The organism is Laspinema sp. D2d, from assembly GCF_025370755.1.
Classification (GTDB): domain Bacteria; phylum Cyanobacteriota; class Cyanobacteriia; order Cyanobacteriales; family Laspinemataceae; genus Laspinema.
Map to the genome: position 1 here is coordinate 208685 of NZ_JAMXFC010000006.1, position 44327 is coordinate 253011.

The 44327-nt window shown below is 48.1% G+C and carries 34 protein-coding genes; 16 read left to right on the forward strand and 18 right to left on the reverse strand.

The features are described from left to right. The 4 genes from NG796_RS06600 to NG796_RS06615 all read right to left on the reverse strand — a co-directional run. On the reverse strand, positions 1-4037 hold a 4037-nt coding region (locus NG796_RS06600), incomplete at its 3' end, for a DUF4347 domain-containing protein (protein ID WP_261205104.1). 261 nt (positions 4038-4298) lie between these two features. Continuing rightward, positions 4299-5225, reverse strand: coding sequence for an LD-carboxypeptidase (locus tag NG796_RS06605; RefSeq protein WP_261205105.1), 927 nt, complete (start codon positions 5223-5225; stop codon positions 4299-4301). Positions 5226-5469: 244 nt separating this feature from the next. After that, on the reverse strand, positions 5470-6714 hold the full coding sequence (locus tag NG796_RS06610; protein ID WP_261205106.1) for a HEAT repeat domain-containing protein: 1245 nt from the start codon (positions 6712-6714) through the stop codon (positions 5470-5472). Between the two features lie 129 nt (positions 6715-6843). After that, entirely contained in the window at positions 6844-7953 is a 1110-nt protein-coding gene (locus NG796_RS06615) for a DMT family transporter (RefSeq protein ID WP_261205107.1), read from the reverse strand. A 348-nt stretch (positions 7954-8301) separates the two neighbouring features. On the opposite strand from NG796_RS06615, the gene sppA reads away from it, so the two are divergent. Together sppA and aroH are read left to right on the forward strand one after the other, a co-directional pair. Next, entirely contained in the window at positions 8302-9117 is an 816-nt protein-coding gene (gene sppA / locus NG796_RS06620) for a signal peptide peptidase SppA (RefSeq protein ID WP_261205108.1), read from the forward strand. 95 nt (positions 9118-9212) lie between these two features. Then, entirely contained in the window at positions 9213-9623 is a 411-nt protein-coding gene (aroH, locus tag NG796_RS06625) for a chorismate mutase (protein ID WP_261205109.1), read from the forward strand. 94 nt (positions 9624-9717) lie between these two features. On the opposite strand, the gene crtR is transcribed toward aroH, so the two are convergent. Then, the gene (gene crtR, locus NG796_RS06630; protein ID WP_261205144.1) at positions 9718-10623 is read right to left on the reverse strand and encodes a beta-carotene hydroxylase; all 906 of its coding nucleotides are present in this window, start codon (positions 10621-10623) and stop codon (positions 9718-9720) included. A 308-nt stretch (positions 10624-10931) separates the two neighbouring features. Between crtR and pyk the strand changes: the two genes are divergently transcribed. Continuing rightward, entirely contained in the window at positions 10932-12713 is a 1782-nt protein-coding gene (pyk, locus tag NG796_RS06635; protein WP_261205110.1) for a pyruvate kinase, read from the forward strand. Positions 12714-13170: 457 nt separating this feature from the next. Next, on the forward strand, positions 13171-13398 hold the full coding sequence (locus NG796_RS06640) for a hypothetical protein (protein WP_261205111.1): 228 nt from the start codon (positions 13171-13173) through the stop codon (positions 13396-13398). A 266-nt stretch (positions 13399-13664) separates the two neighbouring features. On the opposite strand, the gene NG796_RS06645 is transcribed toward NG796_RS06640, so the two are convergent. After that, on the reverse strand, positions 13665-15605 hold the full coding sequence (locus NG796_RS06645; protein ID WP_261205112.1) for a CocE/NonD family hydrolase: 1941 nt from the start codon (positions 15603-15605) through the stop codon (positions 13665-13667). Between the two features lie 503 nt (positions 15606-16108). Between NG796_RS06645 and NG796_RS06650 the strand changes: the two genes are divergently transcribed. Further along, positions 16109-17434, forward strand: coding sequence for an MFS transporter (locus NG796_RS06650; protein WP_261205113.1), 1326 nt, complete (start codon positions 16109-16111; stop codon positions 17432-17434). A gap of 236 nt (positions 17435-17670) precedes the next feature. Then, entirely contained in the window at positions 17671-18654 is a 984-nt protein-coding gene (locus NG796_RS06655) for an aromatic ring-hydroxylating oxygenase subunit alpha (RefSeq protein ID WP_261205114.1), read from the forward strand. An 80-nt stretch (positions 18655-18734) separates the two neighbouring features. Here NG796_RS06655 and NG796_RS06660 read toward each other — a convergent pair whose 3' ends face one another. Together NG796_RS06660 and NG796_RS06665 are read right to left on the reverse strand one after the other, a co-directional pair. Next, complete coding sequence (locus NG796_RS06660) at positions 18735-20378, reverse strand: DUF1565 domain-containing protein (RefSeq protein ID WP_261205115.1); 1644 nt, start codon at positions 20376-20378, stop codon at positions 18735-18737. A 327-nt stretch (positions 20379-20705) separates the two neighbouring features. Beyond that, on the reverse strand, positions 20706-21317 hold the full coding sequence (locus NG796_RS06665; RefSeq protein ID WP_261205116.1) for a DUF1802 family protein: 612 nt from the start codon (positions 21315-21317) through the stop codon (positions 20706-20708). 83 nt (positions 21318-21400) lie between these two features. On the opposite strand from NG796_RS06665, the gene NG796_RS06670 reads away from it, so the two are divergent. The 3 genes from NG796_RS06670 to NG796_RS06680 all read left to right on the forward strand — a co-directional run bounded on the left by NG796_RS06670 (position 21401) and on the right by NG796_RS06680 (position 24715). After that, complete coding sequence (locus tag NG796_RS06670) at positions 21401-22363, forward strand: aldo/keto reductase (RefSeq protein WP_261205117.1); 963 nt, start codon at positions 21401-21403, stop codon at positions 22361-22363. A gap of 420 nt (positions 22364-22783) precedes the next feature. Further along, on the forward strand, positions 22784-24196 hold the full coding sequence (locus NG796_RS06675) for a hypothetical protein (RefSeq protein WP_317619282.1): 1413 nt from the start codon (positions 22784-22786) through the stop codon (positions 24194-24196). A gap of 276 nt (positions 24197-24472) precedes the next feature. Then, entirely contained in the window at positions 24473-24715 is a 243-nt protein-coding gene (locus NG796_RS06680; protein ID WP_261205118.1) for a hypothetical protein, read from the forward strand. Between the two features lie 346 nt (positions 24716-25061). Here NG796_RS06680 and NG796_RS06685 read toward each other — a convergent pair whose 3' ends face one another. Further along, a complete protein-coding gene (locus tag NG796_RS06685) occupies positions 25062-25322 on the reverse strand; it encodes a GlsB/YeaQ/YmgE family stress response membrane protein (RefSeq protein ID WP_261205119.1) in 261 nt (86 codons plus the stop codon). A 962-nt stretch (positions 25323-26284) separates the two neighbouring features. Between NG796_RS06685 and NG796_RS06690 the strand changes: the two genes are divergently transcribed. Further along, entirely contained in the window at positions 26285-26830 is a 546-nt protein-coding gene (locus tag NG796_RS06690) for a hypothetical protein (protein ID WP_261205120.1), read from the forward strand. A gap of 278 nt (positions 26831-27108) precedes the next feature. After that, a complete protein-coding gene (locus NG796_RS06695; RefSeq protein ID WP_261205121.1) occupies positions 27109-28998 on the forward strand; it encodes a tetratricopeptide repeat protein in 1890 nt (629 codons plus the stop codon). Positions 28999-29171: 173 nt separating this feature from the next. Here NG796_RS06695 and NG796_RS06700 read toward each other — a convergent pair whose 3' ends face one another. Further along, a complete protein-coding gene (locus NG796_RS06700; protein ID WP_261205122.1) occupies positions 29172-29840 on the reverse strand; it encodes a L,D-transpeptidase in 669 nt (222 codons plus the stop codon). A 261-nt stretch (positions 29841-30101) separates the two neighbouring features. Between NG796_RS06700 and NG796_RS06705 the strand changes: the two genes are divergently transcribed. Then, positions 30102-30689: a hypothetical protein gene (locus NG796_RS06705; RefSeq protein ID WP_261205123.1), complete on the forward strand. Its 588-nt coding sequence runs from the start codon at positions 30102-30104 to the stop codon at positions 30687-30689. An 82-nt stretch (positions 30690-30771) separates the two neighbouring features. Here the strand turns inward: NG796_RS06705 and NG796_RS06710 are convergent, their stop codons facing one another. From NG796_RS06710 to NG796_RS06720, 3 genes are all read right to left on the reverse strand, one after another. Next, positions 30772-31056: a hypothetical protein gene (locus NG796_RS06710; RefSeq protein WP_261205124.1), complete on the reverse strand. Its 285-nt coding sequence runs from the start codon at positions 31054-31056 to the stop codon at positions 30772-30774. Continuing rightward, entirely contained in the window at positions 31038-32225 is a 1188-nt protein-coding gene (locus tag NG796_RS06715) for a hypothetical protein (protein WP_261205125.1), read from the reverse strand. The genes NG796_RS06710 and NG796_RS06715 overlap by 19 nt, the downstream gene beginning before the upstream one ends. A gap of 405 nt (positions 32226-32630) precedes the next feature. Continuing rightward, complete coding sequence (locus tag NG796_RS06720; protein ID WP_261205126.1) at positions 32631-33596, reverse strand: M48 family metallopeptidase; 966 nt, start codon at positions 33594-33596, stop codon at positions 32631-32633. 495 nt (positions 33597-34091) lie between these two features. Between NG796_RS06720 and NG796_RS06725 the strand changes: the two genes are divergently transcribed. Beyond that, entirely contained in the window at positions 34092-35006 is a 915-nt protein-coding gene (locus tag NG796_RS06725; protein WP_261205127.1) for a hypothetical protein, read from the forward strand. Positions 35007-35153: 147 nt separating this feature from the next. Here the strand turns inward: NG796_RS06725 and NG796_RS06730 are convergent, their stop codons facing one another. From NG796_RS06730 to NG796_RS06745, 4 genes are all read right to left on the reverse strand, one after another. Next, positions 35154-36635 carry a mechanosensitive ion channel domain-containing protein gene (locus NG796_RS06730; RefSeq protein ID WP_261205128.1) on the reverse strand — a complete coding sequence of 494 codons (1482 nt, stop codon included), beginning with the start codon at positions 36633-36635 and terminating at the stop codon, positions 35154-35156. Positions 36636-36760: 125 nt separating this feature from the next. Further along, the gene (locus NG796_RS06735) at positions 36761-37843 is read right to left on the reverse strand and encodes a hypothetical protein (protein ID WP_261205129.1); all 1083 of its coding nucleotides are present in this window, start codon (positions 37841-37843) and stop codon (positions 36761-36763) included. A gap of 218 nt (positions 37844-38061) precedes the next feature. Continuing rightward, positions 38062-39090, reverse strand: coding sequence for a hypothetical protein (locus NG796_RS06740; RefSeq protein WP_261205130.1), 1029 nt, complete (start codon positions 39088-39090; stop codon positions 38062-38064). A gap of 501 nt (positions 39091-39591) precedes the next feature. Continuing rightward, on the reverse strand, positions 39592-39780 hold the full coding sequence (locus tag NG796_RS06745; protein WP_261205131.1) for a hypothetical protein: 189 nt from the start codon (positions 39778-39780) through the stop codon (positions 39592-39594). A 396-nt stretch (positions 39781-40176) separates the two neighbouring features. On the opposite strand from NG796_RS06745, the gene NG796_RS06750 reads away from it, so the two are divergent. Beyond that, positions 40177-40305, forward strand: coding sequence for a hypothetical protein (locus NG796_RS06750; RefSeq protein WP_261205132.1), 129 nt, complete (start codon positions 40177-40179; stop codon positions 40303-40305). Here the strand turns inward: NG796_RS06750 and NG796_RS06755 are convergent. Then, positions 40302-40958, reverse strand: a complete 657-nt coding sequence (locus NG796_RS06755; RefSeq protein WP_261205133.1) for a hypothetical protein — start codon at positions 40956-40958, stop codon at positions 40302-40304. The genes NG796_RS06750 and NG796_RS06755 overlap by 4 nt on opposite strands. A 309-nt stretch (positions 40959-41267) precedes the next feature. Here NG796_RS06755 and NG796_RS06760 point away from each other — a divergent pair, with 309 nt between their 5' ends. Both NG796_RS06760 and NG796_RS06765 read left to right on the forward strand, forming a co-directional pair. Then, positions 41268-42857, forward strand: a complete 1590-nt coding sequence (locus NG796_RS06760; protein WP_261205134.1) for a glycoside hydrolase family 57 protein — start codon at positions 41268-41270, stop codon at positions 42855-42857. A 143-nt stretch (positions 42858-43000) separates the two neighbouring features. After that, on the forward strand, positions 43001-44092 hold the full coding sequence (locus NG796_RS06765) for a hypothetical protein (RefSeq protein ID WP_261205135.1): 1092 nt from the start codon (positions 43001-43003) through the stop codon (positions 44090-44092). Positions 44093-44327: the final 235 nt, after the last annotated feature.

The following is a 44327-nucleotide window of genomic DNA, read 5'->3' on the forward strand; positions in this document are numbered from 1 at the left end:
TCTTCTGAATTATCTTCTGGAGGAATCTCTTCTGAATTATCTTCTGGGGGAATTGCTTCAGAATTATCTCCGGGTGGAATTATCCCGGAGTTGTCTCCGGGTGGAATCTCTTCTGAATTATCTCCGGCAGGAATTTCTTCTGAATTATCTTCTGGAGGAATCTCTTCTGAATTATCTTCTGGGGGAATTGCTTCAGAATTATCTCCGGGTGGAATTATCCCGGAGTTGTCTCCGGGTGGAATCTCTTCTGAATTATCTTCTGGAGGAATCTCTTCTGAATTATCTTCTGGGGGAATTGCTTCAGAATTATCTCCGGGTGGAATTATCTCGGAGTTGTCTCCGGGTGGAATCTCTTCTGAATTATCTCCTGGAGGAATTATCCCGGAATTATCTCCTGGAGGAATTTCTTCTGAATTATTTTCTGGTGGAATCTCTTCTGAATTATCTCCGGGTGGAATCTCTTCTGAATTGTCTCCGGGTGGAATCTCTTCTAAATTATCTTCTGGGGGAATTTCTTCTGAATTATCTTCGGGGGGAATCTCTTCAGGAACGATCGCCTCCACGATATGCGATGCCATACTCGCCGTACCATTAGCAGAGATAGCGATCTCGTTACCATTGGCCGCTACAATATTGCCACTGTTCAGCGTAACAGAGAGAGTAGAACCCTCCTGTAAATCATTCACCCCCCCCACGAGCAAATAATTATGATTTCCTACGGGCACAGTAAAGGTACTAAACGTAATACCATCGGTAATATTTAGTGGTATTTCCACCGCGCCAATCCCCAAGTCTCCGGTATCATAAATGCCATTATTATTAATATCGGCAATGAGCTGTAAATTGCCAAAATTGGTATTCCCAATCCCACTAACAGTGACTCCAAAAGTCAGAGTATTGGTAATAATGGGTTCATTAACTGAACTCAAACGGAACCGATACCAAACTGTCCCATCAGGGACCGAAGTAGAGGCAGCAGGAAACTGGTCTAATATTTGACTGACAGAATGTTCGCCGAGGGTGAGTACCCCTTTCGGGTTGACGGTTATTGGGATATTTCCTGAAACCTCTAGCGGGTTTCCTGTACCCGTATTCCCCAAATCATTCCCCGTAATATTAATCGTATCAGCCCCAAAATAATTTGCACCACTTTGATAAACCAGGGTACTCAAAGCATTGTTAATATCAGATAGAGTCCCCGTAAAACTCATCGCCCCATCCCCACTGCCATCCCCATTGATAAAAGTGAGATTCGGGGCATTTGTGAAGGTTAAGAAACCATTGTTAGCAGATAAGGTTACTTGTACAGGTTGAGTCCCGGCATCGACATCAGTGACGCTAATTCCTGGAATCGATAAATTTACACTTTGATCAACCACTTGGTTAGGTGGCAGGGTTAAAACTGGGGCATCATTGACGGGATTTACAGTAATATTGAGAGTCTGTATATCCGTAAGCGAATCTCCACTCCCGCTGTTGCCTCTATCATTGGCAAGAACCGTGAGAGTATCAGTGCCATTAAAATTGGGTAAACCCTGATAGAGGAGACCCGCTGCATCAGCTAGAACTTGATTAATTTGGCTAATTGTCCCAGTAAGGGTCACGCTATTTGTGCCATTAGCGGTGATATTTTCCCCGGTGACGCCCCCAGTTACTGCGGAATTGACCGTGAGGATGCCCTGATTAACGCTTAGGGTAACGGCGATTTCATTAGTTTCTGCATCTGCATCGGCGACGCTAATGCCCGGAATCACCAAAGGCGTATCTTCATTCACGGATAAAGCTGGTAAACTCCTGCCCGTTGTGACAGAAACTGCTGATAGATCAAAGTTAGCGCTGGCACTGGGAGTATTGTCCCCAAAAAAGATAAAGTTGGGTGTAGTGTAGGGATTTTCCGGGAGAAAACCTGGGAGAGTAGCGTTGGTGTAGTCGCGCAGATTGCCACTCATTATCGGGGTGCCATCGGCGAGGAGTTGGTAAGTGTCTCCCAACACCTCTAACTGATAGTTAACCGGATTGCTTGTGGTGTTAAAAAGCACACTTTCGTCGGGGTTAACCGTGTGGGTGAATAGAGTATTCGTAGTGTTATCAGGAGTAGGTTCGGCACCACCGTCTTCCTGAACCCAGATTTTATCTTCCCAAAACCCGATTTCTATGCCTTTTTGTCCATCGCTGCTGATGGCAATTAGGCTAAATCCAGCGCGATCGAGAAGGGAATCGTTATTTTTATTGGCACCGGCAGTCTCATGGTTTTCCTCCAGAATTTGGGCCGTAAAGTTGATGGTATAGCCGGTATTTCTGTCTAGTAGGGGAATTCGGTCAGGTCGGGCAATATAACCAGCATAATCCGAAGCAGTTGCAGTGGTGTTGAGATTCTCATCAGTTTGGACAGTGGCGATCGGAAGATAGGGTAAAGTGCGGTATTCAAAACCTTGAGTATCCGGGGTATCGGTTCCATCGTAAAGGGGGAAAGATGCACTGGGAACGGCAATAATAGGAGCATCGTTCGCAGTGGTAAAAGCTATGGTTTTACTGGCGGGACTACTGACTAGATCCTGGGCATCAGTGAGTTGAAATTGGACCGTGCGATCGCCCGCTAATGGATTGTCAGAAATATTGCCATAAATGATGTTCCGCATCAAGGCAGTAACGGCAGCATTAGTGGCAGAATTGCTATTGAATGTAATGGTGAGGGGTTTGCCTTGAGTACCGCCGGTGAAGGTGGCAATCTCTGCGTTATTGTACCGGATCTGGTTAAGTCCGGGAGAATCAATACCAGCCAAAATTTTGTTTAAACCGAAACCTTCGTTTCTAATCATCAAAATATCATCGGTTGTGGCACCCGAGGTAAAGTTAATCCTGAGAGTGCCGCCGTTGAAGTTAGGTGAGTCAGGATCTGTGGCAGTGATGCTGGGGTCAAGAATGGCAAAACCCTGGTTCTCGATATAGTTGAGATTGTCGCTGGGGAGGGTGATTTGGGGGGCTTCATTAAGACGACCTAATCCGCTAAAAGTATCTATCGGAAATCCAATCCACTCTAGGCTAGGGTCGAAGGTATTGCCCGGGTTGGTATCTCCAGTAGTGATGGTGATTTTGCGGCGCAAGGTTCTATTTAACGTACTCACCCCTCCCCCACTCCAGGCTGCATCGGGATTAACACCTATTTGTCCGATTGAATCAATAACTATACCGCTTTTTCGCAGGACTATGGCATCGTTGCCGTTATACCAGGGGCTGCCATTGGTTTGATTGGCAATTGCGGCAAAGTTGGCACCGCTATCGGCCAGAACAAAGGTGCTACCATGCGCGACAGTGCCGTTGAGAGTGATGGTTGTAGTAGCCGTAGCATTCCCGTTAAAATACATTTGGACAGAATAGCCACCTGCAGCTAGGTCGATCGCGCTTCCAGTGCCGTTGTAGAATTCTAGAGCTTTGTCGTTGCTGCTGCCTTCGACATATTCAGAGATGAAAAGGTCGGTGGGGGCGAGGATACCCCCGTAAGCACCGATCGCCTGCGCAGAAAAGGGGATTTGCACTTCAATTGGACCTGTACGCGCTTCCAGTTCCCAATCTCCTCCCAAAGCGGCGCTACCTGTCAGGTTATCACTAGCGGCAACATCCGCCCCGGTGAGGGTGGCGAGGCGATTGACAAATATCCCCTGATCAGCGGCGAGATTGCATCCGTAAAGCAAGATATCGGCATCGGGGGCAAGGGAATTTGCCCATTGGAAAATTTCAGCTTCTGGGAGGGTTTCGGCGGTTAAAACCCTGTTTCCAAGGTGTACCACCCCAGATTGGGCATGGGAGAGAATATGGAGACCTTCGAGGGGTTGTTTTTGCTGGGAGAGGATCTCACTAATTTGGGCGATCGCATCTTGGTTGGGGTCTAACACCACGACGGGTAATTCGGCGGGGGTACTGGCGATGAGGGTTTCATATCCCGTCACCGTAGGGTCAGCAAACAGAATTTGCTTGGGGGAGGTGTTTTCCCAGACGGAGTAGAAGGGGTTTGTAGATTCTGACAGCAAAAAGGCCATAGCTTATGGATCTTTGATAAGAATAGGGTAATCGCACATAGATAAGATCGGCATCCGGAATGAGATATTACCTATCAAATCCCCGGTCATTCCCACGCCAAACACCGCACCCTGAACAATGCGCTGTCTCACTAGCCTGAACTGACTCTAATCTTAATCTATAGTGACCTGATTCTTGCTGAAGAGATTCTCCGAACTCCCCAGAACAACACCTATCGGGTTTTTACAGTCCGGTGGGTGTTGCTCTCTACACAGAAGAGGTTAAGTCGCTAAAATACTTAAACTTCCTTTATCCCCATCTAACTCCACGGGGACTCCCACGGGTAAGGCGGCATTTTCGCCATCATGTCCGAAGGGTAAATCTGAAACAATGGGAATGTCTAAGTCTACCAGGCGATCGCGCAAAACTTCGCTCACGGTAAAACTGGATTTAGTAGCTAAGGTATCACATTGACTAAATCGGCCTAATGCAATTCCTCTCACTCCCGTTAGTGCACCCATCATCCGCCATTGGGTGAGCATCCGATCAATGCGATAGGGGGCTTCTCCCACATCCTCAAACGCTAAAATTGCTCCCTCTAACTTAGGTTGCGCCGGAGTCCCGAGTAAGTGAGTGGCAACAGTGAGATTGGCGGGGAGTAAATATCCGGTGGCGATGCCATTTCCCCAGCCGTTGCCTTGGAGAGGGGGGATTACCTTGCCTTCAACTAAATCAAATAACCGGGAGATCGTCCAATCCGGTTCGCTGGCGATCGTGGTGAGGAGGGGACCATGCACCCCGACGATGCCGGTTTTATTCAGACTCCATAACAAACTGGTAATGTCAGAAAATCCGATTAACCATTTGGGAGGGGTTGCTTCAGGGGTCCAGATCCAATCTTCTAAAATCCTAGCCCCTCCATATCCGCCTCGGACGCAGAGGATGGCGCGACAGTCTGGATCCTGCCATGCGATCGCCAGTTGTTGACGCCGATCGCGATCGGTTCCCGCTAAATATCCCCAAGTGTTGTCGTAACCGGCAGTCAGTTCCACCCGATACCCGCGCGATCGCCAAATATCCAGCCCTTTTTCAAAAGCGGACTGCTCTCGCAGACCCCCACTCGGGGCAACTGCGCGCACCAAATCCCCAGGTTTTAATGCCGGTGGCACAATTCGATTCAAATTTAACCCCGCGATTTCCAATGCCATTGTGCGCTTTCTAATCCCTTACTTATTTATCAATAATTTATCACCCTTAATGGGTGGGATTTCTCCGTTGCCCTAAACTGGAAAATCCCCCAAAATATACACCCTAAAAATATCATATACTCCGGTTTTTAATCCTCTACTCTTCGAGAAGTTGCCTTAAGCTTCACCGGAATTAACCCTTCAAACTATTGGGACAAAATCGAGACATCATTTTCCCTTTCACCGATTCCAATTTCGAGCCAAACTAGGGAATATCTTCTGGATAAGTTTCCGTGGGGGGAGACCAATTTTGTAACGAAGAACGGGATTCAGAATTAGCCCCAGGACGGAGGCGATTGAGTTGGGACAAAGCCCACTGGGCCGCTTCTCTGACCTCGGGATCGGAATCTTCCGAAGCGTGGCGCAGCAGTTGACTGGTTTGGGAAACTAAATCATAGATACGAGTTAAATCTCGGATAGCATTTTTACGCACTTCCGGATTGCTATCTTGTAAAGAAAGAACTAAAGCACGATTCATCGGTTGCAGGGTCCGATTTCCAATTTCAGCCAGGGATGCCAAAATTAAACTGCGCTGCCGAGAATCAGAATCGATTAATAAACTCACTAAGGGTTGCATCGCCCGCGAGTCACCCTTTTGTCCCAGTTCCCAAATTGCTTTGCGTCGTTGAGTCGGCACTCGACTTTGCAAATCTTCAATTAAGGTTTCGATCGCATCAATTTTAGCAAGCTGGGGGGGTTCACTCCGGACTAACCCTTCCCCTTCTTCTGGAGAAGAAATAGGGGGAATTCCTGACGATGACGGGAGTTGGGGGGAGGAGTCAATTGCCTTATCGTTGTAGCCATTCCCGTGATGGGGTGACACTGGGGCCTGTCCAATAGGAGTCCCCTTCTCTAACAGGGGAGATTCCAACTGGGGTTTGGGAGTAAGTTCTGAAAACTGATCCGGGGGGTCCTTGAAACCTGCCGGGGTTTCGGGTACTTCCTGCCCCTCTTCCTCTTCCTCATCCACTTCTTCCCCAGAATGGGTGAGCAAATAAAAGCCCCCCGCAAAGATTCCGGCAAAGGCAAGCGTCCCAAAACTCAGCAGTAATAGCCAGAATAGGTCTTTTCGAGAAAACCGATTTTTTTTGGGAGGGCGTTGAGTTGGGGTTGCGGGATTGGGTTCATTCTGGGCCAGTTCCAGGGGTTCCGGGGTTGCCCTAATCGGGGACTCGGGATTGGGAGAGAGTCTCCTAGACGGGTCCGCAGTCGTCTCCGATGGGGGGCGATCGCGAAGCAAGGGCAGATCTCCAGGGACTGGAGTCCGTGGGATCTGTCCCTGGGAGAGCGTTTGGGAGGTAACAGAAGTTGGGATTTGAGAAATCAAACTCCCCCCTTCGGCACCGGGAAAAATTCCCAGGCCGGTTAAAGTAGTAATCAGTAATAAAACGGGATGGTAGGCGATCATAAATAGGGGTACAGATCCAACCAGTTGATCCAAAGAAAGCATGACACTAAGCTAACTTGCTTTCTGTTCCCAACGCGATGGGCTAAGAATACAATCCCTGTAATAGCACACCGGAATGATCGCAATCTTCAGCTACCCCGATTCCGTTAGAATCAGTCAACCGGGGATAGCTTAACCTTCTGAATCTGAAACTCGAAGTTGAATGGGAATTTCAACCGGGTGACCTTCCGATCCATTCAAAACGGGGATCGGTTCCGGTGAGGGATTTTCGCCACTGGGGATGTAGCGAGTGGATGCACAGGATGTTCTGAGTTTCGCGGTTAAAGTTGCGATCGCCCCAGTAGGGAGTTGTTCGCGCTGATTAATCAGGTAGATGCTGATCAGAGTGAGGATAACACCACTCCACTGTAACCCAGAGAGGGTTTCTGATAAAAATAGATTGCCGAAGAGGATAGCAAACACTGGGGTCATAAAGGTTAGGGAACTCAGACTGGTAAGGTTTCCCGTGGAAGCAAAGTAGAAAAATAGTCCATAGGCGATCGCCGATCCAAAAACGGTAGAGTAAGCCAATGCTATCCACCCATTCCCGTCTAAATGCACCCACTGTTCAGTTTCTGTGAGTCCGGACAGCATCCACAAGGGCAATCCCCCAATAATCATGTGCCAACCCGTCGCCACAACTGGATCGGCGTAGCGGCAAACAAATCGGACCATCACGGTTCCCGCTGCCATTGAGAGGGCCGCCAACAGCATTAACCATTCCCCACTCTGAAATAACCCCGAAAGTTGCAGGGGAGGCACGGTGAAGGACCCGTTAACCCAACCCCAAATCCATTCATCAGGTAGTCCAATCAGACTAATACCCAGAATACCCAGTCCCAACCCCAGGAAACCCCATCCTCCAATGATTTCTCCAAACAGCCATGCACTCAGGAGGGCCACGGCGAGGGGTTGGGAGTCGATCATCACCGAACCCAAACCCGCACCTGTTTTAACTAATCCTTCGGCGAGAAACCCTTGGAAGAGAAACCCATCAACAGCGGCAAACAGCGAAATCCAGAGCCATGCTTGCCATGTCCGGGGTTGAGGACGTCCGGCGATCGCAGCGACTGCCAACACCAACAGTCCCGCTGGAACTAAGCGCACCCCGGCCATAAACAGGGGTGTTGTACTGGTAAGCGTTCCTTTCATGGCGACCATTGCGGTACCCCAGAGGAAAAAGGGAGCAATCATTAATAGGGGCGTGAATGAGAATTTAGAGTGGGTTAATTTGAGTTCCATAAGCCTTTATATTTGGATGCCGTTCTTTCTCAAGCGATCGGAAGTATCGGGTGCAAAAATTACTTATATAACGGGATTGTAGCAAATTATGTAGTTTTGTTACAAACTTGAAACAAACCCCACCCCCGGTTAGAGTACCAAGGGGCAACGAGTCTCGCTAGACCTTATGCACAAATCAGGTTAAATGTCAATCTTAAATGAGGAACTCAAAGATAAGGCAAACTAGAAATGAAGTGCCAAGACTACACAGAACCCTGACTTGAGACAGGCATTCTTATTCTGACCGGAATCGCTTTGGCAGTTTATTTTCCCGCTCAACTGATTTATTTTGCTTCGTGCTACTGAACTATGATTTGGCCTTTTCGGAAATTTCGGAAAAAAATTGCTCGTATTGAAATTAACGGTGCCATTAACGGGACAACCCGTAAAACTGTGCTCGCCGCCCTCAAAACCATAGAAGAGAGAAAATTTCCAGCCTTACTCTTACGGATTGATAGTCCCGGAGGGACCGTCGGGGACTCCCAGGAAATTTATAAAGCCCTGAAACGACTAAGCCAAACTGTAAAAATCGTCGCTAGTTTTGGGAATATTTCCGCATCCGGTGGGGTTTACATCGGCATGGGTGCGCCGCATATCGTCGCGAATCCGGGTACGATCACAGGGAGCATTGGGGTGATTCTCCGGGGAAATAACTTAGAACGACTGCTTGAAAAAGTCGGCGTTTCCTTCCAAGTGATTAAATCCGGACCTTACAAAGACATTTTGAGTTTTGACCGGGAACTGACGCCACCGGAACAACAAATACTCCAAGAGATGATCGATATCAGTTATCTCCAGTTTGTTCAAACCATTGCTGATGAACGCAACCTGAGCGTAGAGCAGGTGAAAAGTTTTGCCGATGGGCGCATTTTTACCGGAGAACAAGCGGTGCAATTGGGAGTCGTAGACCGATTAGGGACCGAGGAAGATGCGCGAATTTGGGCGGCAGAACTCGCGGGTCTTGACCCTAAAAAAACCGAGTGTTACACCTTGGAAGACCGTAAACCCCTCTTAAATCGGTTGCTAGGAAGCACCCTGGGTTCAACGGGTATTTTAGCCGGGATCGATTGGTGTGAATTTGAGATGTCTCATCATGGACAGCCCCTTTGGTTGTATCGACCCTAAGCATCTCATGTCTAATGTCGTTTTACTAAGGCTCAAGGACAAAGGACAACGGACAAATGGCAAATGACCCAAATTAGAAAAGGAGGATTTTTGGCGTGGAGTGGACAGTTAAGGCAATTCGTGGAGCAATTACGGCCTCGGATAATACGATTGAGGCAATTCGAGAGGCGGTGAATGAACTGCTTGACGAATTAGAAGCCCGAAATAAGCTGGATCCCGAGTTAATTATTAGTGCGACATTTTCAGTGACGCGGGATTTGGATGCGATTTTCCCGGCAGCGATCGCCCGTCAACGACCCCACTGGGAAAATGTCCCCTTGTTGGATGTGCAGCATATGTACGTTCGGGGAGATTTAGAACGATGTATTCGATTTTTGATTCATATCAACGTGGCTTCAGCCCATACAGAAATTTATCATCCCTATCTACGTCATGCGAAAAATCTTAGACCGGACTTGAGTTTTACTTCCGTTGGGGAATGGCGAAGGGGACCGATCGAAATCTAAGCGGGGTTGGGGTCCAAGAGATCGCCCCTCCAAGGCCCAGAGAGGAGCCAAGAAACGCCCCTACCTCCTGGATTTGGTGTGAGGGGCGATTTTTTTAAACTTTTTCGAGTTTGCGATCGCCACGATGTCGGTGATGAAAGCGAATCCCCAGAACAACATCGTACAGGAAACTCCAAAAATCTTTTCCCTGGAAGATTCCTAGACACAGGGGCGATCCTTTGGCTTCTAAAAGGGGTCGGGTTTCTCGATAAGCGCGCTGGTAATAGTACCAGGGAATCGAGGGCCATAGATGATGAATCAGATGGTAATTTTGTCCCAAAATTAGGATATTGAGAATGGGACTGGCATAAATCCGGGCATTTTTCCAGCGATCGCGCTCTTTAAAAGGTCGATGGGGCAGATAGTCAAAAAACAATCCCAGGGCCAACCCCACCACTAACGCTGGAGAAAACCAAAAATTGAGAATATAGCCCAAACAGTCATATTGGCAAGCCACATAGACAATTGTTGCTACAAACAAGCGGCTCAAAAACCATTCCAACAGTTCATATTTCCGCCACAGTCGCCGTTTAAAGAAAAAGATCTCATGGTAAAAAAACCGCGCCGCAATCAGCCATAGCGGACCCCCCGTCGAAACAAAGTGGTCTGGGTCATTCTCTGGGTCATTGACATTGGCATGATGCTGATGATGAACCCGAGTGAACACCGGGAAGGCAAATCCCAGCATTAAGGCGCTGCCATGACCTAGGACAGCATTCATCACGCGATCGCGGTGGGCCACATTATGGGAGGCATCGTGAATCACTGTCCCCGCCAGATGTAAGGCCAAAACATTCGTACAAAAGCAGCACCATGCGGGCCAGTCTAGCCGCCAGTATCCCAAGGTCGAGATCACGATCAAGGCGAGTGCGCCAAAAAACATCAGCAGGGTCGGATTGAAGTCGCCGGGAGGCCCCAGTAACTCTTTCGGAACAGTTCGGGGCGGCATCGCCTCTGGCATTGTCGTCGTAACTCCTTTCAACAGATCCTCAAAAAATGTATGATAAGCATTCTTAAATATAAAGTTTTGTGAATCCCTCAGTCTAATCCTAGGGATTTCTATAAATATTATTTATAGGTTTGAGACTCAATGGTCAATTAGCTGCAACTGTCTTTGAGGGTACAACCAAAAAGCCAGTCGATACAGTGGACTGCTTTCATCTCTACCACTTTTTCGAGGATTATATTAGGAGTCTTTAGCCGCTAATTTTTTGATGAAACATTACCCTCATCAGCTAGGGACCTACTTCTACCCCCCCTTGGACCTTCATGCAATTGCGAAACTTTCTGCGTCGAACTAAAATAGTCGCCACCATAGGCCCTGCTACCAGTCAGCCGGACATCCTCCGAGAACTGATTGAAGCCGGTGCAACCACCCTGCGACTCAACTTTTCCCACGGGACCCATGAAGATCATCAGCGAAGCATTCGCTTGATCCGACAGACCTCCTTTGAACTCAATCAGCCCGTCGGAATTCTCCAAGACCTCCAGGGCCCTAAAATTCGCCTGGGGCAATTTGAGTCCGGGTCAATTTACCTGCAAAAAGGTGACCCGTTCATTTTGACCAGCCGATTCCTGTCTTGCAACCAAGAAATTGCCTGCGTCACCTATCCCCCCCTCGCCGATGAAGTTCCCGACGGGGCCACAATCCTCCTGGATGATGGTCGGGTAGAAATGCGGGTGGAAAAGGTGGACCGCGTAACCCGAGAACTGCACTGTCGCACGGTGGTCGGTGGGACCCTCTCCAACAACAAGGGAGTGAACTTCCCCGGGGTCTACCTGTCCATTAAAGCCCTTACGGAAAAAGACCGGGAAGATTTACTCTTTGGACTGGATCAAGGAGTGGACTGGGTGGCCCTGAGTTTTGTCCGCAATCCCCAGGACATTCTCGAAATTAAAGAACTGATCTCCGCCAGTGGCAAGAACGTGCCGGTGATTGCCAAAATTGAAAAGCACGAAGCGGTGGAACAAATGGAAGCCATTCTCCCGTTATGTGATGGGATTATGGTGGCACGGGGGGATCTGGGTGTGGAAATTCCCGCTGAGGAAGTCCCGATTGTCCAAAAACGCTTGATTGCCACCTGCAACCGTTTGGGGATTCCGGTGATTACGGCAACCCAAATGTTGGACAGTATGGTGCATAGCCCCCGGGCTACTCGTGCGGAGATTTCTGACGTAGCCAATGCCATCCTGGATGGCACGGATGCGGTGATGCTCTCCAATGAAACTGCTGTCGGGAAACATCCCATTGAGGCGGTGGCGACAATGGCCCGGATTGCCTGTCGTATTGAACATGATCAGACGATCGGTCAAGGTTCGGCTTACGATCGCAGTCGTTCGATTCCCAATGCCATTAGTCAAGCGGTGGTCAAAATTGCCCAACAACTCGATGCCGGGGCCATTATGACCCTGACCAAATCCGGGGCCACTGCCCGGAATGTCTCGAAGTTTCGGCCCCAAACTCCAATTCTGGCGGTGACTCCTCATGTGGATGTGGCCCGACAGTTGCAATTGGTTTGGGGGGTTAAACCTTTGTTAGTTTTAGATTTACCCTCCACGGGACAAACGTTCCAAGCGGCGATTAATGTAGCCCTGGAAAAAACCCTGCTGCAAGAGGGGGATTTGGTCGTGATGACCGCTGGGACGCTGCAAGGAGTTTCGGGTTCGACAGACCTGGTTAAGGTGGAAGTCGTGACGGCGGTACTCGGTAAGGGGATCGGTCTGGGTCAAGGTGCGGTGAGTGGTCGGGCCCGAGTGGCTCAGACGGCCCTAGATGTGGGCAACTTTGGTCCGGGGGAAATTTTGGTAGCCCCGCGCACTAATGCCGATTATATTGATGCGATTCGCAAAGCGTCGGGAATTGTGACGGAGGATGATAGTTTGACTTCTCATGCCGCCGTGATCGGTTTACGGTTAGGGGTTCCAGTCATTGTGGGAGTCAAGAATGCCACGAAGTTGATTCGAGAAGGGGCAATTCTAACGATGGATATGGAACGCGGGTTGGTTTACTCCGGTGCGATGTCCCAAGCGGATACAGTTTTAACAACGTGATGAAAGGGGATTTAGGGACTGGTGGAAGTCTGAAGGATTTAGGGGGAAGGGTCGGCGGATCACCCCCTTGAGGTCTGGGCGGGTTAAAGTATGCGGACGAGTTCTTTGTTGTTGTCTCTATCTTTTGGATGGATGCTGCTTTTAAATGCCCGATCGCCTGGATGATTTCTGGATGTGGAGATGCGGTTGGGATTGCGGGAACGGAGACGATCGCCCGGTTGTGCTCAGGCATAGACTGACAACGGGATCAAGATGTGCGATCGCCTCCGCACCCCCTGCGGGCTGTCCTTGGATACTTTGAGTTTCAAACCCCCTTCAACTAGCGGCGATCGCTGAGTATCACTGAAAGTAAATTTTTTTCAAATCAAGGGCTAAAAAGTCCGGTCTCTCCTCAGCAAACGCGCCAAGATGAGGTATAGATAAATAAGCGTGCTAAAAATTAAATATTGACACCGCAATGCCCAAACATCAGTTTAATCTGAATCTGTCAACTAGCTTGATGAATGCCATGAGTACCAAGGCCAAAGCAGACGGGATCAGCCTAGAGGACCTCGCGCTATCGGCTATTTCCGAGTATGTGGGCTATACGCCTTTAGCACCCAAAGCTGCTCTCGATAAGCGACTGGTGGTGATGGAAACTCGGATTGCCAAGCTGGAGGCATCCTTGGGGGAATCAGTCGCCTGACTGGTGTTCCCACCAGTCAGGCACTCCCTCCTCTCACCCAACTGCAATTAGCTAGACGCTTTGGGATCAACCCCTCTAGTGTCTCTCGGCAAAAAAACAAGCCCAATTTCTGCGATTGGACTCGGGATAAAGATCCAGATGGAGTCAGTTGGCTCCATAAGAAGGGTAAGTTTTACCCACAAGTGTAGAACAAGGTGAGAATAAATTCAGGAGATCGGTTTGAGATTATTCAATAGGGCAATAAAAGCGCGATTCTTATCGCGCTTTTATTTTGGAGTCATGATGGGTAAGTCGATATGGGAGGGGTAGATGGTGTTCCGATGTAGGGTGAGGGTAGCGTTTCCTTGGGCGGGATATCGGGCAAAGGTGTCAGCATCATGACCGGCGATCGCCACCCGCAGGCGATGTCCTTTCTCAATGCGCACGGAGGTGGGTAATAAGTCAAAGGATAGTTCCATGACTTCTCCGGGTTCTTGGGGTTGGCCGTCTTGTCGCGTAAAAGAATGGTAGGGTCCAAACACCGCATAGGGCGGGTTTTCTGGAGAAATCTGCCGATGCAGCGATCGCAATTGTCCTTCTGTAATATATAGAACTTCCCCCTGATCATCCACCTCTTCCAAATATACATAAAATGCCCCATCGTTGACATTAGAACTCACATAAAATGTAATCACCGGATGCCCAGTAATTTCCACCGCTTCAACAAGGGGATTGCTTGTATAGGTCAGTAATTTTTCGTCTTCCCTAACTCGGTCATTATATATGACATCTTTTCCCCCAGCTTTGGTATGCCAGCGGTTCTGGGTGCCGGTGGTGGCCTCGAAGTTCACCGCATAGTCATCCGTCCCCGCTTCCGTTTGGGGTGCAGCTTGGGTCAAACTGTTGTCCTCGCCAAAATACCAGGATTGGGAGACAATGCCTTGGGGCGGCCAAACTGGGGTAGTCTTCCATTGATCTTCTCCCATTGTGTAATAGCGGATTTCTCGGGTAATCGGAGGGCGATCGCTCTCGTCTTTCAGATAGGTATCAAAAAACTCTAATAATTCTTCAATTTGTTCATACAGAGGCGGGTCCGGAGACAGATCCGCCGGTTGATAGGGGCTGGCATCTTCCGTCCCGCCATGATTCCAGGCACCGATAACGACTTTTTGGGGATTACGATAAGTGAGGAATCGACTGATTGCCCCATTCGCGGTTCCGGCATCTAACCAACTGGCAATACTAAATATAGGAACTTGGGAACGAGAAATTTCTTCTTGGAAGCGGTAGGGGCTGAAGTCTTGAATGGTTATCCCCGTTGTACCATAGCGATCATTGCGATAGGTGATAGTTTGGGCGGCTGCATATACATCCAGATTGGAGCTGCGATCGCGGATGGCTTCCGCTTGTAGGGTCCCATCGCGATCGGCATCCACAGGTTTTGCCCCGGTAATCACCACTTTTAGACCCTCACACATTGCCCCTTCTAGTTGTTCCATTAAACAAACAAAATTACTATCATTGGCATCTAATCGTCGATTATTTTCACTCCAACGCTGGACAAACCATTCATTAAAAATACCGCCAGGAAAGGCGAGTTGAGTGTAAGGATCAAAGTCATTAAACCGAGGGGCGATCGCTTGGACGGCGGGATGATTTAATCTGCCTAAAAATTCCGTGGCATTGCCAGCATAAGAGGTTCCATAGCTGCCAACTTTGCCATTCGACCAAGGTTGGGCAATAATCCAATCTACTATTTCTCCATAGTCTTGAATTTCATCCGGGGACCAAGGATAAATTTGACTTCCGAAGGAAGAACCCGTCCCCCTAGCATCGACTAAAACTAAGGCATATCCCGCATTATTTGCCAGTTGTGCCTCGGGATAATTCGGGTCAAATTCGGGAAAATAGCCCATAATTCCTAGCGATCGCCAGTAGCGGTCCATCCGCATCAGGGTGGGTATTTTTTCATCTGGGTTTAATTGTTTGGGCAACCAGATATCAATCGCAACTTTAACCCCATCGCGCATGGTTACATACAAAGCTTGGTTGCTGGGGTAACGGGATGAATCCAGGTTTTCTACGCCGATTACTCCCGATAAAGGGGAGACTTTTGCCCAGGTTTCTCCGACGGGTTCCAGTCCGAAAATTAGGCTAAACATAAGGGAGAGGGTAAAGAGTAGGGGGCGATACCCTCTGGGTTTATACCATCTCCGTTGATCGTTCATGGAGGACTATTTTTATAGACTGCACTGTTTCTATTTTAAACGGCAGTTGTGATTCTGGGGATGCGGAAGTTTTGGGGGATTTAAAGGGAAAATTGAGGCAGAAGGGTGGGAGAAAGGGAATACCTGAGACTGATGTCCGTTAGCGGCGATCGCTACGGATGCCGGAGGAAATTAATGGAGTAAATTTGGGGGATGGACAAGTGCCCCACCCACAGCATTCCCCGTCATGCCTTTTTTCTCTGAAATCGAATCAATTACGAGTCACTGTCCCGAAAATTTGTCACTTTGTCCCAAGTCAGCTATAAACTAAATAAATTCATGTCCTAGGACAGGGGTACAGTTTTAGACCCCAGGGACAAGAAACCGGGTTTTTATCCCGACGGATTGCTAAACCCTAAAAAGTTTGTAAAAAATCCCGGTTTCCAATTTTTATAGTACCAAAGTCCTAGGGACTGCTTGCCACGAGATACCCAAATCAATGCTGAAATTACCTGGAACTCCAAATGTTAAACAATAAAAAGCAAATATTCGGCTGGGTGATGTATGACTGGGCAAATTCTGCCTATGTTACGACGGTATTGGTTGCTTTGTTACCGCCATATTTTGCCGCCATCGTCGTTCCGGAAGCAGGGGTAAATATAGGGGGGACCTATTTCACTGCTGAGTCAATTTGGGCCTTGATGATTAGTTTTTCCGCTTTCGTTATGTTTATTTTTGCTCCAATCTTAGGAGCAATTTCTGATTTTTCTGCTGCCAAAAAACGCTTTTTAATGTTGTTTTGCTATGGAGGAAGTTTAGCGACAGTCGCCCTGGTTTTTTCGAGTTCCGGGGATATCTTACAGACGATGATATTGTTTGTCATCGCTCAAATTTGTTTTGTGGGGTCGAATATTTTTTACGATGCTTTTCTCCCCCAAATTGCTTCAGATGACCAAATCGATTGGGTTTCTGGAAAAGGGTTTGCTTATGGATATGTGGGAGGGGGACTGCAATTGGCCCTGTCTCTGGGATTAGTCACGGGACATAATGCCCTTGGAATTTCCCAGGAACTTGCTGTTCGACTGGCGATCGCAATGGCAGGGTTATGGTGGGGTGGATTTGCGATTATTACCTTTTTAAATGTGCAAGAAGAACCTCCAGTGGAATCCTTACCTACCGCTTATCAACATTTGCCCAAATGGAGGGCTTATACCGAAGTAGGTGTCATCAGAATTCTGGTCACCCTCCGCAAAGTCAAGCAGTTTAAACACCTGTTATTATTTCTGATTGCCTACTTGCTTTATAACAATGGGATTCAAACGGTCATGGCAATGGCAACTATCTATGGACAACAAGAAATCGGGCTGGGAACTACAACCTTAATGGTGACGTTACTATTCATTCAATTTGTCAGCGTTTTTGGGGCATTAGGATTTAGTAAACTAGCCGAACAAGTGACGGCAAAAAAAGCATTAATGCTGAGTTTAGTCGGCTGGTGTCTGGTAATTGTTTACGCCTATTTTTTGACTAATGCTACAGAATATTTTATTTTAGGAGGAATTGTCGGCCTTGTACAGGGGGGGTCTCAAGCCCTCAGTCGCTCGTTTTATGGGGCAATGATTCCCATTCATGCCTCAGCGGAATTTTATGGATTTTACTCAGTTTTTACCAAAGGTTCGGCTATTTTAGGCCCGTTAACCTTTGCGGCGATCGGGTTGATTACTGGCAGCAATCGTCTTGCTATTTTAGGGGTAATTATCTTTTTCATTTCGGGACTTATTTTGTTAGCCTTGGTGGATGTAGACCGGGCAAAAGAAGCTAGAAATTCGGTGGTATTTAGCCGGGATTAAAAGGATGCCCACACCCTCAAGGGTGGAGGCTCACAGGATGAAGCCCGCCTGCGCGGGCTAAGAGAGAAACTGGATTTTAACAGCCAGATTTGGTATTCACTGAAATTGGGGTAATCATGCTCCTAAATTCTACTTTGAAGTGCAGTGCATAGCGACATTTAAGCCTAAAAATGTTATAATCAAAGCGTCAAACCTTCAAAATTTTTCCTGGAGTAACCGTTAGTAATTTCCCAATTATGAACATTGATCCGATTTTAAAGAATGATTGGCACCCGGTGGCGGCAGTGCGTGATTTACCACCGGAAACCATCACCCCAGTGCGCTTATTGGGAGAAGAATTGCTGCTGTGGCAGTCGGGCGATCGCATCCTGGCATGGCAAGATATCTGTCCTCACCGGGGTGCAAGACTTTCTCAGGGCAAAGTGTGCGGAGATACCCTCGTTTGTCCTTATCATGGATTAGCCTATAATCCCGAGGGCCAATGCGTTTTAATTCCCGCCTATTCTACCCCCAAACCCCCTCTCAATATGCGGGCTAAAGCCTATTATTGTGTCGAACGCTATGGATTAGTTTGGGTAAATTTAGGTGAACCCCAAGAAGCACTCTCTTTAGATAAAATTCCTCCATTTTTAGAGTGGGATGATGCCAAATTTCGTAAATTTTTATGCGGTCCCTTCCGGTATGAATCCAGTGGGTGGCGGGCGATGGAAAATTTTATTGATGTTTCCCATTTCCCCTTTGTCCATGATGGATTTCTCGGGGATATCAATCATACCGAAGTAGGAAATTATGAGGTAAAAACTGATGAGGAAGGTATCAGTTTAAACAACCTAAAGGTTTGGCAACCAGACCCGGATGGGACTGGGATTGGGGGTGAAGTGACTTACAATTATCGCATCTGGCGTCCTTTAACCGCATCCTTTGCCAAAGCAGCACAAGGGGGAAAATTGGGACTATTTTTTACTATTACTCCCTTAGAGGAAGAAGTCTGTTTAGGGTGGATGTGGATTGCCATGAATTACGGACAGGATATCCCGGAGGAAGCGTTGCGGCAGTTTCAAGAAACCGTGGTTCAGCAAGATATCCCCATTGTGGAATCCCAACGTCCCAAACGGTTGCCCCTGGATTTAGCAGCAGAGGTGCATTTAGCTTGTGATCAATCGGCGATCGCTTACCGCAAATGGCTCAAACGCTTAGGCGTTACTTATGGTACTGTATAAATCAGAATCGGGATGCAACATTGCTGCATCCCGACTCCGGAAAAATTCTAATCAAAGTGAGGGGAGGACCCCAGGGCAAACTATGGAGTAGCAACTAAGTAAGGAGAGGGAATCGCTTCTGCTTTGCCCGCATTCACCAACGCTTGGTAGACAAAGGCGGCGACTTCTGCGCGAGTTGCTTCCCGATTCGGATTGAATTGACCAATTTGGGGATAATTAACCACCAGTTGATTTTCTGTCGCCCCGGCTACCGCTGTCAAGGCATAGTCGGGAATTTGTGCCGCATCATTGTAGCGTGAGAGGGAGGCAGTATCATTAGTGCGTAATCCCAATCCGCTGACTAAGGCAACGATCGCTTGGACTTTTGGAATTTCTTGGTTAGGACGAAATACCCCTTCCGGATACCCTGCCAGGAATCCGCCTCGGTACGCCACGGAAATTGCATCGGCCCCCCAGAAACTGCTTGTCACATCCCGGAACGCCATTCCCTGCCGTTGTGCCGCCGGTGCAAATGCTTTGGTGACGATCGCCGCAAATTGGGCGCGAGTTACGGGTTCATTGGGTTTAAATGTACCATCGGGGAATCCGGCAATAATCCCTTTTTTCGTCAAGGCGCTGATATACGCTTGCGCCCAATGTCCTTCGACATCCTGAAAAGCGATTTGAACATCCCCAGGAACAAAGTTAATCGAACCGATAATGCGATCGCGATCGATATCATTCCCCACCGCCTGAATCAGTTCCGACGACACACTATATAACGCATGACGTCCATTATTACGGATGCGATTCAGTCCCTCACTGGATGCCGTTCCTAGGTCCGGACGTGCCGAAGTAATGACGACAATTCCATCCCGTTCATTGCCCTCGATCGCATTCTCCCGTAATACAGGAGTTGCCGAATTGGAAATCACCATCCCATCAATATTCTGGGAAATTGTATTTCCAATCACCAGAACCGAGGAAGTTCCCCCGATCGCTAACCCAAATCCGGTATTCTGAAAAGTGTTCCCGCGAACTTCTCCCCCTGCTTCCCGGGCGATGGAAATCCCGTTTGCCTCATTCTCAATAAACACATTATTTTCAATTTTCGGAGAGGCATTCCCGGTGACGAAAATCCCATCCCGACGACTATTTTTGAATGTACTATTGCGAACCACCGCATTGGTGGATTCAATCCATAACCCGGTTCCACTGGCATTCGGGTTCGTAATCGTGACCCCTTCAATGGTGCTAGTATTGGCAGCATTCACCGTCACATTTTGACTAGCAAAGGTGCGACTCAGATAAGTGCCACCGCCAATAATCAGCACCCCTTGTCCTTTGTTGCTGCTATTTCCGCGCAGAGTCACTCCAGATTTCACGGGAAGGGGAAACGATTCGCCCGTATCTTTGCTATAAGTTCCGGCAGCTAACTGAATTACCGTACCCGTTTGAGCTTTCTGCAAGGCATAAGTGATAGTGCGATACGCTGCCGCTTCACTGGTTCCGGCATTGGTATCCCGTCCCAGTTGGGGATTGACATATAGAACATTATTGGTGGCAGCAGCGATGGGAGTCTGTCCAGTTCTCACTTGGGCGAGGATCGGGAGTACCGTTGCCGCACCTGTACAGAGTAATAAGGCAGCTAAACTAGCGGGAAGAGAGGCGATCGCACGACGAGATTTAGAGTTAGTGTTCATAATGGTAGAAGATTGAGAGGTAGAATATTGACGTTTCATCATGGAGTGTGAATCCCAACGTCGATTTATTTTTCACACCCTCAATCTACTCACTCTCTCCCAGTACGGAAACCCGATTGGGTCACTCTTTGAACTGACTCCTATACAGCCAATTGTGCCAATTTCCTCAAAACCTGCATACAGTGGGGGATGCATACGGAGGATAATTTATATTTAGACAGAGAATAAAGGTAAACCGTAGGACAGTCCGTCAAGTGGTATAGCGATCGCCTGTAATCCTATCCTGGAGGTTTCAGGGTATTACCCAAAGCATCAGGGTGACAAAATTCCCGAACTATGACATTTTAATACCCAATGCACCGGGAAAAATCAGGATTGCTCACCAGAGTCAGTATAAGTCAGCGTTGCCACAATTTCCCGGAGGCGATCGCGCAAATTGCTGTATGTCCCCTCATCCAAAACCGGGAATGAGTCTACGGTAGCGACTGCCTCCGTTAGCTGTATCCATGACTTACATCCGCCATACGCCTCACAATAAACAATTTCTCGCGGTTCAGCAAGACGATAGGTCCGCAACAGCAACAGATACAGCGGTTGGCGCGGTTTCCACTGGAGGCGATCGCGAACAAAGCGATCGTTCCAAATGTGATACGGTAGCAACGCCGACTGCACCGATGCCGCAATTTCCTCCGTTTCCACGGCGATCGGCCACAAATCGGTAATTCTTGCCCAACTGCCAATCCGCACCCGTTCTGGATGCCATCCCGACGCCACTGGAGTGACATTCGACCCATAGTCCGACTTCAGCAACTCGGGTTTTTGATGTTCAAACGTCGGATATAACAACACCTCCGACTCCGGAACCTGGAAGCGACCCCCCACTTCCCGAATCCCGCCTTTGCGGAGTAAAAGGATAGTCTCCCCTCGTTCTAAAGCATCGATGGCGATCGCCCATTCCTTCAAAGCTGCCGTTAATTCCATGTAAACACCCCTGTTGAAACGAATCGTTAAAATAAGACAGACCACTGTAAAAAGTAGTCTTCATTCTAGTTTAAGAGGTCAACATGGAACCAAGAACATTAGGCAAATCAGAGTTAAAAATTACCCCCATCATTATGGGAACCTGGCAAGCAGGCAAAAAAATGTGGGTAGGTATCGAAGATAATGACATAATCGAAGCCCTGCGCGCTGCCTATCACGCCGGAATTACCACCTTTGATACAGCCGAAGTGTATGGAGATGGATATTCCGAAAAAATCGTCGCCTCTGCCCTGTCCGATGTGCGAGAAAATGTCATTTATGCGACCAAAGTTTTCTCCAATCATCTGAAACATGACCAAGTAATCGAAGCTTGCGATCGCTCCTTAAAAAACCTCAAAACCGACTATATCGACCTCTATCAAATTCACTGGCCCTCGGGAACCTGGGGAGGCGAAACCGTCCCCATTGCCGAAACAATCGGAGCAATGGTCAAACTGAAAGAACAAGGCAAAATTCGCGCAGTCGGTGTCTCCAACTTTAACCGCGCCCAAATGGAAGAAGCCGCCCAGTATGGACAGATTGATAGTTTGCAACCCCCCTATTCCTTATTCTGGCGAAAAATCGAAACCGACCAGATGCCCTACTGCGTCGAAAACAACATTTCAATTATCTCTTATTCTTCCCTTGCCCAGGGACTTTTGACCGGCAAATTTGGACCCGATCATAAATTTGCCGAAGGTGACCATCGCTCTAAAAATAAACTCTTTGCCGATAAAGGGAATTATGCCCGAGTTCAAGAAGCCTTAGAGAAACTCCGACCCATTGCTGATCGCCATCATTGTACCTTAGCCCAACTCTCTTTAGCCTGGTTAATTGCCCAACCCCAAACCTGTGCCATTGTAGGGGCAAGAAACGAGCAACAAGCCACAGATAATGCCAAAGCAGGCGATGTTAAATTATCCCCAGAAGAAGTTCAAGAAATTGATGCGATCGGGCGTATTGTAACGGAAAAACTCGATGAAAATCAAGTGATGTGGAACTTCTAAAATTCCGCTGATAAACTGCCCCTGGCCTAGCATTTTCCTCGTGATGGGGCTTCAGCCCCATCACGAGGAAAATGCTATATTATTTTTACCAGTTTAGGGTTTTGAAAAATCAAAAATATAGGGATAAAAAAATTTTTATTTCTTGGTTTTGTATAAGCCAACAACAAAATATACTAGCTAATGATTTAAGATAAATAGAACAATTTACACAAAAAAATATGGAAAAAGCAGAGATTAGTAGTAAGGGACTAATCGCCCTTGCCCCGGATGGATGGGTAAAATGGGTCACCAAAACACCCGATATGGTAGCCCAAAACATCCTCGATACTACAAACTTTGGAAAGAGAACGACTGAAGTCGTTACTACGAACGGGTGGTTTTATCCTTTTTGTGGGGGATTGGGGTGAAGGGGCCAGATTTTTGGGGAAAAGCCAGTCTGAGGGCAGATGCGATCGCCTTTGGTGTCCGGATACGTTAGAACAGTGTAACTTGGAGAGAAAAACTGTGGCCGCAACTGTGGATCGCGCTTGGGAACTCAAGCAGGAATTAATTGATTTTGTTTTGGATGCCGAGGGAGAGTTGGCGATCGCCTTGGAAACCTACGCCGCTGAGCACGCTTCTCGCGATCGGTCCGATATCAGTCAACGCAATATGCGAATTGATTCGTTTGCGGTGGAGGGTAAGGTGGGGAATCAAACTCCCATTGATTTATTTTTAGAAACCCAACCGGACTTATCCGCAGGCGATCGCGCTTTAATTCAAAGTTGGCAACAAAGCTTCATGGGCGTCTTTGAAGTCATCCAAAGTTTACCCGATGGCTTAGAGTTGATGAACTGGCTCACTGCTAAACATTATCAGGTTAAGGCCAATTCTACCGCACAACAGGAACAACTCCAGCGGATTAAACCCGGAGATATTTTACTGACTCGCATCGCCCCAGTGGACAATTCTCAGTATATGTTCTTTGGCAGTTATATGGCCCTGGGGAATCTAGGTAAACCGAAACTGGCGGTCGCGATCGGCAATTTTAAAGATAATTACAAAAATCACTTGTATGGTGATGCACCGGAATTATTAGAAGAAGCTTGGGAATCCGTTGTTAAATATCACGAAGAATTTACCCAATTTTTTGGAGGCGATCGCTTTACGCTTCCTGGATATCAACTCAACAAAAAAATTGGCGAACTGCAAGAAAGCATGACTAAAAAACTTCTTGCCGAGGCAGGAATTGACGAAAACAAGTCTCTGGAAGAAGTGGCTGCCGAAGCGGGCGTTGATATGGAGGAACTGATGGAGGCAGCGGAAGAAGCTGGTGTAGACCCGAAAGAAGCCGCCCAATTCTTCGATCGCAATAAAAACAATAAAATGGTCATGCCGAGAGTCCATTTGCCCGATGACCTCAAAAAAGCCGAAGAGGTTACCTGTTTTTCTCATCCGCGATGGGGTCAAATGTTGATTCCGACTTACGGTAAATTTGTATCACTCCTGAACCGGGAAGACCCCAGCATCATCGAGGCAGAACCCCTAGTCCGCCATTACCTCGAAGACCCAATTATTAATTTTTATGTCTGGCAGCAACTCGCCGCTGAGTATCCTAAGCCCTTAGAAAACCTACTGCAACGGGTGTTAGAACGACCCAATTTTCAACTGGATCGTGATTTAGGGCCACTCTTGCAGGAATTTAATAAACCGTTAGAACCCCATCTGCCAGAAACTGCCTCGATCCCGCTGCATCTTAACCAACTTTTTGAAGAGGCCCTCGTTGAAGTCAACAAATCTAAATCCAAATCTAAGGGGAAAAAGAAAGCATCCAAGGGCTTTCTCGCGTCCTGAACTCACGTGAATTTTGCCCTCTCCGATGACCTTAAATGGCTATATCCTCAAGGATGTAGCCGTTTTTTGATTAAAACTCGTTTTTGATTTTACATTAAATTTGCAAGGTAGTATTTCTATCTTTATTGCCCACTTAAAGGATTCCCTCCCTATCCCTTACAGAAGGATGCTGCAATCTAAACTTTAAATATTAAAATTAATGATAAAACCCTTGCCAGATTTAAAAATAACCGGCACAATAAGGAAGAGTGTTCCATATTCCCTTGCCATCTATCTATGGTTAGAAAAAATAGTCGCTTTCTTATTTATATTGTCGCTTGTAGCACTATTGGTGTTTTGGTTGGAGGCGCTGCCTATAGCGCAGACCTCAATCGCTGTTTAGATGCTGCGGTCCCGACGAATCAATGCCTTACCGAAGACCCCGTTCTTAACACCCTTGAAGGGATGACTTTTGGATTAATTGCAGGGGCGGGGGGTGCATTAGGAGCCACCTGGCAAATTTGGCAGAAAAATAAATAGGATTTGGATCCGTTTCAGGAAATAAAGCGTTGCCATTTTGCTGACAACGCTGATTCTGGATTCAACAGAGTTCACCCTTTGGAGTTTGGCAGCCGAGGGAGAAACGCTTTGGAAACCACCCATCCAAATCAAGCAGTCATTAGGGATGATCGAGATACCCCTGATGACTGCTTTTTAGTCTTGATGATTGGGATGCACGTTCTTTTAAAACAGCCCTTGGAGACTTGATCGCCGTGATTTCCTAAGTCCCATCCCATAAAGCAAGGGGTAAAGGCTTGCTACCCTACCCCTAATACCGGCTTATTAAAAAAGAGTTAGATCATTCTAGGGAGAAGACTCGAAAAATTTATACGGCACGCTGAGTCAACAGACCCCAGATGAAGATCAAGATCATAGCACCGAGCACCGCAAAGAGAATACCCTGCCAACTCAGACCTACTGTTGTAATTCCAAATATAGCTTGGGCTACCCATCCCCCTACAATTGCACCGAGAATCCCTAGTCCAATCGTGGCAAAAATACCTCCGCCTTGTCTTCCGGGATAAATTAATTTTGCTAAAGCACCGGCAATCAGTCCTAAAACAATCCAAGTTAAAATACTAACCATGAGATAATCTCCTTTTTTGATTTGTTGCTTTTTGTCTTATGTAAATAGACTAACAATTGCATCCCTGATTTCTCATCTATCGAAGGGAATAAGTTGATCCGACTGCCATTGCTATCTAAGGATAGAGATAATGGGGGAAGCGCCCCATTTGTAGTATTTCTGCTTAGGTCTGTCCGGATTTTTTTGAATTAACCGATCGCCTCAATCGACTGCTATATAAGGGTTAACACCGGGTGAAGGGAAATTTAGAGGGTCTTGAAATTTGTTATCCCTGACCTAGGAATCGAGGTCACACATCGGGGGACACCTCTCTATGTCCCCTCATTTTGTGTACACAAAACCTGCGATCGCTGAAAATTTAGTGAGCAAATTATAAAAAACCGGATTTCTTGCACCCTGGGGTATGTAGCATTGGAGAGATTTCGTGGCTCAAAGTTCTCGATTTTTCAGCGCTAACCCTTTATTACCAAGAGTCGGGGCTGGATTTTTTTGTTGGCTGATGTCATGGAGAAACAAATCTCTATACTATATTCTCGGATTTACACTTCTCTAACGCTGAGGGCCTGTCCAAGATGAAAAGAATCAAGACGGATGTAAGCGATCGCCTTGCCCATACAATGGGCTAACACTGACCTGGGGATGTTTTATAGGTTAGGAAATTAGACCTTTTGCTTTCAGGGGATGCTCAATCCCTCCACCCCCCATCAAAAGCCAATGGGCTGGAGACAATTCTGCAATTCCCCTATAGAACTACTGTTAACAGCGACTCATTGCGGCATCTAATGCAATGCAGGCAACTCTTCTAAAGCTTGGGTTTACCGTAAATCTCTTTGCGCCTAAGAACGGGGGAACTAGAGCCAAGTGGCGGATTTTTGATTTACTGTTATTTTAAAAAATTAGCTTAAATCTGGTATTATTGTATCTAAATACTTGATTTCAATTGTGAATGAGGAGAACCTTAAATGAATCTTAAAAATATCAGCCTTTTGACAGGTACAATTTTATCCGTAACACTCAGTTGGGGAAATATATCCCCAACGATCGCAGAAACGACTTCCGAAGCCGGGATTATTCCAGAAGCGATCGCCCAAACCATGAACGAACCGATGGGTGAGCCGATGATGGGCCGCGTAACCATGATTCGGAATAATATAGTCACCTTGGAAATGGAGAATGGAGACACCACCCAAGTTACCCTTCCTGTACTCGAACAAGAAAAACTAGGGATGCGTCCAGGAGTCGAGGTCCTGCTTTACCCCGATGGGATGGTGACGGCTTACACCACCGAGATGGAGTCTGAGGAAACCGCCTCTTCAGACACCCTCGACGAAATTCGCCGCGTGTTTGAATCAATTAATAGCCGCCAGGAAAGCGTCACCACCATCACCCCGGAACCTCGGGAAATGGTAACCCCAACACCCACGGCTGCACCGCAACCGATGCAACCCGCCCCTCAGCGGATCCAAGTAGAAACTACCCCCCAGCAACCTGTTCGAGCGCTGTGGTAGAGAGTTTCAACCCCTTAAATCCGAGAGAGGGCGACTTTTGTAGGATTTAAACACTTGTTTCAAGGAGTGGGAGCATTTGTTTCCCTAGGACCTAAAAAGAGCAAGATGCTCCCACTCTTTCAATTGTAGGGTCATCCGGATTGAGACGGGCTTACAGCATCCTTCATCAGAGCAAGACCGCTTTCCACTAAAAGGCGGTCTTGCTCTGATGAAGGGAAAGCCACAGAAGTAGAATAAACAAGGGAAACTACCGAATCCTTGATAGAGCTTAATTTACAATGTCAGATTCTACTTCCTTGCGCGATCGCTACTTCCAATTTATCGATACCATCGTAGATACAACCCTCAAAGGTAAAATTCGCTCCGTTGAGCAGGTCTATCAAATGCTGGTACAAGAGATTGCCAGTGGGACTGGAGAAATTTTTGAGCGATGCCTCGCCGATCGCCTCAGTACCACTCAATCTAAACTCGATCATGAAACCGATGAGTTGAAAGCCGCTAAAACCAGTCGCATTCACCGCGCATTACAAACCATCGAAAAACAATGGGAACGCTGGCAAAAGGAAAATCGCGTTAAAGATGCGATCGCCTCCGCCTCGGATCGCATTATGCAAGCGGAACCTAATACGCGCCTGTTTGCACTCCTGCGGGAAATTGACCCGAACCAGCCGGAAGTTCTCACCCTAGAACAACAGCGGCAACTCGCTAAAACCCTCACAGATCAACTCGATAGTATTGCCAATCCAGAACTGCACCTGGAAGTTTCACCGCTCGCCAAAGGACTGCAACAAGGCTTACAATCCTGGCAGCAGATTGAACCTCACCTGGTTAGTTGGATCTATGAACAAGGTAGAGGACAACTGGGATTTGGGGGAATACCGGGACAGAATGGACCTTGGGCATTATGGGCTAAACAAGTGAATCGGCCCTTTCCCCAAGCCCTATTTACAAGCCTTTCATTCAATCACTCTTTCCTCGACTTTCTCGATCGCCAACCTGATGCCAATGTGAGCGATTGGGTAGAATTAACCGTAATTTTGCAGAGTCTACAACGGGGGTTAGTGGTTTGGTTTGATAAAATGGTTTATGATTCCAAAGTTGGAGCAAAACTGTCGATTTCCACTTATTTAACCTTTGCCCTGATTTGGTCTCAATTAGCCAATGCGGTCCATCAGAGCACCCGCTTCAATTCCATGACTCGGGAACACTTGACGAATGCTTGTTTTCAGGTGACATTACAGATTTTACGAGCCTTTTCTCAACGGGATTATTTTCCCCTGTATGGGGGAATATTTGCGGCCTTTACCGGGGAGTATCTTCGCGGTGCCCTGCAATATTTGAATGAACCCTTGCGACGGGTAGAGGGGACTCAGGAAAAGGCGCGGATTTTGACTTTGCTGGGTTATTCGATGCGGGCAATGGGAAATTTTGAGCGTTCTATTGCCTTTCATCAACAAGCCCTAGATATTGCTCGGGAAGCGGGCGATCGCCGCTGTGAAATTGCCAATCTCAATCATATCAGCCGCAGTTATGTGGGGCAAAAAAATTATGCGTTGGCGATTGATTGTAGTCAGCGGGCTTTAATCGGAGCTCGGCAAGAGGGAGAACGATTAGGTGAGGCGAATGCTTTAGCGAATCTGGGGTTTAGTGAGGTGTTTCAAGCCCGGGAACAGGGAGAATTGGAACCCGAGGTGTATGAGGGAGCGATTCATTATTTGGAACAAGGATTACAGCTTTCAGAGAAGTTAGCCGATCGCCAAAGTCAAGCCTTATGCCGCAGTAGTTTGGGGATTGCTTATGTGGCGATCGGCGAGTATGCAAAGGCGATCGCTAACTTATTGAAAGGATGGGAATCCGCTCAAATTTCTGGTGACCTTTACCTTCAGGGATTGAACTTAGCCTATTTAGCCCAAGCTCACTATCGTCAGCAAAATCTGGAATCTACCCTTTATTTTGGCGGGTTGGGAATGTATCTCTTGGAGCAAATTGAGGCCCAAGAATGGCGGCAAAGTGCGGGCTTACTCTCGATTATCCAAGGGCAAATGGGGGCGGAGGTCTTTGCCGGTTTGCTCGAACAACATCGCCCCCGAATTATACCAGCGATCGGGGTCGATGGATACGATCATATTTTTCAGTTGTTAGAAGAGTATCAGCGATCGCTCGAATAATTGCTCCGTTCCATCCCTGTTATATCCCATTTCCCGTGGTTTATCTTTTTGGGAATTGGACTCGGATGAAACCAGGAGGAAGTGTGAAGGGCTCTCTTCTCACTTCCTCTGCCGATGTTTGAGATCGGGTCCGTCTTGACTCGTTTTCTCATCCATGTTCTTCTCAGAAGAGATTACGGTTCTACTGTCACTGGAGTTCCCACTTCTACCTGAGCATATAAGGACAAAATATCCTGATTTCGCATTCGGACGCAACCATGAGAAACCGCCTCTCCAATGAGTTCTTCATTGGGAGTACCATGAAACCCAATTAAATCTTTTCCGTCTGTCCAAAACCCAATCCATCTTGCCCCTAAAGGATTATCTGGCCCTGGATAAACTAACTCACCTGTCCAAGGGTGCTCCCAGATTGGATTCCGTTGCATTTGCATGACTTCATATTGGCCCGTAGGGGTTTCCCATCCTTCCTTGCCCACAGCGATCGGATAACTGGTTTGCACGCGATCGTTGCGATAAACATAAACGCGACGTTCGCTCAAACGAATGACTAAATGAACTCCCTCAGTCACCCTTTCAGGATACACTTCCTGCTCAAAAGGAATAAATTTAGAATATTCTCCTAACGGAGGTAACTCAGGGTCTAAAACCGGCAACCATTCTAAATCAGGAATTGAGAGATTTCCCACTGATATTTCTGCCGGGACACCCATTCCCCACGCAAGGGAGGGCATTGACAGGAATAAAACAGCGGCACTGACGGTAAGGCGCATAAACTTTAACAATAGAACTTCTCCTTGCACCATTCCTTTATCTTTAATTCCTAACAAACCCTGACTACACATTTCCAGAAAAACTGATATTATTTTATTCTATAGCTTGACTTGATTCGAGTTCAAGCCTCAATCCCTCGGATCTAAAATAACCCATCTCTATTGAGGCTAGGGGGCCAACCTCTACCTATTGGTAGATGAAAGCTCCAGCATCGGACGGGTATGATCATGCCAGGGTTCCGGTAATAGCAGCAATGGGTGTGTAGATCTGATCGCGAGGTCTCCATCAAAATCTCGTTAATTAAATCGTGTTGAAGTGAGGATGTCATGCGGATGAAAAACATGAAAGTCTTAACGGGTACAATGTTGACCCTGATACTCTCGGGAGTATCGGTCTCTCCAGCATTGTCTCGGCCAGTCACTCCAATGGGGGAGGGGCAAGTTATTAGCCAAACTAACCCCAGTATGGTCCGAGGTACCATTCAAAGCATTCGTAACAATCAAGTGAGCATTCGTCTCCCCAATGGCGAAACTCAGATCGTCGAGATTTCTGAAAATGACAGAAACCGCCTCGGGTTGCTCCCCGGAATGGAAATCGAGGTTGTGTTAGATGAGACAATGATGATCGGGACACAAGTTACGGTTCTCAATCCCGATAATAGCGTCACCACCACAACCACCTCAACCACCACAACTACCACCCCGACTGCACCCCGGACCATTCGGGTTGCGGGTGATGTCGTTTCTTGTGAAGACACCACCTTACAAGTTCGGCTTCCCGATGGCGGCATCCGCACTTATATGGTGAGTCGTGATGTTTGTACTCAAGCGGTTATGACTCCCGGTCGTCGGATTGAATTCGACGTTGACGATCGCAACATGGTCTCCAACATTCAGCAACCTGTACGCGCCCTTTGGTAAATCAAATCAGTGGTGAATCTTCTGAGCTAGAACGGTTCAATTAAAACGGTAAACTTAAGTGATGTCCCGGGTACAAGGGGCATCACTTTTTATTAAAAACCTCTTCCCCAATTACACTCCCCTTGACTCCCCACCGCCTCACTTCACTTGAGCGTGAACCCAATCTCACTTCTCCCCCATCTCCCCCATCCTCCCCATCTCCCCCATCCTCCCCATCTCCCCCATCCTCCCCATCTCCCCTATCCTCCCCATCTCCCCCATCCTCCCCATCTCCCCCATCCTCCCCATCTCCCCCATCCTCCCCATCCTCCCCATCCTCCCCATCTCCCCAATCCCCCCATCCCCAAACTACCGCCCTCTCGGCCACGGAATATTCGGATCCACGGCCAGGGAACGAGCCACCGCAGCCGCCCCCAACTGATTCAAATGACTAGGATCCTCAAAATACTCATTCCGATTTAGTCCTCGGATCGTGGACAGATCCCGCCAGAGAAACGCTTGAGCGCTCATGCGGCGCATATACTGGCGGAACTCGACCTCGACGCTGCTGCGGGTGGCATCTAAATAATCATCAGTCAGGGGTAGATTAACAATGACTAACGGAATTTGACGCGATCGCGCAAACGCTGCTACAGACTGTAACGCCGAACCCTGAATGCCGCCCAATTGAAAATTTGCATAATCCCTATCATAGCGACCGTCAACCCGCGACTGTTGACGATAGTAGCTTCTAGGATTGAAGCGAGTCGCCACCGGGAGGAAGCCGTAGGCATCAATCGCTACACCTAAAGGACTCAATCGACGGACCCCTGTAGCGATCGTCGATGAATTCCTGTTTCCGGACCTAATGAAACATTGTGGAGAATCCAAACAGACCACTGTTCTACTAGGATTCTGAGCAAAGTCCGGACCCAGGTCATCAGAAGGAGAGTCCTTCCCCACCCTAGAATCAGAAAAAGCGTGAAAACTTATGGGTTGAAACTGGTATTCTTCCGGGGAGGAAGAGGCGATCGCCTCCTGTGGGGCAATCCCCAAACTCAACTGCGGACGCACCCCAGATGCTAACCGCTGATATCCCGGAGACTGGACAATTTCGGTATAGGTGCGATCGACCCGTCCACTATTAAACGCCCGGACCCCATCCGCCCAGAGAATCATTCGCGGCAAATGCTCAGGCCCCAACAGTTCCTGTAACTGAAACCGCACCACCTGGGCCGTGGCCCCGTGAATCCCAAAATTAAACACCCTCAGTCCTGATAACCCCCTAGCCTCCAATCCTTGGCGGAGGATACGCGGATCAACCCCCTGGACCGCCCGAGAACTCCCGACAATCAAAATATCAGGTCGTCCCATCGCCTCAATGTACGATAGATAGAGTCCCAATTGCTCATCAAGGACCTCACTATTAAACGTGGGATAGTTCAGGCGAGAACTCACCGTCGCTTGTTGCTGGCTGTACATCAGATAGCGCATATATTCCGCGACCTTTTTCTGAGCAAACGCCCTGCGGGGATTCGTCGGGGGCACCGACTGCATCCAGTAGATTGCTTGCAGCCACTGTTTTGAAACTTCATCCCACTGCGCAGGAGAACGGGCCGTTTGTGCAAGGTTCGCGGCATTTGTTGCGTATTTAATCGCCTCCGCAAACGGCTCAACAGCCCCTTGGGCGACTGGGACTTGAGCTACTGCTGAGGGTGAAGCGAAAGAGCCGGTTGAACGGGGCGTAACCCTTTGGGAACAGCCCCCGATTAGGGCCAGAAGCGAGATAGCCGGAATAAACTTTAGAAAAAACTGAAATCTAGGCATGAATTCGATATAAAAGTTCGATGCCGGATGGCTAGAAGTGCTGAGTGAGCGATCGATGAATATCTGATGAGGGTCTCATCAGATCTATGATAAACGTCCCCTTTCTCAACCGCAGGCGATCGCCCTTTGCTGCACCTACTCCCCCTTAATCCGATTAATTTCCTGCTGTAACTCCTCAATTTGACGGCGCAATCGCTCCGCTTCCTGTTCTGCAGGAGACTCCGGTCTAACCTCTACGGACCCTTGCGCACCCCCTCGCGGATAATTTCCCCGCTTAATTTCCCCATACTCCGCAGAACTCGCCCAAGCTTGTAAATAGCTCACTCGTTCCACGGTAAAGGGATGGGTTAGAAAAACCCCCTGGGAAACGTTGTTATAAAGAAAAAATTTATAAACTTGATTGAGTCCATCCTCATCTAATTCTTGATAGCGCTGGGCTTGGCGGGTAAACTCCTCTAAGCTGCATTCATGAGCATAGCGGGTAGACCCCCCGGCCATTTTCATCATGGTCTGCATCACCGGCCTAGTATCATCCATCACCAACATCGCCGCCCGATCTGCCGAGAGTTCCGCTTTTCGCAACCATTCATAAAATGCCAAAATCAAGCCGGTACTGAGGATGCGGCTAAACCCCATCGTCAAATCTGCCAGACTGAAAACCGCCATAATTGCCCAACTCGCCATCTGAATCAAGGTGGTGTGACCACATTTGATATGTCCCAGTTCATGGGCGATAACCGAGCGAATTTCGTCCTCACTCATCAAGTCAATTAACCCTGTATTTAAGACAATGTAGGGCAGATCTTGTCCGAGGGCGTAAGCATTGACCACGGGGGCCTGAGAGACAAACAACGTGGGTTCGGGATAAATATCTAAATCCCGAATACATTCTCGAAAGATTCCATAGAGGGTTGAATATTGCCGAGGACCCACTTGGATACTATTGCCCATCATATAGACATACTGGGGACGCTCCACGAGAAATTCTACAAACTTGCGGGCCACCAAATCAAATCCAGGGACCCGACGTAAGGTTTGTTCGGCTTCGCGATCCAAGGGATGGCGAAAGGCTTCGCTCGAAATTCCAGTATAGGTAGGCATCGTTTTTTTATTCCCCCAGGAAATCATAGATTGGCGGCATGACAAAAGCGATCGCCTATCAACCGTCCCCTCTGTCTTGCCTCCATCAATTTTAGATTAATCCCTTTCAGCAAAGAACTCCGGGGTGCACTCATCCATCCATTAGGCTAACAAATCCGGTTTCTGGCCCTAATTTGTGACTTTCTTGGCAGAGATTTTATCAAGAAACCCGGTTGTCTTCCCCCGATTGTCCCCTCGAATTAGGACCCGATTGGTTTTCTCAAACTTGCTCAGGACTTACAGAACATAGGGTGTAGATAATAGAAGCAGGAGAGGAAAGACCTCTATCCCATCCGATAACATCCCCACGGACGCCCGTCAGTCGCGTTGAGTAGGTCAGCCCGGTGTGGCAACAGATTCCCTGGTCCCTGATTTGGAACCTAAATTGGCGGCTTTTTGTTTTCCCCGGTCAAGGAAGGCTGACCTGCTAAAAAAACTGATACGCTATATCTCTAAATGCAAACCAATACCGCTTTTATAGAGTTGACAAACAATCAATTGCTAAACCCAAGCATGGTACATCCGATGGATGATATCGCCAATCAAGCTCGCCAGGGCAGCGTATCGGCGATTATTCAAGTCCTGAATGAAAAACTGGCTCCTTCCGGCGTCAGAACCCGCGCCGTGTTTGCTGATGGCGTGTTGCAACTGCTATGCGAGGCGGGGAGTCCCGAACTCCTGGACCAATCTACTTTGGTCGATCGCATTCGACAGATTTTAGAGTCTTTGGCACCGCGCAATATTCGTCGAGTCCATATCAACAGCCGCCTGGTGCGAGAACAGCAGTTGTTGTGGTTGGAGGAAATTAACCGGGACCCCGAAAATCAACTCCTCTGGTCCCAACTGATTACCCTCAAAAAACCCAATATCTTCAAACAAATGGGCCAAGAATTCAGTCGTCCAAAACCCCGCACTGACCCAGCTTTCCCCAAATCCCCCTATTCCCGTCAAGTCCGAGAAGAACGCCAATTTCGCCGGGGAATCCTCAATGGTTTGGGGGTTAGCTTGTTACTGGTGACTCTGGGTTTACTAATTTATAACTGGCCCCAAATTCAGGCCGGATTGAAGTCAGCTCAGTTTTCTCTGACTTCTGGCAATTCGGGAGAGTCATCCGAGGCTGTCTCCGATCGCGATGCCTTTGCAGAAGCGGTGCGATTAGCCATCCAAGCCGATGCTGAGGGGAAAGTGGCTCAAACTTCCTCGGAATGGTTGGTGATTGCCGCCAAGTGGGAACAGGCGTCGGTGTTGATGGCTTCAGTCCCAGCGGATCATCCCCGGTACAAAATCGCCCAAAACCGTACGGAACTCTATCGCAATTACAGCGAGGATGCCCAAACTCAAGGAGCTCTTTTACGTCGAGAGAAGCTTTGATTCATCCTGTGGACTGGGGAATTCGAGTCCAGTTTTCTAAAAACTATGTTATCACGCTGATTTAAAGAGCGGGACAGTTTTAACTGGAAAATTCCCCTTGTCTGTAGGATCTGCGGTTGGTCCAATCCGGTCTTGATTTCTAGCGGTTTAAATTCCAAATAGAGTATTTAACCGTTTGCGAATCCAAATCAAGGGCTTTTCTTCCCCTTCAATTTCTTCATCCACCAGTAATCCTAAACTTTTGAGGGATTGTTGTCTTTCGGATAACTTTTCAGCAATGCGATCGGCTAAATTGCGATGGGTGACTAACAAGCGTTGTAAATCATTGCGATCGATTACAAATAAAATTGTATCTTCCAACGTTCTGACACTTGCCGAACGGGGAATCCCCATCAGTAAAGAAATTTCTCCAAAAAACTCACCGGCGTGCAGACTGGCAATATATTTTTGCAGTCGTTGGGAAAACACTTCAACGGAACCGGAGAGAATAATATAAAAAGAATCCCCTGGGTCATTTTCGCGACAAATTAAGCGATCGCCTGGAAACAATTGGCGATATCCATACTCAATTAAGTGCAGCAATTCCATATCGCTACAGGTTTCAAAATACGGCATTCGCCGCAGCAAATCTCTCAATGTCCAATTATTCGGAGATTTGGGAATTGATGGTTCTAGCTTCGGCGGAGGGTTTTCCGAAGGGGGAAGCATTTCTTGACTCGGGACCGTGGGAACTTGATGTTTAAACAGGGTCTTGAAGGAGTCGAGATTACGAATATGTAAATCTCGCTGAGGGAAGGGAATTTCAATGCCTCGCTGACGCAATTCACACTCAATTTGAAAATTCAAGGCACTTTTAATCGGTTCACTGTTTTCTGGTTCATCAATCCAGACTAACAATTGAAAGTCTAACGCACTGTCTCCAAAGCCTTCAAACCAGACTTTAGGCGGTGGATCCGATAGCACTTGACGTTCTTTCCGCGCTGCGGTGAGGAGTGCTTCGGTGACTGAGGCAGGATCGGTCCCGTAGGCAATGCCAATGGGAATATGGAGGCGACATTTTGAGTCTTGATAACTCCAGTTAATAATATTATTTTCGACAAATCGGATATTAGGAACAATGACAAATACTCCATCGCGACTCCGCACAATGGTGGAACGAATGGAGATTTTTTCGACCGTTCCAAACAGATCATCGACTTGGATATAGTCGCCAACTTTAATGGGTTGTTCAAATAATAAAGTAATGCCGCTGATAAAATTACTGGCGAGATTTTGTAACCCAAAACCAATCCCAATTCCTAAAACACCGGCAACAACCGTGAGGGAACTCAAGTCAATTCCGGTACTTTCAAGGACAATGAGAAAAGAGAGGGCACTGAGAAGATACCCCATGACAGCAGCGATCGCCTCTCGGGTCCCGATGTGAAATTTTAAGCGCCCTAATAACCGGCGCTTAATCCATTCATTCACACTCCGGGAGATAAAATAGGCGATCGCACTGAGTAATATCAGTTGAGCAAGGCGATTCAGGGAAAACTCATTCCCGCCGACTTTAAACAAATCTTTGGTAAAAATAGCACCGAAAACCGTCAGCAGTTGTCTTGTCTGCTGGATGATCCAATTTACCATGAAGCTAAACCGCCTCGCCGAAATTTCATGTTTGATTTAAGCTCAGTCGTCAGAGAGAATTTCTCTAGTCTTAAGGGCAGGGGCGGGGTGAACATCTCCCCAATTTGGGAACAAATTGGATCACATTAAAAGGGATTTCCCATCATTCTTTGAATTAAAAACCAGACACCCATTCCCAACCCGCCCAAATTGGCTACCAGGGATAAAAACAAGGTAAAATACCCAATCAGCGTTAGAGTAATTTCATGGCGATCATCGCTAATAAATCGAGTTTTTTCAATAGAAATAAACTCGGAGAGTTTTCCTTCTATAAAATTTTTCCCCAGCCTTTTATTATAGAAATAGAAATTTTTTTTGATGCCTTTGGGTTGATAAATACTCAGCCCTCGTTTTCCCGCACTGAGGTGATTAATTTTATTCAAATTCACCCCAAAAGCTTTAATCGCTTTTCGGGAAAAATCCGGGCAGGAAAAACAAGCTAAACCCCGCTCAGTCAGCACCAGACAGGCTAATTGGCCTTGATATCGCACCCCAACAACGTCCAGGATTTCACTGGTGGAAGGCATCAATTCGGCCAGAGCCTCCGCAAATTTAGGAATGGCATAGTAGTAATCCACGCTGTATTTTCCTTTTTGGGGAAACCGACCGATATCTCGGAGTAAGTCTTCATAGTCAAGGGCGGTGAGACGCGATCGCTCTTGTGCCGCCTGTTCTGAACTCTCAGGGAGTGGTGCAGAATCCTCGGTGGATTGGGGCCGATCGCCGTTCCGGGATTGAGGGGTTCTGCCCGATTTTTTTCCGCCATTGACGGAGGGGAGTGAGTTGTAGATTAAAGACTCCCGGGAGCCTCCAGTGCGCGAAATCGGAGCCTCTAAGGGCGCGATCGCCGAGAGTTCCTCGGAGAATCCAGCCTGGGGAGGGAGTTCAAACTCCTGGGACCAGGCGGGGGCCGTCTGTCCCGTCTGAAGACCTAAAACTTTCAGAGAGGCGATCGCCTGGGGAGCCAATTTCATCACCCCTTGATAAATAAACTCAGCTAAAACTTTTTGATTGGGAACTTTGGGGGCTGCAAGGGTAATCTGCAAGCACCGACCCTTAAGGGCCGCTTTCGCCGTGATCCCTTTAGGTTCTAGGGACCGATTGATTAGAGCGGCGATCGCAGTGGGGCGGCCCTGTTTAGCAAGTTCCAAAAGCTCAGTCTGTGTCATAGCTGGCTAGAAAGGATGATTAGGAAAAAGCGTGAATACCGATAAGCATAAGGATAAAGGATCGGGTTAGTTTTGCCGATAAAACCCTTCGCACCCATCCCGATCGCTCCAACCCCAATCCTTTTGGGTAAAGGTCTCGACGCCTCGGGTTTTCTGGGGTGTTTGTTCGGTTCAATCACCCCAACTCTTTACCTTGAGTTAATAAAACCCACTTCCTTTTACTCAAAAGCATTTGCAGCCCGTTGTCGAGCCAAATCAGCGTTTTGCTGATACTGTCCCACTCGGGGTTGAGCATTGGGGTAATTGGCACTGGTTTCGGGGACTTGGCTCATCAAATCGCTCGCCTCCTGCCACAGAACTGCAATCTGATTCCATTCTGCCTGGGTTTGAGCGGTTAGAGATTGCTCTGCCGCCTGGGTTGCTCGTCTCACCGCTTCTGCAAAAGGATTGGCCGCTGGTGCAGGGGCCGGGGCCGGGGTCGGGGCCGGGGTCGGAGCTGGAGACTGGGTTGCCGGGGCTGGTGGGGGGGCTGGTGCAGGGTCCGTGGCTGGGGCCGGAGTTTCGGCGGCAGGGTCCGCAGAGTCCGAGGCTGGAGTTGGGGTTTCTTGACCTTTCATCAGAAACCAGTAGGCCGCACCCCCGCCTAGTGCGACGATTAAAAGAACCAGAGGAACGATCAGCAGGACTTTATTTTGATACCATTTTTTGCCCTGGGGTTTGACCGAGGGGATGTCTTCTTCCTCGTCTTCGTCGTATTCCTCTTCCTCGTATTCATCCGACCCCTCTAAATCATCGTTGGGCATCAGATTTTCGTCGTCTGGGAGGAGGTCCTCATCTCCGGCGAGCATATCCTCATCTCCAGCGAGCATATCCTCATCGGGGGCGAACATATCCTCATCGGTAGCAAACATATCCTCATCGGTAGCGAAGGCTTCCTCTGGAGGTTCGATGTCTATTTCTTCTTGCCACGCCGGAAGGCGATCGCCGATTTTGCGTCCGTAAATCTTCAAGGTAGGAACTGACTCAATCCCCAACTCGGTTAGACCATTCTTGATGAAAGGAACTAGGGCCGTGGGATCTGGGACTGTTGCTGATTCCAGCAACAGGAGCAAAGAACCGTCTTTGAGAACGGCTTTTGCAGTTATCCCTTGAGATTGAATCGCGTGATTGACTACAGCAGCGATCGCCTCGGGTTGGCCCTTTCTGGCGAGTTCTTTTTGGTCTATCGGTGCATTAAATAAGGGCATGGGAGGAGGTAGGTAGATTCTGAAATCATCTTACTGTCGAGAATACCCACGGGAAACTTTAGCTTAGTCGGTAGATTGGATTTTACCTCAAACTTTGACTTTCTCTCGTACCTCAGTTTACCAAGCCCCTAATTAGGGCAAGAACCGGGCTTTCTGGCCCTAGGTAGGGGCTTCTGAGTAGACCTTTTCTCCTGAAACCCCGGGTTTTCATCCCTCTGAGGCCCTCAGTTAGTCCAGGGCAGAAAGATTGGACTGGGGTGGGTCACCCTGGCGATCGGGGGAAAAGTTGGATCTCCTCCAGTTCTGGAATCAGGGTAGAGATAAACCCCAAACAGGCGATCGCCACGGGTGGAACCCTACAATCCGTTCCCTGAACCTCGACTTAACCCCTAGACTGCTGAGATGATTCGGCAACTGCCCCCCATCTTGTCAGGGTTCCTTGATGTTTGGGAACCCCTGGAAAAAGGAGTGGGGGAGTCTACTCAAGATATTGCCCGGGGTCTAATCTACAACCCTTAACAATCCCTGGCGTAGGGCCTCAAATACGCGATCAATCAAAATTTGCTCTTTCGGGGTCAGGGAATCCTTAGATAACAGGGTCATCATAAAGATTTTTTGATCGGCCCGCGTAATCCGGTGGGTGAGGAAGATCCGTTCGACAATTTTTTCAATGTTAGATTCCGGTTGCACTCTATTACGGTCATCATTCGGGATGTGATGGCTAAAGTTGTTTTAAAATCTACCATTGCTGGGGGAATCGCGGCAATTTTCAGCCCCTCGCGCTCGGTTCGATAGGGTCTGAACCCCGGTACGGGTTAGCTGTGACTGACTTTGAGAAGGTTGGCTGTGGATTTTGAGAGACGGGAGAAAACACCGGGTTTCATCCTGGGAATTGTTGGCTAATTCCAAACAGTTTTATAGACCTCTTGCAAAAATCCGGATTGATCCCCCCAACCCCCCTTTTTAAGGGGGGCTTTAAAGAATTTTGCAAGAAGTCTTATGAAAAAACCCGGTTATCTTCAATCGTCTGTGCTGATGCTTTCGGCAATCTAAAAGCGCGATCGCTCCACCGGAAGACCCAACAGATTGAGTCATCATTTCTGCGGCGATCGCCCCAAGCGATTACTCTATCATCTAATCAGAAATCGCTTTAGCTTACTCACCGTCATCCTGTCTGTATTCAAACTAACAATTATCTCTAGCGATCGCCATTAATTACGCCCAGTTGATACTTCTTGAATTCGCTGATCTAGTTTGCGTCCTACTTCAGCGATCGGATGTAAGGGTCTTTGACCATCGCGATATAAGACAAACACAAACGCCCCCATCTGGTTTTTCCGCAACACCAAAATTTCTAACCGCGCTAACAAGTTATCCAAATCCACCCGTAAGCTCACACCTGCCGCCGCATCGCCGATATTATTGATATTATTTAAGGCTTGCGGAGGCACGTTTGTGTCTTGGAGATTTTCTGTTAACAAGGACTTCAACCTTTCCGGATCCCGCAGTAAGTCGTCAAATTCCGCCTGTTGTTGAGCCGTTTCCAGTCGGGTAGTTATCCCCATAATCAGTTGAAACTGTTCCTGGGCAACAAAAGCAAAAACATTCTCAACATCAATCTGATCTTGACTCAGTTCTTCTTTGAGGTTCGCTAACTCAGCGGGTGGCATTGCCGTAAAGCCCGGTGGCAAGTCCTCCAATCTCAAGGTCACATCCGCCCATGTCCTAGCCTGTGCCAGGATCACACGCTCTGGTGTCCCCTTCTCCTCCACGACAGATTGCGCCAGGGCTGGAGTTGTCAGCCACACCATTGTAGGCACCACACCAACGGCCAAACTTAGGAGTCCCGAAGCTATTTTTTCGATCATTTATCCAAGTTCCTTGTCCCTTCCGGGGAAATGTAATGGGATTGAATTCTACCAGGGAACCCCAGTGATTCCGTCATTCTTGATGCAAGAGACGAGAGAGAAACGGGTAATGGTGCCTCCGATGAGTAACAATCTTCCCCGGATTCGACCTAAGTGGGGTTATCTGACCCCGACTTAGAGCACAATTTTCTGTCATCTGCCTCAATCAATTGGTTGATAGCTTCCTCTTTCATTCTAAAATCTTACACATACAGAAAACTTGCCTGAAGCTGCCGTCAGTTTTATCTCTTACACTAGAAACAATACACTATGGCTATTGGTTACGTTGCGCTCGTCCTCCACGCCCATCTTCCTTTCGTCCGCCATCCCGAAAGTGATTATGTTTTAGAAGAAGAATGGCTCTATGAAGCCATTACAGAAACCTACATCCCCTTACTGCGAGTATTTGAAGGTCTAAAGCAGGATGGGATCGATTTCAAAATTACCATGAGTATGACGCCCCCTTTGGTGTCGATGCTCCGGGACCCCCTACTCCAAGACCGTTACGAGGAACACCTCGCTAAACTCGAAGAACTTGCTGAACTGGAAATTGAGCATAACAAGCATAATGGTCACATTCGCTATCTAGCGGAACATTATGCCCATGAGTTTAACGACACACGCCAAATCTGGGAACGCTACGATCGCGACTTGGTGTCTGCCTTTAAACAATTCCAAGACTCCAACAATCTCGAAATCATCACCTGTGGGGCCACTCATGGCTACCTACCCTTGATGAAAATGTATCCGCAAGCCGTCTGGGCACAAATCCAGGTCGCCTGCGAACATTATGAACAAAATTTCGGTCGTCCCCCCAAAGGCATCTGGCTTCCCGAATGTGCCTACTATGAAGGCTTGGAGCGAATGTTGGCGGATGCCGGTCTGCGCTATTTCCTCACGGACGGTCATGGCATTCTCTACGCTCGTCCCCGTCCCCGCTTTGGCACCTATGCCCCCATTTTTACCGAGTCTGGGGTGGCGGTCTTCGGTCGCGATCACGAATCCTCTCAACAGGTTTGGTCTTCGGAGGTCGGCTATCCCGGTGACCCGGAATATCGCGAATTTTACAAGGATTTGGGCTGGGAAGCTGAATACGAATATATCAAGCCGTACATCATGCCCAATGGTCAGCGCAAGAATGTCGGGATTAAATATCACAAAATCACGGGTCGCGGCCTCGGTTTAGGGGATAAAGCCCTTTATGACCCCTATTGGGCACGAGAAAAGTCTGCTGAAAATGCAGGCAATTTCATGTTTAACCGTGCCCGTCAAGTGGAACATCTCCACGGCATCATGCAACGCCCTCCGATTATTGTCTCCCCATACGATGCGGAACTGTTCGGTCACTGGTGGTATGAAGGCCCTTGGTTCATTGATTACCTCTTCCGCAAGTCTTGGTATGACCAAGGGACTTACGAAATGACCCACCTGGCGGATTACTTACGCAACAATCCCACTCAGCAGGTTTGTCGTCCTTCTCAGTCTAGCTGGGGTTATAAAGGATTCCATGAGTATTGGCTGAATGAAACGAATACTTGGGTTTACCCCCATTTACATAAGGCCGCAGAACGGATGATCGAGTTGAGTCATCGGGACCCGGCGGATGAGCTGGAGTGGCGTGCGCTCAACCAAGCGGCCCGCGAATTGCTCCTGGCACAGTCTTCGGATTGGGCATTTATCATGCGCACGGGAACGATGGTTCCTTATGCCGTCCGACGGACCCGATCGCATTTGATGCGTCTCCACAAACTTTATGAGGATATCAATACCGGCAAAATTGATTCCGGTTGGTTATCCAAGGTTGAGGCGATTGATAATATTTTCCCAGAGATTAATTATCGGGTGTACCGTCCCTTGTAATCTGTTTTGATCGCAATGGAATGGAAATTGATTTTCGCTTACATAGAAACCGGGTTTCTGGGTATTAAGGATAGATGAACGGCTCTATTTCCTCCTAAGACGCCCGGTTTTTTTAGAGGGTTTGACCGGAGTTTACTCGGTCAATGGCAAAAAATTGTGCTAAAAAAGATCGAGTTGCCTGCGGCGATCGCCTCGAATCAATGCCTGTTTCTAATTCCCTGTTTAACCATTTTCCCTGTCCCCGTTGTGGCACTTCGGTCCGATTGAAACCTCGGACCCACTACTTTAAGTGTCCTACTTGTGATTGGCAAGATTCTCTGTTTGAACCCGCTGAACTGGTTCGGTCCCAATCCTTTATGGCAACAAAGGTGATGACCTCTGGGCTTAAGAACCCTTCCAGTCGTCAACTTTCTGAGCGATTTTCACCCCAAGCGAGTCAAAAAGCATTACTCCCGACTTGGCTTTGTCAGTCTTCCGATCGCTCTATTCAACCTCCTGCGCTGATCGCACCTGAGCGCTCCAAAATGTCTTTATATCTGACTACGGTGGCGATCGCTACAGTCGCCCTAGTCACTCTTCATCACTTTGAGGGCTTTATTTCTCCTTTTGATCCTTCGGTGATGTTTTTGCCCCCCTCCCCAGGAGATGAAGTTGGAGCCATTCCACCAGAAGACGCCTTTCGCCAAGGGGTCAATGCAGCCATGAGAGCAGCGACCCTAACTCAATCCGCCGGAACTCAGGCGCAATGGCAAACGGTGGAATCCTTATGGTCCGAGGCGATCGCTCTGATGGAAGCTGTCCCCTCCGACAGTCGCGATCGCCCCCTGGCTGAACAAAAGGCCGTTGAGTATCAAACTAAGTGGTCTTACGCTCAACAGCAGATCACCCAGATCGCTTACGCACCCCCGCCACCGCCTCCACTTTTCCCGATGCCAGTCACCAACTCCCCCTTACTGCCGCCACCCCCTCCAGACCAAGCCCCTGCTCGCTCTCCCCAACCTCACGAAATATTCCGCTACGCCGTAAATCAGGCGATGAGTGCCGCCAGTTTGACCCAATGGGCTGAAACCCAGGAAGACTGGATGAAGGTTTCTCAGGAATGGCACCAGGCGATCGGTCTGATGAAATCCGTCCCTTCCGATAGTCCAGACTATTCCACCGCCCAGCAAAAAGCCCAAGAATATCAGACCAATCTCCTCTACGCTCAACAACGAGTCAACCAACTCGCCCCCTAGGGCAAAAGTCCATACAGTATGAGATTCCAACGACCAGAAACCGAGTTTCTGGCCGATATTTTTCACAAATTGCCAAAAATTTCCCCAACCTCCCCATCCTTACAAGAGTAGGTTTTTTACTTCCGGTCCCCTCCCCTGTGTCTTGGGGAGGGTGAGGGTCTTACAGATATATGTTTTTAACCCCTAACAAGTATTGAGGGGTAAAGTGAGCGGATGTAGAGGTAAGGGGTCTGGG

Excerpts from the sequence above, each read along its gene's own strand:
- NG796_RS06605 (WP_261205105.1), bottom strand. The coding sequence starts at position 5,225 with ATGGCATTGGAAATCGCGGGGTTAAATTTGAATCGAATTGTGCCACCG.
- NG796_RS06610 (WP_261205106.1), bottom strand. The coding sequence starts at position 6,714 with ATGCTTTCTTTGGATCAACTGGTTGGATCTGTACCCCTATTTATGATC.
- NG796_RS06615 (WP_261205107.1), bottom strand. The coding sequence starts at position 7,953 with ATGGAACTCAAATTAACCCACTCTAAATTCTCATTCACGCCCCTATTA.
- sppA (WP_261205108.1), top strand. The coding sequence starts at position 8,302 with ATGATTTGGCCTTTTCGGAAATTTCGGAAAAAAATTGCTCGTATTGAA.
- crtR (WP_261205144.1), bottom strand. The coding sequence starts at position 10,623 with ATGCCAGAGGCGATGCCGCCCCGAACTGTTCCGAAAGAGTTACTGGGG.
- pyk (WP_261205110.1), top strand. The coding sequence starts at position 10,932 with ATGCAATTGCGAAACTTTCTGCGTCGAACTAAAATAGTCGCCACCATA.
- NG796_RS06640 (WP_261205111.1), top strand. The coding sequence starts at position 13,171 with ATGCCCAAACATCAGTTTAATCTGAATCTGTCAACTAGCTTGATGAAT.
- NG796_RS06645 (WP_261205112.1), bottom strand. The coding sequence starts at position 15,605 with ATGAACGATCAACGGAGATGGTATAAACCCAGAGGGTATCGCCCCCTA.
- NG796_RS06650 (WP_261205113.1), top strand. The coding sequence starts at position 16,109 with ATGTTAAACAATAAAAAGCAAATATTCGGCTGGGTGATGTATGACTGG.
- NG796_RS06655 (WP_261205114.1), top strand. The coding sequence starts at position 17,671 with ATGAACATTGATCCGATTTTAAAGAATGATTGGCACCCGGTGGCGGCA.
- NG796_RS06660 (WP_261205115.1), bottom strand. The coding sequence starts at position 20,378 with ATGATGAAACGTCAATATTCTACCTCTCAATCTTCTACCATTATGAAC.
- NG796_RS06665 (WP_261205116.1), bottom strand. The coding sequence starts at position 21,317 with ATGGAATTAACGGCAGCTTTGAAGGAATGGGCGATCGCCATCGATGCT.
- NG796_RS06670 (WP_261205117.1), top strand. The coding sequence starts at position 21,401 with ATGGAACCAAGAACATTAGGCAAATCAGAGTTAAAAATTACCCCCATC.
- NG796_RS06680 (WP_261205118.1), top strand. The coding sequence starts at position 24,473 with ATGGTTAGAAAAAATAGTCGCTTTCTTATTTATATTGTCGCTTGTAGC.
- NG796_RS06685 (WP_261205119.1), bottom strand. The coding sequence starts at position 25,322 with ATGGTTAGTATTTTAACTTGGATTGTTTTAGGACTGATTGCCGGTGCT.
- NG796_RS06690 (WP_261205120.1), top strand. The coding sequence starts at position 26,285 with ATGAATCTTAAAAATATCAGCCTTTTGACAGGTACAATTTTATCCGTA.
- NG796_RS06695 (WP_261205121.1), top strand. The coding sequence starts at position 27,109 with ATGTCAGATTCTACTTCCTTGCGCGATCGCTACTTCCAATTTATCGAT.
- NG796_RS06700 (WP_261205122.1), bottom strand. The coding sequence starts at position 29,840 with ATGTGTAGTCAGGGTTTGTTAGGAATTAAAGATAAAGGAATGGTGCAA.
- NG796_RS06705 (WP_261205123.1), top strand. The coding sequence starts at position 30,102 with ATGAAAAACATGAAAGTCTTAACGGGTACAATGTTGACCCTGATACTC.
- NG796_RS06715 (WP_261205125.1), bottom strand. The coding sequence starts at position 32,225 with ATGCAGTCGGTGCCCCCGACGAATCCCCGCAGGGCGTTTGCTCAGAAA.
- NG796_RS06720 (WP_261205126.1), bottom strand. The coding sequence starts at position 33,596 with ATGCCTACCTATACTGGAATTTCGAGCGAAGCCTTTCGCCATCCCTTG.
- NG796_RS06725 (WP_261205127.1), top strand. The coding sequence starts at position 34,092 with ATGCAAACCAATACCGCTTTTATAGAGTTGACAAACAATCAATTGCTA.
- NG796_RS06730 (WP_261205128.1), bottom strand. The coding sequence starts at position 36,635 with ATGGTAAATTGGATCATCCAGCAGACAAGACAACTGCTGACGGTTTTC.
- NG796_RS06735 (WP_261205129.1), bottom strand. The coding sequence starts at position 37,843 with ATGACACAGACTGAGCTTTTGGAACTTGCTAAACAGGGCCGCCCCACT.
- NG796_RS06740 (WP_261205130.1), bottom strand. The coding sequence starts at position 39,090 with ATGCCCTTATTTAATGCACCGATAGACCAAAAAGAACTCGCCAGAAAG.
- NG796_RS06755 (WP_261205133.1), bottom strand. The coding sequence starts at position 40,958 with ATGATCGAAAAAATAGCTTCGGGACTCCTAAGTTTGGCCGTTGGTGTG.
- NG796_RS06760 (WP_261205134.1), top strand. The coding sequence starts at position 41,268 with ATGGCTATTGGTTACGTTGCGCTCGTCCTCCACGCCCATCTTCCTTTC.
- NG796_RS06765 (WP_261205135.1), top strand. The coding sequence starts at position 43,001 with ATGGCAAAAAATTGTGCTAAAAAAGATCGAGTTGCCTGCGGCGATCGC.